General features: G+C 67.2%; 63 protein-coding genes and 2 pseudogenes (2 of these 65 running past the window's edge). 37 read left to right on the forward strand and 28 right to left on the reverse strand.

Translation table 11 applies throughout. The features are described from left to right. Window positions 1-615, forward strand: the final stretch of a protein-coding gene (locus AC6I6X_RS10105; RefSeq protein WP_497930383.1) for a dihydrolipoyl dehydrogenase. Its footprint begins 1,005 nt before the window's first position; 615 of the gene's 1,620 nt are visible here — the last part of the coding sequence; the start codon falls outside the window, past its left edge; its stop codon occupies window positions 613-615. Window positions 616-723: 108 nt separating this feature from the next. Continuing rightward, the gene (locus tag AC6I6X_RS10110) at window positions 724-948 is read left to right on the forward strand and encodes a hypothetical protein (protein ID WP_497930384.1); all 225 of its coding nucleotides are present in this window, start codon (window positions 724-726) and stop codon (window positions 946-948) included. Window positions 949-952: 4 nt separating this feature from the next. On the opposite strand, the gene AC6I6X_RS10115 is transcribed toward AC6I6X_RS10110, so the two are convergent. Continuing rightward, complete coding sequence (locus tag AC6I6X_RS10115; RefSeq protein ID WP_497930502.1) at window positions 953-1,216, reverse strand: DUF7521 family protein; 264 nt, start codon at window positions 1,214-1,216, stop codon at window positions 953-955. Then, window positions 1,216-1,575, reverse strand: a complete 360-nt coding sequence (locus AC6I6X_RS10120) for an ArsR/SmtB family transcription factor (protein WP_497930503.1) — start codon at window positions 1,573-1,575, stop codon at window positions 1,216-1,218. Before AC6I6X_RS10120 ends, AC6I6X_RS10115 begins: the two co-directional genes overlap by 1 nt. A gap of 115 nt (window positions 1,576-1,690) precedes the next feature. Here AC6I6X_RS10120 and AC6I6X_RS10125 point away from each other — a divergent pair, with 115 nt between their 5' ends. Next, window positions 1,691-3,460 (forward strand): carbamoyltransferase family protein, encoded by a 1,770-nt coding sequence (locus AC6I6X_RS10125; protein WP_497930385.1) that lies wholly within the window; start codon window positions 1,691-1,693, stop codon window positions 3,458-3,460. A gap of 120 nt (window positions 3,461-3,580) precedes the next feature. Here AC6I6X_RS10125 and AC6I6X_RS10130 read toward each other — a convergent pair whose 3' ends face one another. Further along, window positions 3,581-3,952 carry a thioredoxin family protein gene (locus AC6I6X_RS10130; protein WP_497930386.1) on the reverse strand — a complete coding sequence of 124 codons (372 nt, stop codon included), beginning with the start codon at window positions 3,950-3,952 and terminating at the stop codon, window positions 3,581-3,583. A gap of 139 nt (window positions 3,953-4,091) precedes the next feature. Here AC6I6X_RS10130 and AC6I6X_RS10135 point away from each other — a divergent pair, with 139 nt between their 5' ends. After that, window positions 4,092-4,793 carry a DUF2270 domain-containing protein gene (locus tag AC6I6X_RS10135; protein WP_497930387.1) on the forward strand — a complete coding sequence of 234 codons (702 nt, stop codon included), beginning with the start codon at window positions 4,092-4,094 and terminating at the stop codon, window positions 4,791-4,793. A 10-nt stretch (window positions 4,794-4,803) separates the two neighbouring features. Here the strand turns inward: AC6I6X_RS10135 and AC6I6X_RS10140 are convergent, their stop codons facing one another. Both AC6I6X_RS10140 and AC6I6X_RS10145 read right to left on the reverse strand, forming a co-directional pair. Next, window positions 4,804-5,283: a hypothetical protein gene (locus AC6I6X_RS10140; RefSeq protein ID WP_497930388.1), complete on the reverse strand. Its 480-nt coding sequence runs from the start codon at window positions 5,281-5,283 to the stop codon at window positions 4,804-4,806. Next, window positions 5,280-5,828, reverse strand: coding sequence for a hypothetical protein (locus tag AC6I6X_RS10145; protein ID WP_497930389.1), 549 nt, complete (start codon window positions 5,826-5,828; stop codon window positions 5,280-5,282). Before AC6I6X_RS10145 ends, AC6I6X_RS10140 begins: the two co-directional genes overlap by 4 nt. 116 nt (window positions 5,829-5,944) lie before the next feature. Between AC6I6X_RS10145 and AC6I6X_RS10150 the strand changes: the two genes are divergently transcribed. After that, window positions 5,945-7,846, forward strand: coding sequence for a polysaccharide deacetylase family protein (locus AC6I6X_RS10150; RefSeq protein WP_497930390.1), 1,902 nt, complete (start codon window positions 5,945-5,947; stop codon window positions 7,844-7,846). A gap of 66 nt (window positions 7,847-7,912) precedes the next feature. Here the strand turns inward: AC6I6X_RS10150 and AC6I6X_RS10155 are convergent, their stop codons facing one another. Next, the gene (locus tag AC6I6X_RS10155) at window positions 7,913-8,488 is read right to left on the reverse strand and encodes a hypothetical protein (protein WP_497930391.1); all 576 of its coding nucleotides are present in this window, start codon (window positions 8,486-8,488) and stop codon (window positions 7,913-7,915) included. A 161-nt stretch (window positions 8,489-8,649) separates the two neighbouring features. On the opposite strand from AC6I6X_RS10155, the gene AC6I6X_RS10160 reads away from it, so the two are divergent. Both AC6I6X_RS10160 and AC6I6X_RS10165 read left to right on the forward strand, forming a co-directional pair. Beyond that, on the forward strand, window positions 8,650-9,378 hold the full coding sequence (locus tag AC6I6X_RS10160) for a DsbA family protein (protein WP_497930392.1): 729 nt from the start codon (window positions 8,650-8,652) through the stop codon (window positions 9,376-9,378). 90 nt (window positions 9,379-9,468) lie between these two features. Continuing rightward, window positions 9,469-10,011: a DUF2243 domain-containing protein gene (locus AC6I6X_RS10165; RefSeq protein WP_497930393.1), complete on the forward strand. Its 543-nt coding sequence runs from the start codon at window positions 9,469-9,471 to the stop codon at window positions 10,009-10,011. A gap of 100 nt (window positions 10,012-10,111) precedes the next feature. Here AC6I6X_RS10165 and AC6I6X_RS10170 read toward each other — a convergent pair whose 3' ends face one another. Further along, window positions 10,112-10,450 carry a DUF7344 domain-containing protein gene (locus AC6I6X_RS10170; protein WP_497930394.1) on the reverse strand — a complete coding sequence of 113 codons (339 nt, stop codon included), beginning with the start codon at window positions 10,448-10,450 and terminating at the stop codon, window positions 10,112-10,114. Between the two features lie 237 nt (window positions 10,451-10,687). Between AC6I6X_RS10170 and AC6I6X_RS10175 the strand changes: the two genes are divergently transcribed. The 6 genes from AC6I6X_RS10175 (at window position 10,688) to AC6I6X_RS10200 (ending at window position 18,079) form a co-directional block, all read left to right on the forward strand. Next, window positions 10,688-12,544, forward strand: a complete 1,857-nt coding sequence (locus AC6I6X_RS10175; protein WP_497930395.1) for a bacterio-opsin activator domain-containing protein — start codon at window positions 10,688-10,690, stop codon at window positions 12,542-12,544. A 152-nt stretch (window positions 12,545-12,696) separates the two neighbouring features. Further along, window positions 12,697-13,842 (forward strand): MBL fold metallo-hydrolase, encoded by a 1,146-nt coding sequence (locus tag AC6I6X_RS10180; RefSeq protein WP_497930504.1) that lies wholly within the window; start codon window positions 12,697-12,699, stop codon window positions 13,840-13,842. A gap of 141 nt (window positions 13,843-13,983) precedes the next feature. After that, on the forward strand, window positions 13,984-15,489 hold the full coding sequence (locus AC6I6X_RS10185; protein ID WP_497930396.1) for a serine hydrolase domain-containing protein: 1,506 nt from the start codon (window positions 13,984-13,986) through the stop codon (window positions 15,487-15,489). Next, on the forward strand, window positions 15,486-16,265 hold the full coding sequence (locus tag AC6I6X_RS10190; RefSeq protein WP_497930397.1) for an MBL fold metallo-hydrolase: 780 nt from the start codon (window positions 15,486-15,488) through the stop codon (window positions 16,263-16,265). The genes AC6I6X_RS10185 and AC6I6X_RS10190 overlap by 4 nt, the downstream gene beginning before the upstream one ends. Window positions 16,266-16,335: 70 nt before the next feature. Further along, on the forward strand, window positions 16,336-16,785 hold the full coding sequence (locus AC6I6X_RS10195; protein ID WP_497930398.1) for a DUF8147 domain-containing protein: 450 nt from the start codon (window positions 16,336-16,338) through the stop codon (window positions 16,783-16,785). A gap of 406 nt (window positions 16,786-17,191) precedes the next feature. Then, window positions 17,192-18,079 (forward strand): hypothetical protein, encoded by an 888-nt coding sequence (locus AC6I6X_RS10200; RefSeq protein ID WP_497930399.1) that lies wholly within the window; start codon window positions 17,192-17,194, stop codon window positions 18,077-18,079. Window positions 18,080-18,146: 67 nt separating this feature from the next. On the opposite strand, the gene AC6I6X_RS10205 is transcribed toward AC6I6X_RS10200, so the two are convergent. After that, the gene (locus AC6I6X_RS10205) at window positions 18,147-19,163 is read right to left on the reverse strand and encodes a transcription initiation factor IIB (RefSeq protein ID WP_497930400.1); all 1,017 of its coding nucleotides are present in this window, start codon (window positions 19,161-19,163) and stop codon (window positions 18,147-18,149) included. A 427-nt stretch (window positions 19,164-19,590) separates the two neighbouring features. Between AC6I6X_RS10205 and AC6I6X_RS10210 the strand changes: the two genes are divergently transcribed. Continuing rightward, window positions 19,591-20,013, forward strand: a complete 423-nt coding sequence (locus tag AC6I6X_RS10210; RefSeq protein ID WP_497930401.1) for a CBS domain-containing protein — start codon at window positions 19,591-19,593, stop codon at window positions 20,011-20,013. Between the two features lie 69 nt (window positions 20,014-20,082). Here the strand turns inward: AC6I6X_RS10210 and AC6I6X_RS10215 are convergent, their stop codons facing one another. Beyond that, entirely contained in the window at window positions 20,083-20,469 is a 387-nt protein-coding gene (locus AC6I6X_RS10215; RefSeq protein WP_497930402.1) for a DUF302 domain-containing protein, read from the reverse strand. A gap of 146 nt (window positions 20,470-20,615) precedes the next feature. On the opposite strand from AC6I6X_RS10215, the gene AC6I6X_RS10220 reads away from it, so the two are divergent. Beyond that, entirely contained in the window at window positions 20,616-21,248 is a 633-nt protein-coding gene (locus AC6I6X_RS10220; RefSeq protein WP_497930403.1) for a class I SAM-dependent methyltransferase, read from the forward strand. Window positions 21,249-21,284: 36 nt separating this feature from the next. Here the strand turns inward: AC6I6X_RS10220 and AC6I6X_RS10225 are convergent, their stop codons facing one another. Further along, entirely contained in the window at window positions 21,285-21,833 is a 549-nt protein-coding gene (locus AC6I6X_RS10225) for a DUF2238 domain-containing protein (RefSeq protein ID WP_497930404.1), read from the reverse strand. 217 nt (window positions 21,834-22,050) lie between these two features. On the opposite strand from AC6I6X_RS10225, the gene trxA reads away from it, so the two are divergent. After that, window positions 22,051-22,413, forward strand: a complete 363-nt coding sequence (trxA, locus tag AC6I6X_RS10230; RefSeq protein ID WP_497930405.1) for a thioredoxin — start codon at window positions 22,051-22,053, stop codon at window positions 22,411-22,413. Continuing rightward, window positions 22,410-23,453: an NAD(P)/FAD-dependent oxidoreductase gene (locus tag AC6I6X_RS10235; RefSeq protein WP_497930406.1), complete on the forward strand. Its 1,044-nt coding sequence runs from the start codon at window positions 22,410-22,412 to the stop codon at window positions 23,451-23,453. The genes trxA and AC6I6X_RS10235 overlap by 4 nt, the downstream gene beginning before the upstream one ends. Before the next feature lie 196 nt (window positions 23,454-23,649). On the opposite strand, the gene AC6I6X_RS10240 is transcribed toward AC6I6X_RS10235, so the two are convergent. Further along, window positions 23,650-24,090 carry a pyridoxamine 5'-phosphate oxidase family protein gene (locus tag AC6I6X_RS10240; RefSeq protein ID WP_497930505.1) on the reverse strand — a complete coding sequence of 147 codons (441 nt, stop codon included), beginning with the start codon at window positions 24,088-24,090 and terminating at the stop codon, window positions 23,650-23,652. Between the two features lie 172 nt (window positions 24,091-24,262). Here AC6I6X_RS10240 and AC6I6X_RS10245 point away from each other — a divergent pair, with 172 nt between their 5' ends. Together AC6I6X_RS10245 and AC6I6X_RS10250 are read left to right on the forward strand one after the other, a co-directional pair. Continuing rightward, the gene (locus AC6I6X_RS10245; RefSeq protein WP_497930407.1) at window positions 24,263-24,700 is read left to right on the forward strand and encodes a universal stress protein; all 438 of its coding nucleotides are present in this window, start codon (window positions 24,263-24,265) and stop codon (window positions 24,698-24,700) included. 168 nt (window positions 24,701-24,868) lie between these two features. Beyond that, the gene (locus AC6I6X_RS10250) at window positions 24,869-25,756 is read left to right on the forward strand and encodes a universal stress protein (RefSeq protein WP_497930408.1); all 888 of its coding nucleotides are present in this window, start codon (window positions 24,869-24,871) and stop codon (window positions 25,754-25,756) included. Here AC6I6X_RS10250 and AC6I6X_RS10255 read toward each other — a convergent pair. Both AC6I6X_RS10255 and AC6I6X_RS10260 read right to left on the reverse strand, forming a co-directional pair. Further along, complete coding sequence (locus AC6I6X_RS10255) at window positions 25,722-26,489, reverse strand: class I SAM-dependent methyltransferase (RefSeq protein WP_497930409.1); 768 nt, start codon at window positions 26,487-26,489, stop codon at window positions 25,722-25,724. The genes AC6I6X_RS10250 and AC6I6X_RS10255 overlap by 35 nt on opposite strands. A gap of 10 nt (window positions 26,490-26,499) precedes the next feature. After that, entirely contained in the window at window positions 26,500-26,889 is a 390-nt protein-coding gene (locus AC6I6X_RS10260; RefSeq protein WP_497930410.1) for a DUF2267 domain-containing protein, read from the reverse strand. Between the two features lie 177 nt (window positions 26,890-27,066). Between AC6I6X_RS10260 and AC6I6X_RS10265 the strand changes: the two genes are divergently transcribed. Beyond that, window positions 27,067-27,525: a universal stress protein gene (locus AC6I6X_RS10265; RefSeq protein WP_497930411.1), complete on the forward strand. Its 459-nt coding sequence runs from the start codon at window positions 27,067-27,069 to the stop codon at window positions 27,523-27,525. Window positions 27,526-27,576: 51 nt separating this feature from the next. Here AC6I6X_RS10265 and AC6I6X_RS10270 read toward each other — a convergent pair whose 3' ends face one another. Beyond that, window positions 27,577-28,005 (reverse strand): universal stress protein, encoded by a 429-nt coding sequence (locus AC6I6X_RS10270; RefSeq protein WP_497930412.1) that lies wholly within the window; start codon window positions 28,003-28,005, stop codon window positions 27,577-27,579. A 205-nt stretch (window positions 28,006-28,210) separates the two neighbouring features. Further along, window positions 28,211-28,636, reverse strand: a complete 426-nt coding sequence (locus AC6I6X_RS10275) for a universal stress protein (protein WP_497930413.1) — start codon at window positions 28,634-28,636, stop codon at window positions 28,211-28,213. Window positions 28,637-28,822: 186 nt separating this feature from the next. Between AC6I6X_RS10275 and AC6I6X_RS10280 the strand changes: the two genes are divergently transcribed. After that, the gene (locus AC6I6X_RS10280; RefSeq protein WP_497930414.1) at window positions 28,823-29,713 is read left to right on the forward strand and encodes a universal stress protein; all 891 of its coding nucleotides are present in this window, start codon (window positions 28,823-28,825) and stop codon (window positions 29,711-29,713) included. Window positions 29,714-29,812: 99 nt separating this feature from the next. Here the strand turns inward: AC6I6X_RS10280 and AC6I6X_RS10285 are convergent, their stop codons facing one another. Both AC6I6X_RS10285 and AC6I6X_RS10290 read right to left on the reverse strand, forming a co-directional pair. Continuing rightward, window positions 29,813-30,595 carry a 3-oxoacyl-ACP reductase family protein gene (locus tag AC6I6X_RS10285; RefSeq protein ID WP_497930415.1) on the reverse strand — a complete coding sequence of 261 codons (783 nt, stop codon included), beginning with the start codon at window positions 30,593-30,595 and terminating at the stop codon, window positions 29,813-29,815. 30 nt (window positions 30,596-30,625) lie between these two features. After that, window positions 30,626-30,796, reverse strand: a pseudogene (locus AC6I6X_RS10290) (SDR family oxidoreductase); the annotation flags it as partial. 186 nt (window positions 30,797-30,982) lie between these two features. Here AC6I6X_RS10290 and AC6I6X_RS10295 point away from each other — a divergent pair. After that, window positions 30,983-31,387: a universal stress protein gene (locus AC6I6X_RS10295; protein ID WP_497930416.1), complete on the forward strand. Its 405-nt coding sequence runs from the start codon at window positions 30,983-30,985 to the stop codon at window positions 31,385-31,387. Window positions 31,388-31,412: 25 nt separating this feature from the next. Here AC6I6X_RS10295 and AC6I6X_RS10300 read toward each other — a convergent pair whose 3' ends face one another. Further along, entirely contained in the window at window positions 31,413-31,823 is a 411-nt protein-coding gene (locus AC6I6X_RS10300; RefSeq protein ID WP_497930417.1) for a universal stress protein, read from the reverse strand. A 112-nt stretch (window positions 31,824-31,935) separates the two neighbouring features. Then, a complete protein-coding gene (locus AC6I6X_RS10305; RefSeq protein ID WP_497930418.1) occupies window positions 31,936-32,400 on the reverse strand; it encodes a universal stress protein in 465 nt (154 codons plus the stop codon). 156 nt (window positions 32,401-32,556) lie between these two features. Here AC6I6X_RS10305 and AC6I6X_RS10310 point away from each other — a divergent pair, with 156 nt between their 5' ends. The 5 genes from AC6I6X_RS10310 (at window position 32,557) to AC6I6X_RS10330 (ending at window position 35,381) form a co-directional block, all read left to right on the forward strand. After that, complete coding sequence (locus AC6I6X_RS10310; RefSeq protein WP_497930419.1) at window positions 32,557-32,808, forward strand: DUF8015 family protein; 252 nt, start codon at window positions 32,557-32,559, stop codon at window positions 32,806-32,808. A gap of 98 nt (window positions 32,809-32,906) precedes the next feature. Beyond that, window positions 32,907-33,671 carry a proteasome assembly chaperone family protein gene (locus tag AC6I6X_RS10315; RefSeq protein ID WP_497930420.1) on the forward strand — a complete coding sequence of 255 codons (765 nt, stop codon included), beginning with the start codon at window positions 32,907-32,909 and terminating at the stop codon, window positions 33,669-33,671. Window positions 33,672-33,740: 69 nt separating this feature from the next. Beyond that, window positions 33,741-34,145, forward strand: a complete 405-nt coding sequence (locus AC6I6X_RS10320) for a universal stress protein (RefSeq protein WP_497930421.1) — start codon at window positions 33,741-33,743, stop codon at window positions 34,143-34,145. 145 nt (window positions 34,146-34,290) lie between these two features. Then, entirely contained in the window at window positions 34,291-34,710 is a 420-nt protein-coding gene (locus tag AC6I6X_RS10325) for a universal stress protein (RefSeq protein WP_497930422.1), read from the forward strand. A 191-nt stretch (window positions 34,711-34,901) separates the two neighbouring features. Then, window positions 34,902-35,381, forward strand: a complete 480-nt coding sequence (locus tag AC6I6X_RS10330) for a PKD domain-containing protein (RefSeq protein ID WP_497930423.1) — start codon at window positions 34,902-34,904, stop codon at window positions 35,379-35,381. Between the two features lie 81 nt (window positions 35,382-35,462). Here AC6I6X_RS10330 and AC6I6X_RS10335 read toward each other — a convergent pair whose 3' ends face one another. After that, entirely contained in the window at window positions 35,463-36,377 is a 915-nt protein-coding gene (locus tag AC6I6X_RS10335) for a universal stress protein (protein WP_497930424.1), read from the reverse strand. Between the two features lie 447 nt (window positions 36,378-36,824). Here AC6I6X_RS10335 and AC6I6X_RS10340 point away from each other — a divergent pair, with 447 nt between their 5' ends. From AC6I6X_RS10340 to AC6I6X_RS10350, 3 genes are all read left to right on the forward strand, one after another. Then, complete coding sequence (locus AC6I6X_RS10340) at window positions 36,825-37,319, forward strand: universal stress protein (protein ID WP_497930425.1); 495 nt, start codon at window positions 36,825-36,827, stop codon at window positions 37,317-37,319. Window positions 37,320-37,499: 180 nt separating this feature from the next. After that, complete coding sequence (locus AC6I6X_RS10345) at window positions 37,500-38,138, forward strand: phosphoribosyltransferase (protein ID WP_497930426.1); 639 nt, start codon at window positions 37,500-37,502, stop codon at window positions 38,136-38,138. Window positions 38,139-38,290: 152 nt separating this feature from the next. Beyond that, entirely contained in the window at window positions 38,291-39,508 is a 1,218-nt protein-coding gene (locus AC6I6X_RS10350) for a CBS domain-containing protein (protein WP_497930427.1), read from the forward strand. Between the two features lie 36 nt (window positions 39,509-39,544). Here AC6I6X_RS10350 and AC6I6X_RS10355 read toward each other — a convergent pair whose 3' ends face one another. Next, window positions 39,545-39,994, reverse strand: coding sequence for a universal stress protein (locus tag AC6I6X_RS10355; protein ID WP_497930428.1), 450 nt, complete (start codon window positions 39,992-39,994; stop codon window positions 39,545-39,547). A gap of 176 nt (window positions 39,995-40,170) precedes the next feature. Here AC6I6X_RS10355 and AC6I6X_RS10360 point away from each other — a divergent pair, with 176 nt between their 5' ends. The 4 genes from AC6I6X_RS10360 (at window position 40,171) to AC6I6X_RS10375 (ending at window position 43,051) form a co-directional block, all read left to right on the forward strand. Then, window positions 40,171-40,776 (forward strand): metal-dependent hydrolase, encoded by a 606-nt coding sequence (locus AC6I6X_RS10360; protein ID WP_497930429.1) that lies wholly within the window; start codon window positions 40,171-40,173, stop codon window positions 40,774-40,776. Window positions 40,777-40,872: 96 nt separating this feature from the next. After that, window positions 40,873-41,313: a universal stress protein gene (locus AC6I6X_RS10365; protein ID WP_497930430.1), complete on the forward strand. Its 441-nt coding sequence runs from the start codon at window positions 40,873-40,875 to the stop codon at window positions 41,311-41,313. Window positions 41,314-41,560: 247 nt separating this feature from the next. Next, entirely contained in the window at window positions 41,561-42,049 is a 489-nt protein-coding gene (locus AC6I6X_RS10370; RefSeq protein WP_497930431.1) for a universal stress protein, read from the forward strand. A 126-nt stretch (window positions 42,050-42,175) separates the two neighbouring features. Then, the gene (locus AC6I6X_RS10375; RefSeq protein WP_497930432.1) at window positions 42,176-43,051 is read left to right on the forward strand and encodes a universal stress protein; all 876 of its coding nucleotides are present in this window, start codon (window positions 42,176-42,178) and stop codon (window positions 43,049-43,051) included. A gap of 7 nt (window positions 43,052-43,058) precedes the next feature. On the opposite strand, the gene AC6I6X_RS10380 is transcribed toward AC6I6X_RS10375, so the two are convergent. From AC6I6X_RS10380 to AC6I6X_RS10400, 5 genes and pseudogenes are all read right to left on the reverse strand, one after another. Further along, on the reverse strand, window positions 43,059-43,532 hold the full coding sequence (locus AC6I6X_RS10380; protein WP_497930433.1) for a pyridoxamine 5'-phosphate oxidase family protein: 474 nt from the start codon (window positions 43,530-43,532) through the stop codon (window positions 43,059-43,061). Between the two features lie 100 nt (window positions 43,533-43,632). Next, entirely contained in the window at window positions 43,633-45,003 is a 1,371-nt protein-coding gene (locus AC6I6X_RS10385; RefSeq protein WP_497930434.1) for a nicotinate phosphoribosyltransferase, read from the reverse strand. Window positions 45,004-45,081: 78 nt separating this feature from the next. Then, window positions 45,082-45,429 carry a DUF7344 domain-containing protein gene (locus tag AC6I6X_RS10390; RefSeq protein ID WP_497930435.1) on the reverse strand — a complete coding sequence of 116 codons (348 nt, stop codon included), beginning with the start codon at window positions 45,427-45,429 and terminating at the stop codon, window positions 45,082-45,084. Between the two features lie 179 nt (window positions 45,430-45,608). Next, window positions 45,609-45,961 (reverse strand): annotated as a pseudogene (locus tag AC6I6X_RS10395) (SHOCT domain-containing protein). 72 nt (window positions 45,962-46,033) lie between these two features. Next, window positions 46,034-46,450 (reverse strand): universal stress protein, encoded by a 417-nt coding sequence (locus AC6I6X_RS10400; RefSeq protein ID WP_497930436.1) that lies wholly within the window; start codon window positions 46,448-46,450, stop codon window positions 46,034-46,036. 143 nt (window positions 46,451-46,593) lie between these two features. Between AC6I6X_RS10400 and AC6I6X_RS10405 the strand changes: the two genes are divergently transcribed. Further along, entirely contained in the window at window positions 46,594-47,802 is a 1,209-nt protein-coding gene (locus AC6I6X_RS10405) for a CBS domain-containing protein (protein WP_497930437.1), read from the forward strand. Window positions 47,803-47,851: 49 nt separating this feature from the next. Here AC6I6X_RS10405 and AC6I6X_RS10410 read toward each other — a convergent pair whose 3' ends face one another. Beyond that, window positions 47,852-48,295, reverse strand: coding sequence for a pyridoxamine 5'-phosphate oxidase family protein (locus tag AC6I6X_RS10410; protein ID WP_497930438.1), 444 nt, complete (start codon window positions 48,293-48,295; stop codon window positions 47,852-47,854). Between the two features lie 80 nt (window positions 48,296-48,375). Next, on the reverse strand, window positions 48,376-49,950 hold the full coding sequence (locus tag AC6I6X_RS10415; protein WP_497930439.1) for an ABC1 kinase family protein: 1,575 nt from the start codon (window positions 49,948-49,950) through the stop codon (window positions 48,376-48,378). A 570-nt stretch (window positions 49,951-50,520) separates the two neighbouring features. Here AC6I6X_RS10415 and AC6I6X_RS10420 point away from each other — a divergent pair. Both AC6I6X_RS10420 and AC6I6X_RS10425 read left to right on the forward strand, forming a co-directional pair. Next, window positions 50,521-50,874, forward strand: a complete 354-nt coding sequence (locus AC6I6X_RS10420; protein WP_497930440.1) for a hypothetical protein — start codon at window positions 50,521-50,523, stop codon at window positions 50,872-50,874. A 147-nt stretch (window positions 50,875-51,021) separates the two neighbouring features. After that, a protein-coding gene (locus tag AC6I6X_RS10425; protein WP_497930441.1) for a molybdopterin molybdotransferase MoeA crosses the window boundary here: on the forward strand, window positions 51,022-52,096 show its 5' portion. The gene runs 152 nt beyond the window's last position; the window shows 1,075 of its 1,227 coding nt (coding positions 1-1,075); its start codon is at window positions 51,022-51,024; the stop codon falls past the right edge of the window.

The following is a 52,096-nucleotide window of genomic DNA, read 5'->3' on the forward strand; positions in this document are numbered from 1 at the left end:
GAGGCCCGGACCGTCGTCCGGAACCTGTTCGGCGACGACCTCGTGCCGGTCGACTACACCGCGATGCCCTTCGCCGTGTTCGCCTCCCCGGAGGTCGCCGGCGTCGGCGCACGGGAGCAGGATCTCAGGGGCACCGATCGCGCGTACGCCACCCGCACCTATCGCTACGAGGACACCGCCCGCGGGAGCGCGATGAAGGTCGAGGGACTCGTCAAGGTGCTCGCCGAACCGGACGGCGAGATCCTCGGCTGTCACATCGTCGGCCCGGAGGCGTCGAACCTGATCGAGGAGGTCGTCGTCGCGATGAAAGCGGGCACGGGAACCGTCTGGGACATCCGCGAGTCGGTCCACATCCATCCCGCGCTGTCGGAGGTGGTCGATCGGGCCTTCGCCGGCCAGTTCACCCGCCGCGGCGACGGGCACGAGCACGGCCACGTCCACCACGACCACGACGATCACGACCACAACCAGCACGACCACAGCGACCACGACCACCACAACCACGAACACGACGGTCACGATCACAGCTACCACGACCACCACAACCACGAACGCGACGGTCACGGGCACCACGAGCACGACCACGACGAACACAGCCGCGCCGATCGCGAGTGAGCCGACGATCGCCAGTGAGCGGCCGCAGGCCACCAGTCTACGGGAGCGTTATCCGTTCGCACAGACTGTTCACAAATCATATCAGCGGCGATCCCGTAGACCGATGCGATGGATTCGGAGACGGCGGCCCGACGATCGAAGCTGGGTCTCGCGGGACTGGCGAGCCTCTGCTGTGTCGGCCCCGGCACGGCCGCCGTCACGGGTGGCCTTACCGTCGGCGGACTGGGCGGCGGTCTCGCTCCCGTGGTGGTGACCGCGCTGGTGCTCGCCGTCGGCGCGGTCGTCCTTCGCCGCCGGACCGGCTGTTCGGCCTGCGAGTCGAGCGAGCCGTAGCTCCTCACTGGGTCAGCGAGACGAGAACGAGCACCATCCCGCTCGAGACGACCGCCGCCTGGATGAGCCCCGCGGACAGGATCGACGTGCCGAAGACGACGTAGATGAGACCCTCACAGATCGCGCCGGCGCCGATGAACACGAATCCCGCCGAGACGTACAGCATCGGTTTGCGCCCGTTCCGTCGGTACCCGTGAAAGGCCAGGTACGCGATGGCGAGGCTCAACGCGAGCGTGATCAGTTTTGCGAGAACGAACGGCGCCTCGATCATCGCTCTCCTCTGATGTCGTCCCACAGCGACGTAAAGTTGTCCGCGAGTTCGTCGCGCGTCTCCATGGCCAGCGTCAGTTCTCCCTCCGAGAGATCGACGTGGAGTCCCTCGAGCACCGTCTCGAACTCGCTCCGGTGGGAGCCGTCCGGCCCGATCGATCGGCGTTCTTCGACGAGGTCGTGTTCCTGGAGCATCGAGACGCGACGGTACACCGTCGTGAGGGAGGCGTCGCACGCGTCGCTGAGGTCCTTCGCGGTCATCGGCTCCCGGTCGGCCGCGACGAGGATCCGGCGCGCGTAGTCGTCAGCCAGCACCTGAAAGACCTCCGACGGGTTCGAGGTTGCCTCGCGTTGCACGGGGTCGACGACGACGTAATCGAACAAATAGGCGACGATTTGCTGGGCCAGCAAATCGTCACCGTCATTTTGGGTGTCCCCGAAGTCAGTCACCAACGCGTTACTCTCACGAGACATGACCGACTATCTACTCGCATTTAAACCCGCGATCGGGCTGTACGGCCAACACGATCCGAGCGCCGTGCTCTTCGAGGACGGCACGCCCGTCTTCGGCGTCGAGGAGGAGCGGTACACGCGGGAGAAACACGCGACGGAAACCTTCCCCGAGCGGGCGATTCGGGCCTGTCTCGACCGCCGGGACCTGACCCTCCCGGACGTCGATCGCGTCCTGTTGCCCTACGACCCGCAACTGCGCGGGAACCTCACCGCACACTACCTCACCGACGCGGTTCGCGCGCCCGGCCTCGCGCGAAAACTCTCCGCGCTCGAGGGGACCGTCGTCACGGAGGCCCGCAGCCGGTTCGTCCCGACGCGCCAGATCGAGAACCGTCTCGCGTCGATCGCCACGCCGGTGCCGCCGATCGAGACGATCTCTCACCACCGCTGTCACGCGGCGAGCGCGTTCCACCCCTCCGGCTTCGAGGAGGGGGTCGTCCTGACCGTCGACGCGAAAGGCGAGTACGACTCGACGGTCGTCTGGCGCGCCGACGGGGACGGACTGACTCGCGCCCACACGTACGAACACCCCAACAGCCTCGGGCTCTTCTTCGCGATCGTCACGGAGTACCTCGGCTACCGGATGTTCAACGGCGAGGGGAAGGTGATGGGACTCGCTCCGTACGGCAAGGACAACCCGGAGATCGAGGGCGTCCTGCGGGACCTGATCGACACGGGGCCGGACTACGACGTCACCGAACTGACGAAACGCTGGGGGACCGGCCACGGGGTTGAGTTGCTCGAGGACGCGTTCGGCCGCTCCCGCAACGAGACGCCCGGCGAGTTCGACCAGTGGGAGAAAGACCTGGCCCACACGGCCCAGAAACTGCTGGAGGAGACGGTCGTCGCCATCGCGGAGTCGGCCGTCGAGCAACTGGGAACCGCGAACGTCGCGCTCGCGGGCGGGGTGGCGCTCAACTGCAAGCTGAACCAGCGCGTTCGCGAATCGCCGGCCGTCGACGACGTCTTCGTCCAGCCCGTCGCCCACGACGCGGGGCTCGCGCTCGGGGCGGGCTGGTCGCGACAGCGCCCCGCCGACGTCGATCGCCAGACCGACGTCTACCTCGGCCCCGAGTACGAGACCGACGAGATCCGATCGACCCTCGAGACGAACAAACTCGCGTACGCGGAACCGGACGACGTAGCGCGCTACGTCGCCGAACGGCTCGCGGACGGCGACCTCGTCGGCTGGTTCCAGGGTCGCATGGAGATGGGGCCGCGCGCGCTCGGCGCGCGAAGCATCCTCGCCGATCCCCGCACCGCGGCGTCGCGCGATCGGGTCAACCGGTTCGTCAAACACCGCGAGGAGTGGCGACCGTTCGCCCCGTCGATGCTCGAGTCGGCCGCCGCCGAGTACCTCGTCGACGGCGAACCGGCACCGTTCATGATCGACGCGTTCGACGTCGACCCGGCGAAGACCGGGGACCTGGAGGCCGTCCTGCACCCGGCCGACGACTCGACGCGGCCCCAGACCGTCCGCGAGGACCAGCACCCGCGCTACCACCGGCTCATCTCCGAATTCGCCGAGATCACCGGGGTCCCGGTCGTCCTCAACACCTCGTTCAACGACCACGCCGAACCGATCGTCCGGACGCCGACCCAGGCGATCAAGGACTTCTACGGGATGGGACTCGACGTGCTCGTCCTCGAGGACCTCGTCGTCGAGAAGGACACTCACGCCGTCGAGAAGGACGCCCGCGTCGTCGAGACGGACGCCCGTCCGGGGTGATCGACGCGCAGCCCCGACCCGATCCGTCGTCCTGGCCCGATCGCTTCGCTCGCGCGTCGAGGCCTCGCGATCGCATCAGTCTTGTATCCAAAACACACTATTCGTTACGCACTCTCACCCTCACTGCGCCGCGTGCGTCTCGAGCAGGTCCACGAGCGTCTCCGCACCCTGGAAGCCGTCGTCGAGGCGGGCGACCTCCTCGCCGTCTTTCAGGACGACGAGCGTCGGGACGCTCCGGACGTCGAACTCGGCGGCGAGATCCGGGACGAGACCGGCGTTTACCGTCGCCACGACGCCCGGCGCGCTTCGGGCGACGGTGCCGAGCACCGGTTCCATCGACGCGCAGATTCCGCACCCCGACGTGACGAACTCGAGCAACACGAGGTCGTGCTCCGCGAGCAGGTCGTCGTAGTCGGCGACGTCGTCTAGCTGGACGGGTTTCTGCGCGCCCCGTTCGTCGTCGATCGACTCCGAGCGTGCTGGTTCTGTCATTACCGAACGAACGCGCCGGGTGCATTTGAATGTTTGCACAATCTGTGCAATATCGATGGGCGGTCGGTCCCGATCCCGCGCGGACGGGCCTCGAGGCCCGGGCCGAGATTCTTCGTCTCGGCCGTCGAAGACTGGAGACATGACCGACCGCGCCGACGACGAGTCCACGCGGACCGATCCGGGGCAGAAGGTAGGCCACGACGAATCGGAGCTGCCGTCGGTACTCGGCCACGCGTACCGCGGCGAACTCGATCGCGAGACGACCTGGCGGTCGAGACTCGATCAGACGACGACCTGGGCCGTCACGCTGATGGCCGCGATCCTCACCTGGGCGTTCTCGAGTGCCGACAACCCACACTATATCGTCCTCATCGGCGTCCTGACCGTCGGGATGTTCCTCGCGATCGAGGCGCGACGGTACCGCGACTACGACGTCTACCGCTCTCGCGTGCGACTGTTCCAGCAGAACTTCCTCGCACCCACGCTCGATCCGGCCCGGAGCGTCGAACACCGGAACTGGCGGACCGAACTCGGGGACGACTACCGGCGACCGACCCTGAAGATCACGATGTTCGAGGCGATCGCGAATCGCTTGCGACGCATCTACTTCGCGCTCCTGACCGTGCTGTGTATCGCGTGGCTCTTTCGCGTCACCGCGTTCGCACGGAATGCGGGATTTCCTGCCGCCGCCTCCGTCGGGACCGTTCCCGGGATCGCCGTCGTGACCGTCGTCGGCGCGTTCTACGCCGCGATTCTCGCGATCACGTTCTGGCCGCGCGAGCGGGAGGCCAAGGGAGAGTTCCGCGACACCGAGGCCAGCGACTGGAAGGAGTCCGAGTGATCTCAGGCGATCACGCGGTGCAGGTCGGACACGATCGCCGGTGGCGCGCGTAGATCAGCCCCGCCAGGATCGCAACGGAGACCGCGCCGAGAAGCGGCCGGAGCGGATCGAAGTACGTCATGAGCGCCGACGAACTGAACAGCGCCAGCAGGAAGACGTTACAGATCGGACAGCCGACCGCGAGGAACCCGCCGACCAACCCGCCCAATAGCAATCGATCCTCGCCGTCCGACTCGCCCCCGCTTTGGGGTTCGGGTTCGGCCACCTCGGTCGCCAGCCGCTGGGCCGTATAGACGCCCGCGAGCAGTGCCGTCAGCGTCAGGAACAGGTAATCGATCGGCGTCCGGGGAACCATCCGGACGTAGAGCGGGTTCGGGACGAGACCGGTGACGAGTCCGAACAGCGCGAACACGCCGATCGCGGCGGCCGCACCCCACGCGATCGCCCGCGGATCCGAGCCGATCGGGCGGACGAGGTCGCGTCCCGTCATTCCGCACCCTCCGGCGCGATTGCGCAGCGTTCGGGGTGGCCTGCCCGCCCCAAAAAGAACAGCAGGAGGCCGAGTCCGGCGATGCGAAGGAGCGCCCCATCGTACGGGAGCGCGGCCAGTCCCCCGGCGAACCCCAGGAAGCCGAGGAGGCCGGCACCACAGCTCGCGCAGCCGGACGCGAGGAGGCCTGGGACGACCCCCGACAGGTCGGTCAGTCCCGTCGGGCCGACGAGTCGCAGTTGCGCGACGGCGTTGACGACCGCGACGCCGGTGAGGACGGCGTAGAGGACGATAATACCGAGCGACGAGAGCCCGTCGGTCCGGTAGATCGTCTCCGTCAGCGAGACGAGAACGTAGTCGAACCAGTGGAGGCCGTCGCCGAGCATCTGGAGCGAGAACTCCGGCATCGTGCTCAACACGAGGAGGACGTACGTGGCGAACGTGACGGTCACGAGTCCGATCGTCCCGTGCCACGTCTCGAACGGGTACGAGACCGCGTCGGAGAGGTTCGTCAGGTAGCCCGTGATCGAGTCGCGCGAGCGCATCTGCGTCCACTGACGGAGCGCTCCGTGAAAGGTCCGACTCCGATTTGCTGGGTCAGCAAATCGCGACGGCGTTTACCCACAGTATAATGAACGTCCTGGCGGGCTACCGACCGACGATGACATCCGAACGCGACGCAGACAACGGTTCCTCCCGACGCCGGTTGCTGGCCGCACTCGGCGCCGCATCGACGACGCTCGCGGGCTGTACCGACGTGCTATCGGACGAAACGGGCGGGGCGACTCCCGACGACGCGACGAACGGGGCCGGAGCCGAAACCGGATCGGGCGGCGGCGACGCGCGCTGGCCCGCGATCGAGGCGGGCGAGGTGCTCTCGGACTTCGAAACCCTCGAGGAGTGGTCCGCGCGGACCGGCGACCTCTCGGCCGTCCCCGACGAGGCACTGACCGGTTCGCAGGCGGCGGTCGTCGAGAGCGACGAGGGGACGGCCGGCATGGAGATCCGGTTCCCCGACGGGATCGATCTCCGGGACTGGGACACGTCGGTGGCGGTCAAGCCCGAGGCCGCCGATCGGGTCGTCGTCGAGTTCCTCGCACCGACGCGGAGCGATCGGCTCTCGAGCGTCCGCATCGTGCCGGACGGGTACGACGGCTGGTTCCGGATGGACTGTGGCTACCAGCAGAAGCCGGGCCAGGAACCGGATCTCTCGAACGTCACCGGCATCAACATCGTCGCGGACGGGCCCGACGGCGGCCCGACCAGACTGCTGGTCGACGACCTCCGTCGCACCGAATCGGCCGACAACGGAGCGGGGATCCTCGCGTTTTACGGCGGACACGATTCCCACTACGACATCGCGGCGAGGATGCTCGCGGAACGGGACTGGGCCGCGGCGGTGCCGGTCAGCCCCGATCGGATCGGCGCGGACGGCCGACTGGGGACGGACGAGTTGCGGGACCTCAGCGATCGCGGCTGGGACGTCTGTTCGCTCCCGGAGGTGTCGACGCCCCTGCCCGACCAGCCCGCGGAGCGACAGCGGGAGGTCCTCGAAACCGCGCGGGACGCGCTCGCGAACCAGGGCTTCGAGGACGGCTCGCGACACCTGTTCGTGCCGGACGATCGGATGGACGCGACGACCTACGACGTCGCCAGGGACGTCCACGAGTCGGCGTTCCTGTCGAGTGCCGGGACGACGGGCGTGCCGCCGACCGAGACGCACATGATCCCGTTCATCTGGGGGCCGGCGCTTCACACCGGCGTTCGTCGCCACCTCAACATCTCCGACCAGTACGACCTGCTCACCGTGATCCGGATTCCGCGGATCGTCGACGCGGAGAACGTCGGCGTCGACGAGAACCGGATGTCGCTCGACGACTTCGGCCTCCTCCTCGATCACATCGAGCACCGCAATCTCGACGTCGTCACCCCGTCGGACCTCGTCGACGGGACCCTGGACCTCGACGGCGACGACCCCGCTGTCGGGGATCGGCCGACCGGCACCGTTCTCGAGGCGGGCCAGTCCCACGCGTTCGAGGGAACCGGATCGGGCGAGTCGCCCGCGTTCGACCTCGACGAGGGGATCCTCGTCGCGACGGTCTCCCGGGACGGCACGTCGGAAATGGAGGTCGACGTGACGAAACCCGGCGGTATCGGACGGAACGAGAACCTGCTGACCACCGCAAATTCGGCCGGGAGGTCGATCATGGCCGTCGACGACGACACCTATCGGCTCGAGGTCGCGGCCGACGGCGCGTGGTCGATCGACCTCTCCCAGCCGGCGGTCCACGCCGACGACCTCGACGACCTCCCGTTCGAGGCCAGCGGGACGGGATCGTCGTTCGTCGGGCCGCTGTGGACTGACGGCGACGTCAGGGTCGTCGCGACCCACGACGGCGACGGCACGTTCGTCGTCGACGGCTACGGCGCGGACGGCAGTCGCGAGGTGCTCGTCCACCGGACCGGCGCGTTCGACAACTCGCGATCGTACAAAGCGGGCGGCCCGGTCTGGCTCAACGTCGAGGCCGACGGCGACTGGACGCTCCGCGTCACCAGCGCGTAGCGACGGACGGTACCGGCGTCGATCGCGGCTCCTCCGGAGACGGCGTCGGCGTCGAGTTCGGCGCTCTCAAGGACAGTCGCTCTCGTCGACCGATCGGGGCTCCGACCCCTGGTCGACTGCCCGTGTCGCGCCAGTCTCGAGGTCCACCAGCATCGCCCGGCCGCCGTACTCGTGGGTCTGGTCGTGACCGCGGACGACGACGCACGCCACGTCGTCGGGGATCTCGACGGTCTCCGATCGGGTGAACGGCTGGTCGGAGTGGGCGTGGAGCAGGTCGCGCCGACCGAGGCGCGTCCCGTCGAGGCGCTCGACCTGCCACCAGTTCGCGTAGCCGTCCTCGCCGTCGTCGTCGTGGTGGAGCGTCACGTCGAAGGCGTACGCGCCGTCCTCGGCGTCGACTGCGACGTCGACAACGTTCGCCTCCCGGAGGTCGAGGTCGTCTGTTCCCCGCTCGGTGCCGTCGGATTCGGACCCGTCGGTCGAATCCGGGCCGTCGGTCTCGTCGGTACCGTCGGTTCCGTTGCCGTCGTCGATCGATCCCGAGTCGTCGCTCCGGTCGCTGCAACCGGCCAGTGTGGCGATCGCGAGCGCACTCGTCGCACTCCCGAGCAACCGCCGTCGGGCGAAGCCAGGTCCGGACATGCGTCTTCGATCGGTCCCCTGGGCTAAATCGTCCCCGGCGATTTGCCGGGTCAGCAACTGCCGCCCGCCAGTGTGAGTCGCTACGGGGGCGATTTGCTGAGCCAGCAAAACGGCGAGTCCGTTACGGTCCGGTACCGTGAACGTCACCGCGAGCACAACCGATGTCCTTCGACGAGCCTTCCCGTCGCGCCTTCCTCGCCGGGTCAGTCGTGGCGGTCGGCGCCGGCGGCGCGTACTATCTCACGCGATCGGACGACGACGGATCGCACGACCTGTCGCCGGAGTTTCACGGAAGCGACGAGACGTCGTCGCTCGGCGTCGAACTGGCCGGCAAACCGATCATGGGATCGCCCGAGGCCCCGATCGACCTCTACTACTGGACCGACTTCCAGTGTCCGTTCTGTGCGCAGTTCGAACGGGACACGCTTCCCGACCTCGTCCGGGAGTACGTCGATCCGGGGCGGATCCGCGTCGTCTTCGTTACGATTCCGTTCTTTGGCGGGGACTCGATGACCGCCGCGGTCGCCGGCCGGTGCGCGTGGGAGCAGGTTCGCGAGAGCGATCCCGGGGCGTACTGGAACTGGCACGCGGCGGTCTTCGACGAACAGGGCGAGAAGAACGACGGCTGGGCCGCGGCCGACAACCTCGTCGAGTACACGCGATCGGTCTCCGGCGTCGACGCCGACGCGCTTGCGACCTGTCTCGACGAGCGTCGGTCGACGTACGAGGAGGGAATCGAGACGAACGCGGCGCAGGCCCGCTCGTTCGGTATCTCGGGAACGCCGGCGTTCCTCGCCTTCGACCCCGAGACCGAGGCGGGGGAGGCGCTCGCCGGCGCGCAACCGATCGATCGGTTCGAGGAGGCGATCGAGACGGTCGAAGACGCCTGAGTCGACGCCGATCGCGTTCCGGGACGCCGGCCGCAGTCGCTTGCAGTAGACAGCAGCACACGCTTTTCCGCGTATCCGCGATCGGCTGGTATGGCCCAGCGAACAGACACGTGGCTCGGCCTTCGCGAGCGCGCGAAGCCACTCGTTCGGGCGGGTATCGTCCTCGGAATCGGTCTGGGCGGCTTCTTCGACGGGATCGTGCTCCACCAACTCCTGCAGTGGCACCACATGCTGTCGGCCTGGACGGCGCCGACCTCCGTCGCCAACCTCCGGCTGAACGTGCTCGCCGACGGGCTGTTCCACGTCGGGACGTACGTCTTTACGATCGCCGGGATCGCCCTGCTCGTCCGCGCGTGGCGACAGCCGGCCGTACCCCAGTCGGGCCGAACGCTCGTCGGGTCGGTGATCGTCGGCTGGGGCGTGTTCAACCTCGTCGAGGGGCTCGTGAACCACCAGCTACTCGGGATTCACCACGTCTGGCCGGCGGGTCCCGGAAGCGTTCTCCTCTGGGACGTCGCCTTTCTGCTGTCGGGCGCGGTGTTCGTCCTCGGGGGTTACGCCGTAATCCGCGGGGACGAGGCGGCCACGCCGGCGTCCCGAGACGATCGTCCGGCGGACGAACGTCCCACGTGATTGCCCCGTCCCGAGAATCAGCGTTCGCAGACTCGATCGCGGCGACGGATACCCACGATATCATCTCGACGGTCCCCGAGCGACGACGTCGGCCGGGACGTCAGTCGAGTCGGACGTCGTGGCGACGGGGACACGACTCGACGCGGTTTTCGGCCGGATCGTAGTCGATGAGCCCCCAGTCGTCCATCCTGGGGAGGTGAACGTGGTGGAGCGCGAGGGCGACGGACGCGACGGTCTCCGCATCGGCGCCGTCGACGCCGGTCTCGCGCGCGGCGATCCCCGCCGCCAGATCCGCGAGTTCGACCGGCCCGTCCCGCCCCATGAGGACGTCGATCGTCATCCGTCGACGGTCCGACTCGACCGACTGATCGCGATCGATTTCACTCGAGCCGACCGTTTTCTCGCCCGCTCTCGTCCGTTCACGTCTGAATCGAGCCATCTCGGTGTCAACTCCGACCGCGCCGTGGCGGCTAGCGTTGCTTTCCGTACTATCCGGACGTCCGTAAGCGTCGACTAGTAGTAGTTAGGTCTACCCCGTAACTCGTCCCTCGCTGGCGGGTCGTCGTGGCGTTTTTCCGGGGCAAGAACGGCCCCGAACCGGACGAGTTACCCCTGGCCTGCGGTAAGGACTCCGCCGGCGGAGGGTTAACAAGCGTGCGTCGCGGGGGATACTGTAATGACGTCTCGATCGTTGACCGAGAGTCTTCGGGAAACCCTCGCCGTCTTCGACGGCTCCGGAACGCCACGGACGACGACCGAGGTAGCGGATCGCCTCGACCTCGGTCGCCGGAGCACCTACGAACGGCTGGATCGACTCGTCGAGCAGGGCGAACTCGACACCAAGAAGGTCGGCGCGAGCGCCCGCGTCTGGTGGCGACCGCCGACGTCGACGAGCGGTCGGTGGTCGCGCGACGGGGAGGTCCGTTCCGAACCCGATCCGATCGAGCGCGACCTCGAGGAGTATCGTCGCCGGTACCGGACGCTCGTCGAGTACTTCCCGAACGGCGCCGTCGGCCTCGTCGACGAGGACCGACGCTACGTCACGTTCGGCGGCACACTGGAGGGGGATACCGACCTGACGCGGGAGGATCTCGAGGGACGCCCCATTCGTGACGCGCTCCCGTCGAAAATCGCGGACGTCGTCGTTCCGGGTTACGAAGCGGCCCTCGACGGCGAAACGTGGTCGTTCGAGGACACGATCGACGACAGCACCTACCAGTTCCACTTCGTCCCGGTTCGGGACGACGTCGGCGACGTCTTCGCGGCGATCGGAATGTCACAGGACGTCACCGATCGAACGGAGCGTGAGCGGGAACTCGAACGCCGGCGCGAGCAACTCGCCGCACTCAACGACCTCAACGACGTCGTCCGGGGTATCACCGACGAGGTCGTCGCCCGGTCGACCCGCGAGGAGATCGAGCGGGTCGTCTGCGAGCACCTCGCCGCGGCCGAGTCGTACCTGTTCGCCTGGATCGGGGACGTCGACGTCTCCTCGCAGACGGTGACGATGCGAACCGAGGCCGGCGTGGAAGGGTACCTCGAGGGGATCACCATCTCGGCCGATCCGGACGACGTCCGTAGCATGGGCCCGACGGGACGGGCCATCCTGGAACAGGAGATCCAGACCACACACGACATCCGGGCCGATACCAGCCACGATCCGTGGCGGAGCCACGTCGAGGAGTACGGCTTCCGCTCGTCGGCGGCCATCCCGATCGTCTACGAGGGGACCGTCTACGGCGTGTTGAACGTCTACGCCGAGCGGCCGAACGCGTTCGAAGGGCAGGAGCGAGCGGTGATCAGCCAGCTAGGGGAGGTAGTGGGACACGCCATCGCCGCCACCGAGCGCAAGCGGGCGCTGATGAGCGACGAGGTCGTCGAACTCCAGTTTCGCATTCGCGACGTCTTCGGCGCGCTCGACGTGGGCGTTCCGACGACGGGCACGATCACGCTCGACCACACGGTTCCCATCGAGGACAACGAGTACCTCGTCTACGGGAGCGCGACCCCGGACGCGGTCGACAGCGTCAGGGCACTCGTCGAGGCGCTCCCACACTGGCTCGACGTGACGTTCCGGACCGATCGCGGAACGCCGAAGTTCGAACTTCGCCTCTCCGAACCGCCGGTGCTGTCGACGGTCGCCTCGCTCGGCGGCTCCGTCGAGAACGTCGTCATCGAAGACGGCGACTATCGGATGACGCTCCACGTGGCCCCGGGTTCGGACGTCCGCAACCTCATCGACGCTGTGCAGAGCGCCTATCCCGACGCGGAACTGCTGAAGCACCGCCAGATCACTCGGCACGATGACACGGCCGAACGGGTTCGGCAGGTTCTAACGACGGATCTCACCGATCGCCAGCGGGCGACCCTCGAGGCCGCCTATCACGCGGGCTTTTTCGAGTGGCCTCGCGACGCGCCCGGCGAAGCCGTCGCCGAATCGCTCGATATCGCACCGGCGACGTTCCATCAGCACCTCCGGAAGGCCCAGCAGCGGGTGTTCCGATCGCTACTGTCGACGCCCGAGTCGACATAGGCGGGCCGGGTCACGGTATCGGGCGACCGGACGCCACGAATCCGGTGCGGATTCCGCGTTAGATTCGCGTTCCACGGCACGAATCGGTGGTGCGTTTGCAAGGAGCGGAGCTATGCCCGTCCGTGACCGAACTGTCTTGCGTAACTGTCCCAATTATGAACCAGATAGAACCGGAGCGACTCGCCGACATGCTCGACGCCGGCGAGTCGTTCACGCTCCTCGACACGCGACCGGCGGACAGCTACGAAGCGTGGCACGCTCCCGGCGCCGAAAACGTCCCGTTCGGTCCCGACGACGACCTCGACGAGGAGACACTGGACCACGTGGACGAGGTGACGAATGGGAAACCCGTCGTCGCGATCTGCGGCAAGGGACTCACGTCGACCCCGTTCAGCTTCGAACTCGAGCAACACGGCTACGACGTCTCGGTGGTCAAGGGCGGGATGGAAGACTGGAGCACGGTGTACGAGGTCGTCCCGATCGACACCCGCAACGACGACCTCGTTATCGCCCAACTCCAGCGGCGCGCCAAGGGCTGTCTGGGGTACGTCGTCGGCTCGAAATCGGCCGCGAAAGGGGTCGTGGTCGACGCGACCCGACAGACGGACCAGTTCAAGATCGCCGCCGAGGAAGCGGGGCTGACGATCGACCGGGTCCTCGACACGCACGTCCACGCCGACCACATCTCCGGCGGGCCGACGCTCGCGGACGCGCTCGGCGTCCCCTACCACCTCGGCGAGCGAGCCAGCGACCGCAACGTCGCCCACGAGTACGACCCGCTCGCCGACGGCGAGACGATCGAAATTGGTGATATCGAGATCGAGGCCCTGCACACCCCGGGCCACACGACCGAGATGGTGAACTACCTCGTCGACGGCGAGGCGCTACTGACGGGCGATACGCTGTTCGTCGAGTCCGTCGGCCGGACGGAACTCCAGTTCGGGGACGACGACGCGGCGACTGGCGCGGAACTGCTGTACGAGTCCCTCCACGAGACGATCCTCGACCTCCTCGACGACGTGCGGATCCTCCCGGGCCACGTCTCGGTCGCGACGAACGGGCGGTACGAGGTCGGCTCCCCGGGCGATCCGATCGCGGCCCGCCTCGGCGACCTCCGCGAGGACCTCGACCTGCTGGGACTGGACGAGGACGCGTTCGTCGATCGGCTCACCGACCAGACGCCCGAGAAGCCGCCGAACTACGAGCGCGTGATCGATCTCAACACGGGCCGGGACGACCTCGACGAACCGGACGAGGCGACGGAACTCGAACTCGGACCGAACAACTGCGCCGCCTGACGTCTCCAGCGGTTTCCCGTTGGGGTTCGCCGGTGTACCCGACGATTTCCAGACCCGATCGCGCCCGCGCCCCTCCATTTGGCGTTCCTGCGTTCCGAGAATCACGGCAACCGCGATACCGTGTGAGCCCAAAATGCCGCTATGCGAGACGCCACTCGGCGCCGGTACCTCGGACTCGCCGGTACCGGACTGGCCGGCCCGGTCGCCGGCTGTCTCGGACGCGGCGGTGGAGACGTGAGCAGCGACTCGCTGCCAGCCCACTTCGACGATCGGGTCCCAGAACTGCTCGAGCACTACGACGTTCCGGGGGCGTGTATCGCCCTCGTGCAGGGCGGCGAGGTGACGTGGACCGGGGCCTACGGCGAGGCTGACCGCGAGGAGGGGCGCCCGACGACGACCGAGACCGTCTTTCGGGCCGCCTCGATCACGAAGTCGGTTACCGCCTGGGGAGTCCTGAATCTGGTCGAACGGGGCGAGATCGAACTGGACGATCCGATCGAGCGCCACGTCACGCGGTGGGAGCTCCCGGAGGCGGCGTTCGACACCGGGGCGGTGACGGTGCGGCGCTTGCTTTCCCATACGTCGGGCCTGCAGATGGGGTCGCCCGACGAGGGGCAACTGTACACACCGGGCGAGGAACGCCCCGCTCCCGAGGAGGTGCTCGAGGGGGAAGGGCTGGAACCGGCCGCCCGGTTCGAACAGCAGCCCGGAACCGAGTTCCGCTACTCGAACGCCGGATTCGTGCTCCTCGAGCTCCTGATCGAGGAGGCCTCCGGTCGCGAGTACGAGACGTACATGCAGGAGGAACTCCTCGACCCCCTCGGGATGGACGACGCCACGTTCACGTGGGACGAGGAGGTGGCGTCCGCGATCGCCACCGGCTACATGCTAGACGACGATCGCGGACCAGTGTTCGTCGATCCGGTCAAAGCACCCGGCGGGCTGTACGCGACCGCTGGCGACCTCGCCCGCTTCGTGGCCGCCGCGACGGACGGGCCGCAAGGTGAACCGCCGGGCCGGGGGGTCCTCGAACCCGAGAGCGTCGCGGCGGTACACACCCCGGCCGTGGTGACGTCGGGCCTCCACGGCCTCGTCGCCGACGCCTACGGACTGGGTCACTTCGCCGAGACCCTCCCCGGCGGACAGCGGGCTGTGTGGCACGGGGGCCAGCACACCGGCTGGCTCAGCCACTACCACTGCGTCCCGGAGACCGGCGACGGCATCGTCGTGCTCACCAACAGCGAACGGGCCCAGCGGTTCCTGGCCGACGTGGTCGGCCCGTGGGCCGAGGCGCGAGATCTGCCCTCGGTGGCGATGAGTCGGACGTACTCGCGGTTCGCGACAGCCGCTCGGGCGGTGGTGGGCGTCGCCGGCCTCGCGTCGACTGGACTGGTCTGGCGACTCGGCCGCGGCCTCCGATCGGGCGATCGACGGTTCGAACCGCTCGCCCGCACGTCAGTCCGATCGCGGGCGGCACTGGGCGGCGTCGCGGTCCTGCTACTGGGACTCTGGTGGGGACTCGCGCGGGACGTGCTGGTGCCGCTGTTGCCGGTCCTCGCCGGCTGGCTGACCGTCGCGCTGTCGGCGGTCGCCCTGCTGGCGGTGCTGACCGTGCTGTTCCCGCGTACAGGGGGTGACGGACAGTGACGGACGACGCGACGCAGGGAACGAGGTGGATCTCGATATCGCCAGGAGCGACGAACTGTTACCTGCTCGAGGCCGATCGAGGGTACCTGTTGATCGATACCGGGTACGAGTGGGAGTACCGGAGCTTCCTGGCGCAACTCGCGGACGCCGGCATCGACGTCGACGAGATCGAGTACCTGCTCGTGACCCACCACCACGACGATCACGTCGGCTTCGCGAACGAACTGCTCGATGGAGTGACCGTGATCGCACACGAAGCCGCGGAAGACCTGTTACGGGCCGGTGAAAACGACAGATCCGGCGGCGGACTACTGAACAGGCGGGTGTACTATCTGGCGAAAGTGCGATCGTGGCTGACTCCCGAGTGGGATCTGACGTTCCCGCCGATCACGCTTCGCGACGACGATACGCTGGTCGACGGCGACGACGATCGGCTGTTGCGCGAACTGGGAATCGACGGGACGATCCTTCATACGCCGGGACACACCCCGGACTCGATCTCCGTCCTCCTGGACGACGGCACGCTCTTCTGCGGTGATGCGGCGATGAGCAGGCCGCTCTGGGCCGGGATCGAGTACCACACGATATTCATTACCGACGTCGACCAGTACTACGATAGCTGGCAGAAGATCCTCGACACCGGTGCCAAACGGGTCTATCCGGCACACGGCGATCCCTTCGACGTCGAGAAATTACGGGAGCACGTGGGTGCGTACAGCAACGACGCGTTGATCGAGACGGATCCGATCACCTCCAGGTACGACGATTTCGGCTGAGCCGCCGAGTACTTCTCCGTGATCGAGAATTATCCAGCAGGGATATACTCTCAGTCGACGTCTAGAACGTATGAACACCGTACTCAAGATCGCGGGCAGTCTGCTCGTCGGCGTTCTCGGTTTTCTCGTGGTCGGGATCGGCGTGACCGAAGCGCTCGATCCCTACGTCTGGCCGTCCGCGATGCTGGGGCTCCCTGCCGGACTGACGGCCGGGATCGCCCTGGTCCCGCTCACGTATCTGGGTCTCACGTACCGGGAGGAGATCGCCGCCACTGGCCAGGCCTCCGAACGGACGGCGCGACGCTTCTGGACGACGGTTGCGGCGATCGGCGGATTCGTCGGCGGCGGTGGGCTCGCGATGGCGGTCCTCTGGACGCAGGCGGTCGGCCTCGCGACGGCGATGATCTTCGGCGGGCTTCCCGTCGGGATCGTTACCGCTGCGCTGGCCGCGTATCTCGCTTCCCGTCGCGTCCGGGCGGATCCCGCCGCACCCGAATCGCCTCCGGCGAACTCGTCGTAACCCTTCTCCGGTGTCCTTTCTCGGCTGTCAACATCGACGACAGTTATCACGATCGCGTGCGCAGTGACCGGTATGACGACGGCAGCCGTCGACGGTCGCAAAGTAGGCCTGTTTCTGGCGCTCGCGTTCGGCATCTCCTGGACCGGCGCGATCGGACTCTTTCTCGCCGGGTTCGATCCGGCGCGCCGCTCGCGCCGTGGGCGAGCCAGGACTGACCCGATCGATGGTCGAGATCTCCGCGAGGGGGCGTCTCCTCGCTCTCGACGACCGAGAACCGGAATCGAGCTTTATCCAGTTCGGTGGTCTAGTACGCGTAAGTGACGATGCGTCCCATTCCACTCGGTTCCCGGTCCGGCGAGATCGCAACGGTGACGAGCGACGACGTCGTCGTCCAACGGAGTGGGGCATGACCCGCGCTGCTCCGTCGATCCCGCGACCGTACGTCCTCGCGTCCATCCTGACGATCGTCCTCGCAGGTGCCGCCTCGATGGTCGGCCTGTTCGTGCCCGGGTTTTACCGGGACGCGCCGGTCCTCCTGCCGCAGGTCTACGGCCAGGACCTGCTGACGCTGGTCGTGGCCCTTCCCGCCTTCGCGATCGCGCTGTACTACGCCCATCGGGGCTCGCTGCGGGGCTACGTCGTCTGGCTCGGCGTCGACGGCTACCTGCTGTACACCTACGCTTCGTACGCGTTCATGACGGCGTTCAACGAGCTCTACCTCGTGTACACGACGCTACTGTGGCTCACACTGGTCACGTTCGTCGGCGGGATGGTCGGGCTCGACGCCGCCCGGGTGAAACGTGCCGCCGAGGGGCTGTCCGTCCGGCCGTACGTCGCCTTCCAGGCGCTACTGGCGGTCCTGGTCGCGTTTCTCTGGCTGGCGGAGATACTGCCCGCGATCGCCGCCGGAACGACGCCGCCGAGCGTCGCGGAGGCGGCGCTTCCGACGTCGATCATCTACTCGCTCGATCTGGGGATCGTGGTTCCCGCGTTCGCGCTCACCGCCTTCTGGCTTCGCGATCGTCGCCCCTGGGGGTACGCGTTCACGGCCGTCCTCCTCGTGAAGGCGGCGACCCTCGGCCTGGCCGTGCTGGCGATGGCGGTCTTTCAGCTTCGCGACGGGCAACTGGTTCCGGTGCCCGTCCTCGCCGTCTTCGGGCTCCTGTCGCTGTCGAGTCTCGTGCTCGCGGGTCGGTTCCTCCGATCGATCGGGTCCGCGAGCAACGCGCCGTCGACCGGGCCTCGTGACGGGTCGGTATCGGTGGCTGATCGAGGGTCGGGGCGAGAACCGTGAGAAATCCTCGATCGCTCAGCCGGCGATCGGCAGACGCTCGTCGTCGACGATCGGTCTCCGAGCGCCGCTACTCGGCCGTCTCGTCGTCTGCTTCGAGCAGTTCCTGGTACCGGTTCCGGATCGTCACTTCACTGATGTCCGCCACGTCGCTGACGGCCGACTGCGTCACCTTCTCGTCCGTATCGAGCGTCGCCGCGTAAACGGCGGCCGCGGCGAGGCCGACCGGACTCTTGCCGACGTGGACCGTCGCATCCTTCCCGGCCCGGAGGAGTTCGCGGGCCGCCCGTTCGATGTCGCCCGAGAGGTCGAGGTCCGAGACGAACCGGGCCACGTAGCTCTCGGGGTCCGCGGGCTCGACCTCGAGGCCGAGCTCCCGGACGACGTAGCGGTACGTCCGCTTGAACTCCATCTCGTCGACGCGGCTGACGGCCGCGACCTCGTCGATGCTGCGGGGCGTCCCGGCCTGTCGGGCGGCGGCGTACGCGGCCGCCGACGCGACCCCTTCGATCGATCGCCCCGGGAGCAGGTCGTCCTCGAGGGCGCGCCGGTAGATCACCGACGCGGTCTCGCGAACCGACTCGCTCAGGCCGAGCGCGCTCCCCATCCGCTCGATCTCGCCGAGCGCCTGCTTGAGGTTGCGCTCTTTCGAGTTGCGGGTGCGGAACCGCTCGTCCCAGGTGCGAAGCCGCTGCATCTTCTGTTGCTGCCGGTTCGAGAGCGTGCGGCCGTAGGCGTCCTCGTCCTGCCAACCGATGTTGGTCGAGAGCCCCTCGTCGTGCATCAGCTTCGTCGTCGGCGCGCCGACGCGGCTCTTCTCGTCTTTCTCGGCGCTGTCGAACGCGCGCCACTCCGGCCCGCGATCGATCGCGTCCTCCTCGACGACGAGCCCGCAGTCCGCACAGACGGTCTCTGCACGCTCCTCGTCGTCGACGAGCTGACCGCTACACTCGGGACAGCGCCGCTTCGATCGGTCGGTTCGTTCGTCCGTCGTCGCGTCCGTCGATTCGGCCGGTGCCGTTCGGGCCGGTTGCGTGTCCGATGCGTTCGTCCGTTCGTCGTAGGTTCGGATACGTGCCTCTGTCATGGTCGTCCGTTCCTGCGTGGAGGGCAGGGCGAGTGCGGACTACCGGACGGAGAACCCCGAAGAATCCCGGAAGCCGCTCTTACTAACTTTTAGTTAGTGCGAAAAATATTTAAATCTTTCGCCGCCAGATGCATCGAGTTCGATCGACAGCGACCGGGCTACGCGGGCCTGCCGATTGCGATCGTGGAGAAGGGACACGTGACCGGATCGCTCGCGACACCCCCTGGGAGCGTTCGTCGTTCCTACCGCCGAGTGTATCGCCCATCCCCGTCTCTGGACGAGGATGGCCCGCCCAGCCGTTCGAGAGCGAGGATCGATCGCGGCCGCCCGGGCGGCGAGCCTGCGGCCCGTTCTCACGACGACGACTGTCGTCTGAATCGTATCGAGGAGTTATATCGCTCCTCGGTGGACGTACCGTCGAGTCTCAATGCCGATCGAAAACCTCGCCCGAAGCGACGTCGTCACGGCCTCGACGGACGAATCGATTCACGAACTCGCGTCGACGATGCAGGAGGAAGGCGTCGGAAGCGTCGTCGTCACCGACGGCGAGACGCCGGTCGGGATCGTCACCGATCGCGATCTGACGATGCAGGTGCTCGCCGACGGAACGGATCCGGAGAGCGTCGTCGCGGCGGACGTGATGTCTGACGACTTGCAGACGATCGACGAGGGTGCCGGGTTCTACCAGGCCACCGAGTCGATGAGCGAATACGGTATTAGACGGTTGCCCGTGACGGATGCCGACGGCGAACTGACCGGGATCATCACGGTCGACGACCTGAACGAGTTGCTCGCCGACGAACACCAGGAACTGGCGGGCGTCGTGCGGGCACAGCGGCCGCCGTACTGACGGTCGAGTTCCGCCAGCGTCGTCCGGGATCTCTCGGGAGCAGTTCGATGACGCTTCAGGTGGCCCCGATCAGAGACGCTCGAAGACCGCCTCGAACCGATCGCGGGCGTCCTCACCGATCGGTTCGACCGCCGGGGTCTCCGTGACGCCGAGCAGGGTCTGGGGGTCGACGGCACTGACGACCACGGCGCCGTCGTCGCCCTCGTAGACGACGACGTTGCACGGCAACAGGGTGCCGAGTTCGACGTCCGCCTCGAGACCCTCGTGAGCCAGTCCGGGGTTGCACGCGCCCAGGATTCGGTACCGCCGGAAGTCCTCGCCGAGTTTCTTCTCGAGCGTCGCCTGGACGTCGATGTCACAGAGCACGCCGAACCCCTCGTCTTCCAGTGCGTCGATCGTTTCGGTGACGACGTCGTCGAACTCGCCGTCGACCTGCTTGTTTAGAGTATAGGACACAGCGCACAATACAGGTGCGGGTGGAATCACTCTTTGGGTAGCGACAGCAACGCCGACCGGCCGCCGGCGTCGAGTCGCGATCGAGCGGCCGCGGTCGGCTCACCGGGCCCAAGGCCTTAGCCTCGTCACGGAAAACCACCACCACGATGATCTCACGACGCCCGTCTCGACGGCTCCTCGGACTGCTGGGACTCGTCGTCGCCGCGATCGCGTTCGCCCTTCGCTGGCGACGGAACCCGTCCCCGTGTCCGTACTCGCAACGGCGCTGGATCGATCTCCCGCGACCGGTGATCACGCGTTCTCGGGTACGCGACATGCTCGCCCCGCGACCGGGCGAACGCGTCCTCGAGGTCGGCCCGGGAACGGGCTACTACACGCTCCCCGTCGCCCGATCGATCGACCCGGACGGGACCCTCCACGCGGTCGACGTGCAGCCGGCGATGGTCGACCACCTGCAGTCGCGACTGCAGGAGGCGAACCGGCGAAACGTCGAACCGGTCGGCGGAGACGCGCGGGTCCTCCCGTACCCCGACGATAGCTTCGACGCGGCCTACCTGGTGCTCGTCCTCGGCGAGATTCCCGACCAGGAGCGCGCGCTCGCCGAACTCCACCGCGTCCTGAAACCAGGCGGTCGGCTCGTCGTCGGCGAACTGCTCCCCGATCCGCACTTCGTCAGGGCTGATCGGCTCCGGCGACGGGCCGAACGGCAGGGCTTCCGCTTCGAGGACCGGGACGGAACGCCGATCGGTTACGTCGCGCGGTTGTCCGTCCCGGCGTAGTCGCGGTCGGCGGTCGAGATCGCTCGCCCGCCCAGATCACGTCAGGTTTTCCAGGACGCGATCGCCGAACGCGAGCACGAGGAGCGCGCCGACGAGGTTGAAGACGAGGTCGAGCGCGGTGTCCCGTTTCCCGTAGGAGACGAGCACCGGTTCGAGCCCGAGGCGATCGGCCGTGGCGTGGATGATGTACTCGACGATCTCCCAGAGGATTCCGGCGCAGACGACGACGGCGATGACCCGCGGTCGCGGATCGCGGTCGCGACGGCGGGATACGACGTAGGTGAGACCGCCGAGCAGCGTCGCCGAGTGGGTGTGCGTGAGGTGGTCCCACCACCAGACGTCGTCGTACGGACCGAGCATCCCGGCGGCGTGGGTGGCCATCGCGGTCTCCGCGTACACGCGCTGCCACGGGTGGAACTCGACGTCGTACCACCGTTCGACGATCCCGGGGAGGTACGTGGCCGCGAGCGAGACGAGCGCGTTCACGATCGCTCCCGGATCCCGGCGGCGACAGCCAGCGACGAAGACGGCGAGGATCGAGCACCTGAGCCCGCGTTCGACCTCCTGTGTCATCGATGTCAACATGATCTCCGTCACAGGTATCGATCAAAAATGAATCGATACCGTCGCCGTCTCGACGATTCGATCTGCCGTCTCGACGACCGGGGACGGGATGCACCCGCGGACGGAGAGGGGAGTTCTTGCGTTCCTGTCTCCACTCGGTACGACGATTGTGCCGCCTCTACGGTATTGCACAATACATACAAAACCTTTAAACACTACCAGTTCGTACGGGGGAGTGATGGCAACTGATGCACACTCCGGATCTTCCGATCTCCCGACCGACGAACCAGTCTACGTAGAGGGTGTGGACCACCTCGACGGAATCGTCGCGGAGCACGACGTCGTGCTCGTCGACTTCTACGCGGACTGGTGCGGTCCGTGCAAGATGCTCGAGCCGGTAATCGAGGGCCTCGCCGCGGAGACCGAGGCCGTGATGGCGAAGGTCGACGTCGACGCCAACCAGCAGCTCGCGGGTGCCTACGGCGTCCGCGGCGTTCCGACGCTCGTGCTCTTCGCGGACGGCGAGCAGGTCGAACAGCACACCGGCGTCCTGCCGGCGGACCGCCTCCGGAACATGATCGAGGGATACACGCACGAATGAATACGGACACAGATCGTTCCGCGACCGTTCACGACGTCGTTATCGTCGGCTCCGGCGTCGCCGGCCTCTCGGCCGCAGTCTACGCCGCCCGGGCCGACCTCGAGCCGATCGTGCTCGAGGGGCCGGAGCCCGGCGGCCAGCTGACGCTGACGACCGAGGTCGAGAACTACCTCGGATTCCCCGAGGGCGTCGGCGGCATGGAACTGATCCAGAACGGGAAGGACCAGGCCGAACGCTTCGGCGCCGAGTTCGTCCACGGCACCGTCGAGGACGCGGCCCTCGACGAGCGGCCGTTCGAACTCGCGCTCTCGAACGGCGATCGGCTCCGGACGCGCGCCCTGATCGTCGCGACCGGTGCGAGCGCCCGCTGGGTCGGAGCCGAGAACGAGGACGACCTGATGGGCTACGGCCTGTCGACGTGTGCGACCTGCGACGGCGCGTTCCACCGCGGCGACGACGTGCTCGTGATCGGCGGCGGCGACAGCGCGATGGAGGAGGCGCTCTTCCTCGCGAAGTTCGCCGACAGCGTCACGATCGTCCACCGTCGCGACGAACTGCGTGCGTCGGAGGTCATGGCCCAGCGCGCCCGTGACCACGAGACGATCGACTTCCGCTGGAACACCGAACTGCTCGAGATCCACGGCTCGCAGGAGGAGGGCGTCGCCGGCGCGACGCTGGTGCGCCATCCCGAGGGCCACCCGAAGGAAAAACTCGACGAGGGGCTCGAGGTCGAGCGCGAGGAGGTCGACGTCGGCGGTATCTTCTACGGCGTCGGCCACGTCCCCAACACGGAGTTCCTCGCGGACACGCCGATCGATCGCGACGACGACGGCTACCTGCTGACCAGCGAGGGGATGACGACCGAGACCGCGGTCGAGGGCGTCTTCGGTGCGGGCGACGTGATGGACCCCAAGTACCGGCAGGCGATCACGGCCGCCGGGACCGGGAGCATGGCGGCGCTCGACGCCGAAACGTGGCTCGACGAGCGGGCCGCCGAGCGCGACGCGGCCCCCGTCGCCGAACTCGAGGCCGACGACTGATACGGATTGCTGTACCGATTTACCGGCGCAACCGCGATCCGGGTGGCGGTTGCGCCGGAAATGACTTACAGTAAACCGTATGAGACGGCCGCGTCAGTGGGATCGATCACCGCCGCTTCCGATCCCGTGACTGCAGCTCTCTCCCGACTGACGTCTGCAGTCCTCTCCCGGCTCACGTCTGCAGTTCTCTCCCGGATCACATCGGTTCTTTGCGCCCGCTGATCGAGTCGGGCACGAGCCGGAAGTCGTGGAACTCGACCTCCGATCGCGGCCGATCGAAGATTTCGACCGTCGGAATCGAGACCGCCCACATTCCCTGGACGGCTCCGGACTCCTCCGGTAGCTCCGCCAGTTCTTCGAGGGGTCCCGTCGCGACGACGCTTCGCCACCCGTCGTCGGTTTCGCCGTAGACGACGAACGAAACCGGGTTCTCGACGAGTTCGTCTTTGTCGCTTCCCGGCGGGAACGAGAGCCGGAAGTAGAAGTGGCCGGCCTCCGGGAAGTAGCCGTACGAGACCGGCAACGAGGACGGCGGTTCGTCCACTGTCGTCGCGAACGAGAGGACGCCCGTTCCCCCGGTTCCGAGGAATTCGTTCCGTTCGTCTTCGGGGAGTTGGACCCAGCGAAGTCCTTTCATGGTCATGGTACGTCGCCACAACCCGGACGGTAAAAAAGTGCAGGGACGGATATCCGGAGTGTCCGGAGCGCGTGGTCGCCGGGGCCGAACTCCGGACAGGACGTGGAGGCGCTCTTCTCACCGCGTCGGACTGACGGTCGGTATTTTGAGGGTTCGCTCCGTCCGTTCCGGTATGACAAAGCACGTACTCGTCCCGCTGGACGGATCGGACCCGTCGTGGGCCGCGTTCGACTACGCCCTCGAACAGTACGCCGGCGAGCGGATTTCCGTGTTGCACGTCGTCGACCCCGCCGAAGGCGTTTACGCGGGCATGGACGGGGGCTACTACGACGACGCCGCGTTCGATCGAGCGCGCGAGCGCGGCGAGACCCTCTGTGATCGGGCCCGCGATCGATTCGCGGAGACGGACGCCGTCGACGAGACGGTTCTCGAGACGGCCGTCGAGACCGGGCGGCCGCGCCGGAAAATCGTCGACTACGCGGCGGAACACGACGTCGATCACATCGTCATGGGGAGCCACGGGCGGAAGGGAGTCTCGCGGGTCCTGCTGGGCAGCGTCGCGGAGACGGTCACCCGGCGTGCGCCGGTGCCGGTGACGATCGTTCGCTAGCGGCCCCGATCGGGCGGCCGGGACTGGCCGCATTCCGACCGCGACCCGCAATGCTGTGCGGCCCCGGCGATCGGGCCTCGCACGGCCGCGGGGCTCCGCCTTTATGCGGGTCGGCGTGGAAGTCGATCCGAGCGAGCACCGCTCGCCACCGGTACAGGTGGAGTTCCCATGCCACAGCACGTCCTCGTTCCGATCGACGGCTCGGATCACGGCTTCGCCGGACTGGAGTACAGCCTCGCGTCGTTTCCCGATACCGAACTCACGGCGCTGTACGTCGTCGATCCCGCGTCCGATCACGACGCGACCGTCGGTGCCACCGAGTCACCGCTCGACCGCGCCGAAGCCCGCGGCGAGCAGGCGCTCGACCGCGCGACCGATCGCGCCGCCGAGCACGACCGCTCCCTCGAGACGTTCCTGCGAACCGGGTCGCCGCACACGGAGATCATCGCGGTCGCCGCCGAACGCGACGCCGATCACATCGTCATGGGGAGCCACGGCCGATCGCCGCTCACCCATCCGTTTCTCGGGCACGTCAGCGAAGCCGTCGTGCGACGCGCGCCCGTCACGACGACGGTCGTTCACGAGACGACCGCGGCCATAGACGAGCGCGACCTCCCCGGTTCGATCCTGGTCCCGGTCGACGGGTCCGAGCAGGCCGAGGCCGCGCTCGCGTACGCTCTCGAGACGTTCCCCGACGCGTCGCACACCGCCTTCCACGCCGTGGACCTCCCGTTCGATCGCCCCCGCGAGGCGGTCGAGGGCACCTACCTCGAAGCGGTCCTGCGCGACCACGAGGAGCGCGCCGAGGCGACCCTCGAGTCGGCGGCGGCGCTGGCCGACGAACTCGGCGCGACGATCGAGACCGAGACCACGGCCGGGACGCCGTCGCGGGCGATCGTCGACTACGCCGACGCGAACGGGTACGACCAGATCGTCATGGGTGGCCACGGCCGATCGCTCGCGGCCCGGCTGGTCACGGGGTCGGTGGCGGAGCAGGTCGCGCGCCGATCGCCGCTGACGGTCACGCTGGTCCGGGGCGCCCCGGCATCGGATTGACGCACGTTGGAGGCGTCCGCGTGACCGATCGCTCCCGCTCGTCGTCGCGATCCCACCCGGGTCGGCACAGGACCACCTCGACCGGGACGCGCGAGACGCTCCCGTCCCGCGCGTCGACGATCCGGAACCCGGCCTCGCGAAGCGTGTCGCGGGCGTAGATCGGCCGACAGTCGACGGCGGTCGGGGCCAGGTCGTGGACCCGTTCGTAGAGCCACGTGACCGGGCCGCCCCCGCGGCGGGACAGCGAGACGACGCAGAGCCGTCCCGCCGGGTCGAGGACGCGTCGCCACTCCGCGAGGGCGACGGGAATCTCCGGCGTGTCGAACAGTTCGAGGACGAAACTCGCGAACAGGGCGTCGAAGGCGTCGTCCGCGAACGGCAGCGTCGTCGCGTCGCCCGCGACCACGACGCCGCGATCGAGCCCGGCCGCCGCGAGCGCCCGTCGCGACGCGCGACACATCCCGTCCGCGAGATCGATCCCGACGGCGGTCCCGTCCGGGCCGACGGCCCGCGCGATCGCAACGAGGGCGGTTCCGGTCCCCGCGCCGACGTCGAGGACGCGCTCGCCCGGTGCGGCGTCGAGCAACTCGAGTCCCGCGGCCCGCGCCGGTGCCTCGAACGGGTCGGCGATCGCGTCGTACCAGCGACTGAGCGCGCTGTACCACTCGCGGGCGGCCGCTTTCGACCGGGGCACGCGGGCGATCGGTCCCGGCGGTCCGCGCTGGGCGCTCACACGGGACCGCTCACTCCGCGTCCGCTTCGATCAGTTCGAACAGCGGATCGAAGTCCTCGGGCAACTGGGCCTCGGCTTTCTCGACGTTCCCCGGCGGAACCACCTCGGCGACGAGGGCGACGATCTGCTGGGCCTGGTAGTTGGCGTCCGCCCGGTCGCCGCCCCCGCGCTCGGCGACGCGATCGAGGAACTCCTGGTAGTCGAAGCGCTGTCCGTGCTCGGCCTCGGTCAGGTAGCGGTCGATCTCCATCGGGAGCGGGCTGGCGAGGTCCGTCGCCTCCCCCTTCTGGAGTCGCTCGCCGAGCGTGGTCAGGACGGCCCGGGTTGCCCGGACGGCCTGCCCGAACTGCGCGTACTCGAGCCTGTGCTGTACCTGTCCGACGAAGTCTTTGTAGTTCATAATGGGGCCAGTGGTGGAAGTGATCGATCTCGGCGCGCGGGTCGCCCGGCCGATCGCCCGGCGGCCGCGCGGTCGATACGTGTCGGGTTTCCACGCCGGTCGAGATAAAGCTGGGTACCGCCGGGACCGGTTCGCGTGCGGATAGAACTTTGGGGCGACGGGACGTACGTCGACTCGATGTCCCGCCAACTGCTCGTTCCCGTAGACGGGTCGCCCCTGTCGAACAGGGCGCTGGAGCACGCCTTCGACGCGTACGACGATTCATCGGTCGTCGCGCTCCACGTGATCGATCCCGCGGATCCGGGATACAGTTCTCCGATCGACGTCGACGTGATGAACGAACCGCCCCACGGCTCCGAGGCGTGGTACGAGCGCGCCGGGGACGAGGAAGAACGGATCTTCGACGAGGCGCGCGATCTGGCAGCCGACTACGACGCCGACCTCTCGACCGAGTCCGCGATCGGCGACCCGGCGCGCGAGATCGTCGACTACGCCGAGGACCACGACGTCGACGGGATCGTGATGGGCAGTCACGGCCGATCGGGGCCGACGCGACTGTTGCTCGGCAGTACCGCCGAACTCGTCGTCTCCCGTGCGCCGGTCACCGTCACCGTCGTTCGCGACGAGGTGGAGTAGCGAGCGCCGATCCGGTGCGGCCGATCGTCGATCGCCGTTCGAGCGCCGTCGCTACCGGACGACCGTCACCGGCACGCTCGCGCGCCTGACGACGAGTTCCGCCGTACTGCCGAGTCGGAACTCGGCCGCATTGGTCCGCCCGCGACTCCCCATCACGATCCCGTCGACGTCGTGGTCCTCGGCGTAGGCCACGATCGTCTGGGCCGGGGATCCGACCGCGGAGTCGGTCTCGATCGTCGCCCCACCCGTATCGACGTCCGCGAGCGCCGCCTCGAAGAGGTCGTCCGCCTCGGCCTGCTGTTCGTCGAGCCACTCCTCCGTGAGCGGCGGCAACTGCGCTTCCCGGTCGGGGCTCACCTCGAACGGGTCGATCGCGTGAAAGAAGACGAGGCGCGCCTCGGGGAACGTCTCGAGGGCGTACCGCAGTGCATCCTGTGCGTGCGCCGAACCGTCGTGTGGGACGAGGATCGATCGGGCCATCTCCAGTTCGTCGTTCGTCGGTGACGATGGTAAATCCCGACGGTAGCGAACGCCGTGCGAGTCGCTCCACGACGCCTCGGCGCACGTGACTCGTACGGATTGCTGTACCGGCGCAACCGCCGCCCGGATCGCGGTTGCGCCGGAAATGACTTACAGTAAACCGTATCACGCTGGCCGGACGGAGCCGAATCGTCGGGACGCCCGATCACCGAACCACGACGACAGGGATCGGCGATCGGCGGACGACGGTCTCCGCGACGCTGCCGAGCAGGACCCGCGAGATCCCTTCCCGGCCGTGGCTCCCGATGACGATCGTGTCGTAGGCCTCTTCCTCCGCCCGCTGGACGATCTCGCGGTCGGGTTTCCCCATGGCGACCTCGGTATCGACGTCTCGCTCGTGGTCCGCTGCGATGGCCGACGCCTCGTCGAGAATGTTACGCCCTCGATCGCGGGCCTCGTCGGCGTCAGGAATCCGTTCTTCGGGCTCCTCGAACGTGGCCCAGTACCCTTCGGGGACCGGGACGACGTACAGGACAGTGACGTCGGCGTCGGGGAACGTCTCGAAGGTGTACTCGAGGGCCTGCTCGGACGGCTCGCTACCGTCGTAGGGGACGAGGATGTGATCGCTCATGGACCCTCGTACGTCGACAGCCGGTATATACACCGGGCCCGATCGTGCGGACGGCGTCGGAACCGGCACTGGTCGAACACGGAGGTGGTACCCGGTGGCGACGCGAGGTGGGGAGCGGAGAGCCGTCTTTTTGTCGATCGTCGACGAACGGTCTATTGGGCGGTCTCGATCGCCCGCTCGATAGCCATGCCACGTCACCTTCTCGTTCCGATCGACGGTGCCGAACAGTCCATCGGGGCCCTCGAGTACTGCTTCGCCTCGTTTCCGGACGCGTCGGTCACCGCGTTGCACGTCGTCGAGCAGTCGCACGACCGCTTCGCGGGAAGCGGCGAGTCCGACCCTGCGGCGGACCGCGCGGCGGCGCGGGGGGAACGGGTCCTCGAGCGGGCGACGGCCCTGGCCGACGACCGCGGCCGCGAGATCGGGACGGCGCTTCGAACCGGGCGGCCCCATACGGAGATCCTGTCGATGGCGTCCGAGTCGGACGTCGACCACGTCGTGATGGGGCGTCACGGGGAGTCGCCGGTCGCGGGGCCGTTCATCGGCCACGTCAGCGAGGCCGTCGTGCGCCGATCGCCCGTCTCGACGACGGTCGTCCCCGAACCGCCGACGGCGATCCGCGAGCGCGACCTTCCGGGACGGGTCCTGGTCCCGGTCGACGGCTCGGACCAGGCCGAGGCCGCGCTCGCGTACGCCGTCGAGACGTTCCCGGACGCCGCCCACACGCTCCTGAACGTGATCGATCTCCCGTTCGATCGCTCCCGCGTGGACACGGAGGGCGGCTACCTCGATAGAATCCGCACGGCACACGAGCGAAGCGCCGCGGAGATCCTCGAGTCGGCGACGGCGGTCGCCGAGGAACGGGGCGGCGACGTCGAGACGGAGACCGCGTACGGACGTCCAGGAGCCGAAATCGTCGACTACGCCGACGCGAACGGGTACGACCAGATCGTCATGGGGAGTCACGGCCGATCGCTTCCCGCCCGGCTACTCACGGGGTCCGTCGCGGAGCAGGTCGCACGGGACTCGTCCCGGACGGTGACGCTGATACGCGGCGAACACGGCGTGGGCCGATAACTCCCGGAATCGGATCGCTCGTAGGTCGCGCATCGCCGCCGATGCCGGCCCGGGTCGATGTGAACTCACGAACCGATCGCCGCGCACGACCCGAGGAAGTCACCACTCCATTCCGCCGTTGATCCCGATAACCTGACCGGTCATGTAGTCCGCGTAGTCGCCGGCGAGGAATCGCACCATCCCGACGACGTCTTTCGTGTCGGCGAACCGACCGAGCGGGATGTCGTCCCGGATCTGCTCGCGGACGCGATCGGGCACCTTCTCGAGCATGTCGGTCTCGGTGAAGCCGGGCGCGACGCAGTTGGCCGTCGAGTCGTGTCTCGCGAGTTCGAGGGCGATCGTCCGTGTGAACGCGATCAGCCCGCCTTTCGACGTCGCGTAGTTCGCCTGCCCGTAGTTGCCCTGCTGGCCGACGACGCTCGAGATGTTGATGAGTCGCCCCTTGTCCGCCGTTTTGACGTCCTCGTAGAACGCCTTCGTACAGTTGAACGTCCCGTGGAGGTTGACCTCGATAACCCGCGTCCAGTCCTCGTAGGTCATGTTCTCGAACTTCCGATCGATCGTGATCCCCGCGTTGTTGACGAGGACGTCGATGTCGCCGAGTTCGGCGTGTACCTCGTCGGCCATCCGGGCGACCTCGTCGGGATCCGAGACGTCGGCACCCACGGCGATGGCCGTCTCGTCGTTCGCCCGAATGCGCTCCGCCACCTCCCGGGCCTTCTCGTCGGAACTGCGGTAGTTCACCACGACGTCGGCGCCACAGCGTGCGAACTCGAGGGCGATGTCCCGTCCGATCCCGCGCGAGGAGCCGGTGACGAGGCAGGTCCGATCGGCCAGTGGTCGTCGATCGAGGGGCTCCAGCCGCTGTACTGTTTCGGACATACAGTCGCACCTCATCGTCTAGCGTGTTAATTATGTTCCCTGTTCTCGTATCTCATGTCTCGGACGAACGCCGTCAGAACGCCGTCCTTCTCCGTCGACCGGGACGTTCGCCCCGGTAATGTACGACGCGTCGTCCGACGCGAGGAACGCGGCCAGGGGCGCGATCTCCTCGGGCTGGCCGTGGCGATCCATCGGCGTCTTGCTGGCGCTCTTCGAGCGCGTCCTGGATCGGTACTACGATCGATACTGATACGGACCGTACAGGATCCCCCTTGTGGACGCCGTCCCGATCCGAACCCGGGTCGATCGATAGCCGCGTGGATCCGGACCTGTCACCCGCGCTCACAGTCAAGGCAGGACCTTGCCCGTCCGGGACCTACGTCGACCATGTTCCGCGTGCTGGTCCCGGTCGATGGCTCGTCGCAGGCGGCGGCCGCGCTCGAGGAGGCTCTCGAGTTGTTTCCCGACGCCGAGATCGTCGTCTTGCACGTGATACAGGTCACCCGGTTCCCGTCGGATCCGGATATCACGCCCTACGAACACGCCAGGGAGGAAGGGGAAGCGGTTCTCGAGGACGCGGCGGCGATCGCCGCCGAACACGGCCGCAGTGTCGAGACGGTCCTCACCGAGGGAAACGCCGCCCGGGCGATCGTCACCTGTATCGACGAGTGCGACGCCGACCACGTCGTGATCGGGAGCCACGGCCGGTCCGGCGCGTCGCGCGTCCTGCTGGGGAGCGTCGCGGAGGCGGTCGCCAGACGATCCCCCGTCTCGGTGACGATCGTCCGGTGATTCGTGTCCCACCCACGTCGCTCGCTCACCTGACGACCGTCACCGGGACCGGTGCCCGGCGGACCACCGTCTCGGCGACGCTCCCCAGGAGGACCCGCGAGGCACCGCCGCGGCCGTGACTTCCCATCACGATGTGATCGATATCGTGTTCGTCGGCGTACCTGACGATCTCGCGGGACGGCCTCCCGACGACCACCTCGGTCTCGATCGGACTACCGTGTGAGCGCTCTTCGACCAGTCGATCGAGCATCTCGCGCCGTCTCGCTCGCAGCTCGTCGTAGTCCGTCCCTCGTTTTTCGAGGTGGATCTCCGGCGGGCCGCCCGAGAAGACGTGCAACAGCGTGATGGCGGCGTCGGGAAACTCCTCGAGGGCGTAGTCGAGCGCCCGCCCTGCCTGTTCGGAGCCGTCGATCGGGACGAGGATGTGGGTCGACATCGGTGACGTGGACTACGTGCCACACGGATCCACCTAACTGCTTGGTCGGATTCGACGGTCGTCGTCCCGGTGACGCCGGAACTGACGGACAGCAGTCCGTATCAGGCGCCGGTCATCGCACGATCATCACCGGCACTGGTGCCCGTTTGACGACGGTTTCCGCGACACTCCCCAGCAGGAATCGCTCGGCTCCGGTGCGACAGTGACTGCCCATCACGATGCGATCGACGTCGTGCTCCTCGGCGTGCTCGAGGATGACGTCGGCCGGGTCGCCGAACTCGAGAACGGTCTCGACGTCGCGTTCGCCTGCGATCTCGCGAGCGTCGTCGAAGACCTCCTGTGCCTCGGCTTCGGCTTTCTCGTGCCACTCGCGCCAGTACGCCGGCGAGACCGAACCCGGCGGTGCCCCGTCGTCGAACGTCGGCCGCATGACGTCGATCAGGCTGAGCCCGGACCCGAGCGGGTCCATCACGTGAACGACGACGACGTCGGCGTCCGGATAGTCGGTCAGCGCCGTCTCGAGCGCTTTCGTCGAGAGTGGTGACCCCTCCGTCGGAACGAGGACCGTCCGCGTCATACGTCCCGTACGGGCCGTCGGTGCAAATAGCCGGGGGCGCGCACTCGATCGACGGTAGAGAATCTCTTTCCCCACTTACCGGCGTTCCCGCCCCGTGGGAACTGGCACGGGGTCTTCGATGATCCAGGGCGAACTATTCCATAGAGGGGATCGAACATGGTCGACTACTACGACAAGGTCGTTGTCGGCATCGCGGTGAGTCTTCTCGGGGGCCTTCTCGTCGGCGTCGTGGCCCCGATCGCGGTCCAGAGCGGACTGTTCCTCGGGACGCTCGCCGCGACGTTCCTGGTGTACGACGCCATCTTCCGGAACCCGCCCGTGCCGGCGACGGATCCGCGGGTCGCGGCCGCGGCGATCGTCTGGCACGCGGTGTTGTTCTCCCTGGCGATCGCCGTCTTCGCCGGTTAGTCGTTGCGGCTCCCGCCGGAACGGCCGGTTCCCGCCAGTCCGGCTGAACGGGAGACAGGGGATACAATCTTGGTCGCGACCGGTGTAGCCGAACACCGATGGTCGATCAGATCGAATCCGCGTCGTTCGAACAGGTTACAGACATCGATGCCGAGTCTCCGACGCTCGTCGAAGGCTTGCCCGGCCACGGGCTCGTCGCCTCGATCGCCGTCGATCAGATCACGGACCAGCTTGGGCTCGAGCACGTCGGGAACGTCGCTTCCGACGAGTTCCCGGCGGTCGTGACGTTCGACGACGGGCTCGTCCAGGACCTCGTCCGCGTCTACGGCGGCGCCGATCCGGCGGTACTGACCCTCCAGAGCGATCTCGCGCTCCCGCAGCAGTCGTTCGAACCCCTGTCCAGGTGTGTCCTCTCCGACCTCGCCGACGAGTTCAGCCGTGCGATCTTCGTCGCGGGCGCACCGGCGGAGTCCGAAGCGCAGATCGGCGACGTGACCGGCGTCGGGACGACCGAGGCGATCAAGAACGACCTCGTCGACGCGGGTATCTCGATCCCCGAGGAGCCGGGACTCGTCGGCGGCATCACCGGCGCGCTCGTGCGGGAGTGTTACCAGGCGGACGTCCCGGCCGCACTGCTGATCGTTCGCTCCCACCCGTTCCTCCCGGATCCGAAGGCGGCCAAGGCCGTGATCGAAACCGCGCTCGAACCGCTCGTCGACTTCGACGTCGACACGACGGCGCTCGACGAGCAGGCCGACGAGATCCAGCAGCGCATGCAACAGGTCGCACAGCAGTACCAGCAGATGGCCGAAGAGCAAGAGGGCCAGCAACAGCAACAGGTCCAGACCGGGATGTTCCAGTGATCCGATCGTCACGTGCTGGGAGCCGCCTGTAACCTATATATCCCGTCCAGTAGTTGGATCGGCACGGCCATGTACGACACGATCCTCGTGGCGACGGACGGGAGCGGGCCGGCGGATCGCGCGGTCGATCACGCGATCGATCTCGCGTCCACGTTCGACGCCGATCTCCACGCGATGTACGTCGTTGACACCCAGCGGTACGGCGGTTCGATGCTGGGGAACGCGGACGATGTCGTCGCCGACCTGGAAGATCGCGGTCTGGAACTCCTCGACGACATCGCGGCACGCGCGGCCGTCGAGGTGACGTCGACGATCCGTGACGGTCGCCCACACGAGCAGATCGGGGCGTACGCCGACGAGATCGACGCGGACCTGGTGGTGCTCGGCAACCGCGGTCTCGGTTCCGGCGGCGAGATCGGCAGCAACGCCGAACGGGTCGTCAGGTACGTCGATCGACCGGTGATCACGGCGTGAACGGTGCCGGCGACTCCGACGCGCGATCGACTCGGCCTCGATCGCGGCGGATGGATCGATCCGTCGGGCGACTGGCACCACGGAGACGTGTCAGCGCTCCCGACGTGAGCTAGTTGACGGCGTTCGATGTAGCGACCTCCGTTCCATGTACGACACGATACTCGTTCCGACTGACGGCAGCGACCCGGCGAACCGAGCGGTAGAGCACGCGCTGGAACTCGCGGACCGGTACGACGCCGACATCCACGCGATGTACTGCGTCGAAACGTACCGGTACGGCGAACCGGCCCTGAGTAGCGCCGAGATCGTTCTCGACAATCTCGAGGATCAGGGCGCGGCGATGCTCGAGGAACTGGCCGACCGCGCGGACAACGTCGGCATCGAGTGCACCTGGAACGTCTGCCACGGCCGCCCCTGGGAGGAAGTCCACAGGAAGGGCGAGGAACTCGACGCCGACCTGATCGTGATCGGATTCCAGGGCCAGAGCCACGATCGGACCGGGAAGATCGGCAGCGTCGCCGAACGCGTGGTTCGCAACGCCGATCGGCCGGTGCTGACCGCCTGAGGTGATCCATATACCGGAGTTCCGTGGCCGTTCTCGACTCGTGGTCCGCGGACGGCCGTCGTCGGTCCGTTCGGGCACGATTGGGGCCAGACCGATCGAGGCGGAACTGGCGTCTCTGACCGGTATGGGGTGGTAGCATTCCACATACAGACCAAACACGTTATTAGCGACGAGCCCTACGATTCACTGTGATGACAGACTCCGATCGGATGTCACGACGAACGATGCTGATGATTACCGGTGCAGCGAGCATGACGGCGCTCGCTGGCTGTGGTGGCTCGGATAATGGGGGCGGCGACGACGGCGGCGGCGAAGACGGGGCCGCTGACGCGGACTGGGAGAGCGTCGAGGAGTTCTACTTTAGCGGCCAGGTCTCCCACTGGGGTGCTGAGGAACCGACCTTCCTCGAGGGCGAGGAGAACCCGACGATCACCCTCATCGAGGGCCAGGAGTACACTTTCCGGTGGTACAACAACGACGGACAGCAGCACAACATGGAAATCCGTAACGAGGACGACGAGGTCGTCGAGGACTATCAGAGCGACGACGTGAGCGAGCAAGACGAAGAGGCGTCGATCGAAGGCGTCACCGCGACCCAGGAGATGACGACGTACATCTGCCAGTACCACGAGACTACGCAAGTGGGTGACATCGAGATCCAGTCCGAGTGACGACTTCGTCGGATCGAGTTCGGTCCGTGTTGAATCCCCGGACCGATCGCCCCGGGAGCACTGTGCGCTTTTGTGAACCGCCTAGTCCTGGCTCATCGGGACACAGAGGACTGGCACGTCGGCGTTGCGGACGACGTTTTCCGTGACGCTGCCGAGGAGCTTCCGCTCGAGTCCGGAGCGGCCGTGCGTTCCGATCGCGAGGAGATCGATCGCGTGCTCGTCGGCGTAGCTCAGGATCGCCCTGGCGGGCGGGCCGGTCGCGACGGTTCCCGTGACGCTGACGCCGGCCGCTCGCGCCCGGTCACGAACCGTCTCGAGCGCGTCCTCGCCCTCGCGCTCGAGTTTCGTCAGGATCGTCCCGGGCTCTGCGCTCCCCGTGAATCGGCTCGTATCGGCCGAGTAGATCGTGTGGAGCATCGCGTCGAACGCGTCCGCGAAGGTGACTCCCCAGTCGACGGCGACCTCAGCGCCCTCGCTTCCGTCCGTCGGGAGGAGGACGTTCTCCGTGGTTTCGGTGGTCAGTTCGACGTCCCCCACTTCGGGCGGGACCGCGAGCACCGGGACGGGAGCGGTTCGAAGCACGTTTTCGGTGACGCTCCCGAGTACCACCCGTTCGAGTCCCGCCCTGCCTTTCGTCCCCATCGCGACGACGTCGATTCCGGCCGCGTCGACGTAGCTTTCGATGACCCGGAACGGTTTCCCGCGTTCGACCGCCGTCGTGACCCCGAGATCTGTGTCCCGTTCGTCGACCGCCCTCACGACGGTCTCGACGGCCGTCTCGGCTTCGGCCTCGATCGCCGCTCGTGCCTCGTCGGTGTCGTCCTCGAGAATCCCAGAGACGCCCTCGACCTCCGTCGTGTCGACGACCGAGAGGACGTGAACGTCCGCCCCGGCCGCGACGGCCAGGTCGAGGCCGCGTTTCGCTCCCGCGAGGGCGCCGTCGCTCCCGTCGGTCGGCAACAGAACCGACTCGATCGCGTCGTCGATCGGTGGCATACTCGACCCCTTCACCACCCCGCCGAATAACTATCCGGGTACGTCTCGGTTCCGGCGAACCGGACACGTCCCCGGTGACCGCTCGAGCGTGCTGTCGCCGATCGAGGCCGGGCCGATACCGGAACGGCCTCGGCGTCGTAGACGTACGTCGCCACTGCGGCGGGAAACTATCGATTGACGAACCATTACGACCGTTCGATTCCCGACGGCGGCCGCACCTGCACCGCAGCAGATGTATTTAATTGTTTTTACAATCGTATGTTCGTAATGGTTTTCAGTACAACCGACGGTTTCCCTCGGCGAACAGGTGGTAATATAACATGTTAGTGGGGTATCTATCGTGGGGACCTGAGGTGTACGGGTTCGATCGTCCCGACTACTCGAGGCGCCGACGCCCGCACCGATCGTCCCCTCGAAGTTATTGTCCAGCGAATCGAACGGACACGTATGTCCTTCGTCGTCCCGTTCGATGGATCGGAACTCGCAGAGGCCGCCCTCGTCAGGGCCGTCGAGTACGCGTCAGTCCTCGACGAGGTGGTTGTGGCCGTCTCGGTCGTCCCGGAACGGAAGCGCTACGCACGGGAGAAGGGCTGGATCGGGCAAGACGAGTCGTACGACGTCGACGCGGTCGTCGCACGTCTCCGCGAACAGGTCCAGACCCTCGCGCCGGACGCGACGTTCGAGTACGAGCGGATTCGCGAGTTTCCCCCCGAATCGAAACTCGCCGGCCACATCGAACGGCTGGCCCTCGAGCACGACCCGAGCGTCGTCTTCCTCGGGAGCGACAACGTCGGCCGCGTCGTGACCCCGCTGACTAGCGTCGGCGTCCACATCGCCGCGGACGAATCCTACGACGTGTTCGTCGTTCGCCAGCCCGAGCCACCGAAGGTCGACGCGATCGAGCCCCACCCCGAGTTCTACGGGCGGAAGGATTCGGCGTAGCGATCGGCGGGTCCGGGGATCGATCGCTCTCGCGTCGGCGCTACTGGTCGATCGTTCGCGCGGTCGGCAGCGGACACGATCGCGGGCGGTTGCGGAGCCACGGATCTCCCGACGGTCCGCCCCGCGGGTGTCTCACCTGTGTGTTATATGTACTCGCATTCCGTGATTCAATCCGGGACGATGGTAGAGAGTCGCCGATTCAGCGACCGAACGAATGCGGGAGAGCACCTCGCGGACGAACTCCGTGAGCGGGGGCTCGACGCGGATATCGTGCTCGCCATCCCCCGGGGCGGCCTCCCGCTCGGCCGAGCAGTGGCCGACGCGCTCGACGTTCCGCTCGACGTCGTCGTCGCGAAGAAGATCGGTGCCCCGGGCAATCCGGAGTACGCCATCGGTGCCGTCGCGAGCGACGGGAGCGTCTGGCGGAACGAACAGGGCTTTCGCGGGTCCGGAGCGGACGAGGAATACTTCGAGCAACGGCGCGAGGAGGAAGCAGCGAACGCCCGTCGGAAGGCCGAGCGCTACCGCGGCGATCGATCGGCGCCCGACCTGACCGACGAGACCGTGGTCGTCGTGGACGACGGCGTGGCGACGGGATCGACCGTCAGGGCCTGCCTCAGAAAGCTCAGCGAAACGGACGCCGATCGCATCGTGCTGGCGGTCCCCGTCGGCCCGCCAGAGACGATCGCCGAACTGGAGGACGAGGCCGACGAGGTCGTCTGTCTCGAGACGCCGCGCGGCTTCAGGGGCGTGGGACAGTTCTACGAGCGGTTCGGACAGGTGACCGACGAGGAGGCGATGACGTATCTGGAGCGGTGATCGGTGTGTGGCCAGCGTCGTCGGTCGACGCTCCGATACCGAGACCGACCGCAAGGATAACACCGTCGGACGCGCGACCGTGAGTACGGATCGCACAGATGGAAGCGTCGTCCGTCGGTAACGCAGTCCGATCGATCGAACGCACACAAATCATGGATATCGCTGACATCGTTTCGAAAGAGTACGCCGAATTCACTCCGGACACGCCCGTCTCGAAGCTCGTCGGGACGTTCGCGGATTCCGACGTCAAGGGCGTCGTGATCCGCGACGACGAGTTCGAGGGGGTCGTCACCAGGAGGCAACTCGCCGCGTCGCATCGCCAACCGAACGAAAAGCTCGGGTCGCTCGTCTGGCACGTGCCGCGGCTCGCGCCGGACGAGGACGTCCGCAAGGTGGCACAGCTCATGATCGACAGCGATTCGCGGCTACTCCCCGTGTTCGAGGGCCAGGAACTGATCGGCGTCGTCACCGTCGACGCGATCCTCCGGAAGGTCGAGCCGTTCCTCGACGCGGCGACCGTCGCCGAGGCCCACTCCGCCGATCTCGTCTCGGTCGAACCGGAGACCACCCTCGGGGACGCGCTCCACCGCTTCCGGGAGAACCGCATCACGCACCTCCCGGTGGTCGAGGCGGACACGGCGGTCGGCATCCTCAGTCTCTACGACGTGACCGGCATCACGGTTCGGGCCGAGGTGCAGAGTCAGGGCGGCGATGCGAGCGGATCGGACCCGTTCGGTGGAGCGATATCCGACAGCACGGCTCGATCGCGCCGCGGCGGCTTCGGCGCCCGGGAGGGGGAAGCCGAGCGGATGCTCGACCTTCCGGTCCGGGACGTCATGGTCTCGCCGGTTCGTACGATCCACCCGGACGAGACGCTCGACGTCGCCGTCGCGGAGATGTTCGAGATCGACGCGTCGTCGCTGGTCGTCACCGAGAACGGCGCACCCCACGGTATCGTCACGAAAACCGACGTCCTCGACTCGCTCACCTGGGAGGCCGGCGGGAACCGCGGCGTCCAGGTCTACGGCACCAATCTGATCGACGACGTGACCTACGACGAGATCGTCGCGAAAGTCGAGAAGTTCGACGACAGGGACCACGGGATGAACGTCCTCGACGCGAAGGTCCACCTCCACGAACACGACGAGACGCGCCGCGGCCGATCGCTCTTGCTCGCCCGGATTCGGCTGTACACCGATCGGGGGCTGTTTATCGCCTCCGGGGAGGGGTACGGCGCGAGTCACGCGATCAACGAGGCGAGCGAGGTGCTGGAGCGACAGATCCGCGACGAGAAGACCTACGGACGGAGCAAGAAGCCGCCGGACGAGGCGTTCTGGGAGAAACGCTTCGGCTGGCTGCTCGAGGAGTGAGCGATCCGGCCACCGCGCCGCGAGGGCGCGGCGACGTCAGCGCACGACGGTCACCGGGACGGTCGCCCGCTCGACGAGCGACTTCGCGACGCTGCCGAGCATCCGCCCGGCGCGCTCCGATCGGCCCTGGTGGCCGACGAAGATCGTGTCGACCCCCTCGGTCTCGGCGTAGTCGGCGATCTCCGGGACCGGATCGCCGTAGAGGAGTTCGCTCTCGACGTCGTGGCCGCGTTCCCTGGCGAGTTCGGCCGCGTCGTCGATGACGGCCTGGCCGCGCTGTTCGGCGTCTTCGACGCTCTCGAGGATCAGTCGACGGTCCGCGTCCGAGAGCGACGAGATCGGTTCGCTCCCGCCCTCGTCGTAGACGGTGGGGTCGACCGCGTGGACGACCGTGATCGATCCGCCCATCGCGTCCACGACGTCGGCGGCGTAGGCGAGGGCGTTTTCGGACGCTTCGGAACCGTCGACGGCTACGAGGGCCTTCATACTCGCCCCTTCGATCCGAGGTCATTTGAATTGCGAGGGCGCTGTCACTCCCAGGGACGAGACGGGACGGCGAACGCTGGGCGATCGTTCCCGGCGAAGTGCGACACACTATCCTGCCGAGTGGTACCGGTTCGCAGGAAACACCTTTATCGTTTCGTCGCCTACGAACGGTCACAATGATGGCGACGACGCACGCGCTCTGGGGGATGGTACTCGCACTTCCCGTCCTCGCGATCGCCCCCGAACTCGCGCCGATCGCGTTCGTGGCCGGGTTCGTCGGCGGGTTGGCTCCCGATCTGGACCTCTATACGGGCCACCGGAAGACGTTCCATTACCCCGTCTACGCGTCGATCGCGGCGGTGCCGGCGCTGGCAACGGCGCTCCTCGCGCCGTCGACGCTGACGGTCACACTCGGCGTGGGACTCGCCGCGGCGGCCCTCCACGCCGTGGCCGACGCCTTCGGCGGGGGCCTGGAGCTTCGACCCTGGGAAGGCACCTCCGAGCGGGCGGTCTACAGCCACTATCACGATCGATGGGTCCGTCCCCGTCGCTGGATCCGTTACGACGGTGCTCCCGAGGACCTCGCGCTCGCCGGCGTCGCGGCGGCGCCGCTCGCAGTGCTCGGTTCCGGGCCGATCACCACTGTCGTGCTCGCGTTCGTCACGGTGTCGGCCGTCTACGTCCTGTTGCGAAGGCACCTCGCGGGCGTCGCCGAGCGACTCGTCGGGCTAGTGCCGGCCTCGCTGTGGCCGTACCTTCCCGCGCGGTACCGACGGGCCTGACTCGGCCGCAACGTCGACCCGCTCTCGTCCGCGATCGGGACCCGCCGCGGGCCGATCGCCCCGTCATACTATACTATTCCGGCCGAAAGCAGCCGTATGATCACTTCCGTTCTCGTTCCCGTCGACGGATCGCCGCTGTCCATGCGCGCGCTCCGGCACGCGTTGCGGACGTTTCCCGACGCGGAGATCACGGCCTACCACGTGGTCGACCTGTTCGAACCCGACACCGTCCCCGACGTCGAGTCGTCGTACGAACCGATGATCGGCTCCCCGGAGTGGTACAGCGTGGTCGACGACGCGACCGATCGGCTCTTCGCGGAGGTCGACGAGATCGCCGCGGACTACGATCGATCGGTCGCGACCGAGTCGGACATCGGCGATCCGAAGCGACTCGTCGTCGAGTACGCCACGGAGGAAGCCGTCGATCACGTCGTCGTCGGCTCGCACGGACGGATGGCTCCACAGCGATCGATCTACGGGAGCGTCACCGAGGCGGTCGTGCGCCGCGCGCCGGTCCCGGTCACCGTCGTTCGGTGAGGGCCCCTGTGATACGGTTTACTGTAAGTCATTTCCGGCGCAACCGCCGCCCGGATCGCGGTTGCGCCGGTACATCGGTACAGCAATCCGTATGAGTCGACGCTCGCACCGACTCGCCAGCCGTCCGTCGCCGGACCGCTCGAGCCGATCGGGTGTTCTCGCCGCGATCCGTCTCCGTCGGCCCTGCCGTTCTCTCGCTGTGGGAGGCGCCCGCAAGGTTGTTCACCGGCAGGATCCAACTGGGAGTATGGCGTTTCTCGTCCCATTCGACGGGTCCTATCTGGCGGAGGCTGCACTGATGCGGGGGGCCGAGTACGGCGAGGCGCTCGACGAGGACGTGATCGCGCTCTCCGTCGTTCCCGACGACGAGTCGTACGCGATCGACGTCGGGTGGTACGAGCAGCGAGAAGACGAACCGTTCAGCGTTCAGTACGTCGCGGGCAAGCTACGCGACGGCGTGGCCGACATCGCCCCCGAGGCCGCGTTCTGGCACGAGCGGATCGACACCGGGACGGCCGCCGCGATCGCGACACGGATAACCGAGATCGCCGACGAAATTCGGCCGTCGGTCGTCTTCATCGGCACCGACAACGTCGGCGAGATCGCCCAGCCGGTGACCAGCGTCGCCGGCGGAGTCGCCGAAAACGCGACGTACGACGTCCACGTCGTCCGGTACTACGCACCGCCGTCGATTCCAGCGGTTCGACTCGAAGAGGGGTCGTACCCCGAGGGATGACCGAAGGGGCGGTCACGGCTCGCCGGCGATCGACTGCCATGGCGGTCACGACTCACCAGGGACCGGCTGGTCACGACCGGAGAACGTACGAGTGGCTTGATGACCGTCCGGGTCGAACGAACCGGTATGTTCAGCACCGTACTCGTCCCGACGGACGGCAGCGCCGGCGCCGAAGCGACGATCGCCCACGCGACCGAACTGGCCGACGCCTACGGCGCGGCCGTCCACGCCCTCTCGGTCGTCGACACCGGTGTCGAACCGATCGGACTCGGGGCCGACGATCGCGAGTCGCTCTACGAGTCCTCCGAGCGACGGGGCCGCGAGGCGACGATCAGGATCACGAACCGGGCCGAGGAACGCGACCTGCAGGCCGCACGGGACGTTCGCGAGGGCGTCCCCTACAGGGAGATCCTCGCGTACGTCGACGAGGCCGACGTCGACCTGATCGTCATGGGGACCCACGGCCGGACCGGTGCCGATCGGGTTCGCCTGGGCAGTACCACCGAACGGGTAATCACGCGGGCGGACGTGCCGGTGCTGTCGGTTCGGCTGGCGGAAAGCGAGGAACCCGTGCCCGGGGACGGCGGCTACGATCGACTCGTGATTCCGACGGACGGGAGCGACGCCGCCGAGCGCGCCGCGGAGACCGCGCTCGATATCGCCGAGAAGTACGACGCCGACGTCCGAACCGTCTACGTGGTCGATCCGACGACGTACGACCTCGAGGACGCGCCCCGGAGTATCGTGGGGTTGCTCAAAGAGGGCGGACAGAACGCGACGGAGACGATCGCCGAGAGGGCTCGCGATCGAGGCCTCGACGCGGAAACCACGATCCGTCGCGGCGTTCCGGCCGCGGAACTGCTCGAGTACGCGGCCGATGTCGACGCCGACCTCGTCGCCATGGGTACGCGCGGGAGCGCGGTCGGTTCCGGCCGACTCCTCGGGAGCACGACGGCGCGCGTCGTCCGCCGATCGCCGATCCCCGTCCTGACGGTGAATTAGGGGCCCGTTACTCGTCCGGTTCGAGCGCCGGCGGGAGCCCCTGGTGTTTGATCCCGGTCCGATCGTCGATCCGGAACTCGTAGACGGCCACCTCGCCCGAGAGGGAGGCCGTTTCGAACAGGTCCGGGCGCCACACGTCACCCAGAATCTCCTCGAGGTCGTCCCACTCCGACTCGGGGACGGCGGCGACCGATCCCGACAGGAGCACGCTCTGCCAGTTGTACATCGTGTCGACCGCGAAGACGAGAAAGCTCGCGGCGTCCGCCGCGTCGCTCATCGCTTCTTTCCGGCTTTCGGATCCGAGGAGATACGTGAAATAGAGTCGGCGCTCCCCGTCGTACCCGAACGATAGCGGAAGGAGATACGGGCCGTCCTCCCCGGGGAGGCCGAGCACGCCCATCTTCCGCTTCGACAGGAAGTTTCGAATCTCGTCGTCGGTCATCTCGGCCAGGCCGTACTCCTGGAGTTCGTCGACGGACATACAGTGACGGTCTCCGGGCGGCACGAAAAAGCCTCACCCCGTCCGCGCTCGTCGAGAGCCGATCGGCTAGGCCGCCACCCATCCGCCGAAACCCGCGCGTCTACTCCGAAATCCGGGATTCGAGCGCCGAACGAAGGTCGTCCGTCTGCGCCTGTAGCCCGTCGCTGATCCGGACCTCGTACGGGTCGGGACTCTCGATCCGTCGGTGTTCCACCGGCAGTTTCCGGCGCTCCTCGCGGGCGGCCGCCCGAATCTCGTCGAGATCCGGGATATCGTAGACGCGATCGCCGCCCTCGATGACGGTGACCAGTTGCTCCTCGCCGGGGCCCGTCTCGCCCCGGAGTCCGAGGACGTCGCCGGCGTACTCCCCGTCGGATTCGATCCGGCGGACGCTTTTCGCGCCGGGATAGGTCACCTTCCCTTTCGAGAGTTTCATCGTCGGCTGCATCTCGCCGTCGCGTTCGACCGCAACCAGTTTGTAGACCCCCTCGACCTTGGGGGCGTCCGTACTCGTCACCAGGGCGGTCCCCGGTCCGAAGCCCGCCCCGAGGCCGCCGCGATCGAAGAACTCGTGGATGGCGTACTCGTCCATCCCGGAGGAGATGAACTGGTCGACCTCGGGGATGACCTCGTCGACCGCTTTCGAGAGCGCCGCGAGATCGCCCGAGTCGAGACGGACGCCGCGGAGATCCACGTCCCTGGATTCGGCGACCGCGTTTGCGACCTCCGCACCCCGAACGGTGTCGTAGGTGTCGATCAGGAGCACGCTCTCGTCGCCGTACTCGTCGACGAACGCCTCGAACGCGTCGCGCTCGTGTTCAAAGCTCTGGACCCACGAGTGGGCCATCGTTCCCGAGACGGGAATCCCGAACGCCTCGCCGGCGGCCACGTTCGAGGTGGCGTCGAAACCGCCGACGTACGCGGCCCGCGCGGCCTTCATCCCGGCGTCGGTGCCGTGGGCGCGTCGCGACCCGAAGTCGACCAGCCGCTGGCCGTCCCCCTCGCGATCGATCACGTCCCGCATCCGGCTGGCTTTCGTCGCGATCAGCGACTGGTAGCCGATCTGGTTGATGAGCGCGGTCTCGAAGAGCTGTGCCTCCTGGATGGGGGCCGTCACCTCGAGCAACGGCTCGTTCGGGAACACCGGCGTCCCCTCCGGCAGCGCGCGAATCTCGCCGGTGAACTCGAAGTCGGCCAGCCACGAGAGGAACGCGTCGTCGAAGTCCTGCTCGGCCAGGAACTCGAGGGCACGATCGCCGAACGAGAGGGTCTCGACGTAGTGGACCGCTTGTTCGAGTCCCGCGGCGATCATGTATCCCCGGTTCGGCGGCAGGTCGCGGACGAAGAGGCTGAACGTCGCTTTCGGGGTGTGGTCCTGTGCGTGATAGGCCTGCATCATCCGCAGCTCGTAGAGGTCTGTAAACAGCGGGAGCGTCTCCTGGGTCAGGTAGCCGAAGCTCGTCTCGGACATCGGATCACCTGCACGAACCACGTGGATCGTGATAACTGTCGGTGCCCCGTCGACTCGAATCGGTGTGTTTCCCTGTCGTCACGCGATCTCGACGGAATCGGTCGCGTCGAGAACGGTCGAAACGAGATCGCACTCGTAGTAGCGGACCGTCTCGTGCTGCCGATCGTAGTCGACGATCTTTCCGTCCTCGAGCGACGGCAGGTGGACGTGGTGGAGTTCCGTCTTCCAGGTGGCGGTTTCGCGCCTGTCGGTCACCGTGGACAGGGTCGCCGCCAGGTTTTCAACTCTCATCCTGTTGTCGTCGTACCCGTCCAGCACGGCGAGGATCGTCCGGCGCCGAGAGTCCGCGAGCAATCGAAGGACGGCGTCCGTATCGCACGTACAGCGGACGGTGCCATCGTCGCCGACGATCGAACACTCAGTCATGGTTTTCGATAGTTGAACTACGATCGTGCGGCCTAAAGTAGGCGTACCGTCTTCCCACCGCATGATAGATCGCCGATCGGTGAACCGTCAGGAATGGCTATCCGAAACGTGACGACGGCAGCATCCGATTTCGGTGCCTTCGAGAGGCGAACCCGTGGAATACGCGCCGCCGGGGCTGATTAGCGATCGCGTTCGAGGCGTTCGCGGCGGTTCTCGTACTCCTCGTCGGAGAGGTCTCCGCGGGCGTAGGCTGTCCGTAACTCCTCGATCGCGGCGTCGGGTTCGTCGGCGGGGCCTCGGACCGCCCGGTACAGCAGGGAACCGATCGCGAGGACGGCCAGCAGGAACACGAGCCACGTCACGATCCCCAGCCACGTGCCCGCCGCCCCGTTCACATCCCGCCGTCCCACATGTGGCCGCCGCCCCACAGGCCCATGGTCGGCATCAGCAACGTCATCAGCAGGACCGGCAGGAGCAAGACGAGGGCGACGATGAGCAGGAGCGTTCGGACGAGCGAGTCGTCGGTCGCCATGGGTATTCGTTCACCGGGTGCCCTGAAATAGCTCCGTCCCGGACCGCCGGAATCGCTGGTGCCGGCGATCGATCACCGGACGACCGTCACCGGAACCGACGCGCGTCGCACGACCTGTTCGGCGACGCTGCCCAGCAGGACCCGCGAGACGCCCGATCGACCGTGACTGCCGAGGACGATCGTATCGACGTCGGCGTCGTCGGCGAACTCGACGATCCCGCGGGCCGGCGACCCGACGATCGTCTCGGTCGCGATCGACGCGTCGTGGTCGTCGGCGCGATCCTCGGCCATCTCGAACAGCCGTTCGGCCTGCTTCTCCGCGGCTTCGATCGCTAGCTGGAAGTTGTACGGGGCATCGCCGCTGTAGGCCGATATCGACGGATTGAGGACGTGCAACGCCGTGATGTCGGCGTCGGGATACGTCTCGAGGGCGTGGTCGAGTGCCTTTCGTGCCGGATCGGAGTCGTCGAGCGGGACGAGAACGTGCATATCCGATCGTTCGATCGGTCACCGTATATATCGCAGGGAACGTTCCCGATACGTGGAAACTCGATCTGGCTGAACGTTTCGATAACTCTTCCTGCGTGGGAAGAGTCGACAGCGGGTATTCCGACGGACGACAACGGTTACGTATGAACGTACGCGAAATCGTCGCCGACGAGTTCGAGACGTACGACGAGTCGACGCCGCTGTCGAAACTCCGCGGCGCGTTCGAGGAGACCGGCCGGCAGACGCTGCTGATCACCGGCGACGGCGCGTTCGAGGGCGTCGTCACCCGCCGAGACGTCCTCTCGTCCCACCAGAAGACCTCCCGCAAGGCGTCCTCGCTCGCCCGTCCGGTCCCGACGATCGATCGGGACGAGGACGTCCGGGAGGTCGCACGGCTCATGATCGCTGGCGACACCAGGGCGCTCCCGGTGCTCGACGGCGAGGACCTCGCGGGCGTCGTTCGTGCGGACGACCTCCTGCAACTGGTCCAGCCCTACCTGTCGGTGCTCGCGGTCGACGACGTCGCGACGCGGGACGTCGTCACCGTTGGCCCGGACGAGTCGCTGGGCGCGGTGCTCTCGACGTTCCGGACCGAACGCATCCAGCACCTGCCCGTCACCGAGTCCGGGACCGACGAGGTCGTCGGCATCGTGAGTCTCGCCGACGTCCTCGAGTTCGTCACCCGGGAACTCCAGCGCTCGCAGGGCGGCGACCCGGCGGCCCACATGGACGCCGCCTCCGGCGGCCACCACGGCGGATTCGGCTCCCGGGAAGGCGAGAGCGACGACCTGCTCGGCCTGCCGGTGCGCAACGTGATGGTCGAGACCCTCGGGACCGCACGGGCGAGCGAAACCGTCGACGAGACGCTCGCGACGATGCTCGAGCACGGGGCCTCCTCCTCGATCGTCCTCGACGAGGCGGGCGCTCTCGACGGCATCGTCACGAAGACGGACCTGCTCGAGTCGCTGACCTGGACCGACGAAGGACGGCTTCCCGTGCAGGTCTACGGCGCGGACCTCCTGTCGGACCTCTCCCGATCGGCCCTGGCCGATCGGATCGAGGCGGTCGCGGAGAAGTACGCGGAGATGCGCGTTCTCGAGGCCAGGGTCCACCTCCAGAAGCACACCGAGCAACTCCGCGGCGTTCCCCTGCTCCTGGCCCGGGTTCGCCTCTACACCGACAAGGGGCTGTTCGTCGCCTCCGGTGAGGGGTACGGCGACGGCCACGCCGTGTCGCTCGCGCTGAACGCGGTCGAACGCCAGATCCTCGAGGGGAAGACCCACGCGCTGAGCGAGCGGACCGACGACGACGCGGACGTCGCCAAGATGTACGGCTGGTGGCTCAGCGAGTGAGGAGCGTCGACGCTCGAACCGATCGACCGGCGACCGCCTTCGGGCCCTGTCACTCGCCCGTTCTCCGGCCGGTGATCGACTCGATCTCCAGTTCGTAGATCTCGAGGTCGATCGCCTCGACGTCCTGATCGAAGACGTACAGCCGGTGGAACGACTCGTTGAGCGTCATTGCGTCGAACGCCTCCCGTTCGGAATCGGTGAGTTTCCGCAACGGACCCCTGACGAGTACGCTCCAGCTATCCGTGCCCGAGCCGTTGCTGTAGAGACACAGGCAAGCGTCGGTCGTCGCCTCGACGTACTCCATCTTCGTACTCGACCCGTCGTTCGCCAGCCGGATATACAGCGACTCGCCGTCGTAATGATAGCCCACCGGGATCGCGTAGGCGGACGACTCGTCCGCGAGCCCCAGAACGCCGACCGCTCCCGCTTCGAGGCGGCGTTCGATTTCGTCGGCCTCCATGCCGAACGTGTACACGTACTCGATTCTGTCCATGGTGAACGTACGGTCACGACGACTATGAAGGTCTCCCGTCGGCATCGGGGGTCGATTCCGGGTCGAACTGCTGACGGGACTCAGCGCCCGCTCGATCGGCGCGTTCGAACGTACTGGAGCGCGACGACGAGCGCCGCGGCCAGACTGACGAGTTCGTACGGCTGGGCGTGAAACGTCAGCACGGCGGTGGAAACGAACAGGGCTCCGGCCAGGACGGCGTAGCCGACCCCCGGATCGCCGCCCTCCGTCGGTTCGACCGGCTCGGTCCTGACCACCAGTTCGCCGCGCTCGAGTTGGCCGAACACGGCGTCGAACCGGGCGGGTGCCCGCGCGAGGACGGGTGCCGATTCCCGCAGGTCCCGTTTGACGTCCTCGAACAGCACCTCGAACTCGCTCTCGATGAACCCGTGGTCGACGAGGAACGATCGCGTGACGGCGATGAAGTCGAACTCGGGATCGAGGCTCCGGCAGACCCCTTCGCCGACCGTCCCGACCCGCATCAGCAACATCACGTTCGGCGGGATGCGAAACGGGAAGTCGTGGAGCATCGAGAGCAGTTCCGTGATGATCAACTGCCAGGTGACGTCCGATCGGCCCTCGAGGTTGTCGATCACCAGTTCGATCACCCGCCGAACCGCGGCCCGGTCGACCGTCGGTTCGAGGACCTCGAGCGCGACGAGCGTGTTCAACAGGCCGTCGACGTCGCGGCGAACGAGGGTGCGATAGAGGCTCGTGATGTCCTCCTGTTCCTGTTGCGAGAGCCGCTGGCTCATGCCGTAGTCGTAGATGACCAGCCGTCCCTCCTCGGTCACGGCGAGGTTGCCGGGGTGTGGATCCGCGTGGAACACCCCGTCGACGAGCCCCATCTTCAGGTACGTCCGGGCGATCACCGTGGCCATCTCGGTCGGTCCCAGCCCCGCGTCGGCGAGCGCGTCGTCGTCGGTGATCTTCCGTCCCTCGACGTACTCCATCGCCACCACGCGATCGGAGCACAACTGGTCGTAGGTGTCCGGGACGACGATCCGATCGTCGTCGGCGAAGTTGGCGTCGATCTCTTCCATGATCGTCGCCTCGCGCTCGAAGTCCAGTTCCCCGAGGATGATCTCCTCGAAGTCGTCCGCCGCGTTCTCGAGCGAGTACCGCTGGCGCTCGTCGGCGAACGTCGCGAGCAGCGGCACGAGACCCCGGATGACCCGCAGGTCGCGTTCGATCTGAGACACGAGCCCCGGCCGACGGACTTTCAGCGCGATTCGATCGCCATCGTAGTCGGCGGTGTAGACGAACGCGAGCGAGCCGCCGGCGACCGGTTCGACCGACTCCAGGTCGATGTCGTTGCGGAGTTCCGCCTGGAGAACGGCGAACGGATCACCGCCCGCCCCCTCGGGAACCTCGTCCTGCAAGGTCGCGAAGACCTCGACGTACGTCGGCGGCACGATGTCCGGCCGCGTCGAGAGCACCTGCCCGACCTTGATGAACGCCGGCCCGAGGTCGAGCATCGTCTCGGTGAGCCGCTCGGCACGGGCACGGTGGACCTCCGTAGGTACCGACCGGGACGGGCCGAACAGCAGGAACCGATGCCGATCGCGAAGGAACGCGATCGCGACGGGGAGGAATCGAACGAGGACCTGCAGATAGCGTCGGTAGTACCCGCTCATCGTCCGTGGACAGGCGACCAGTCGATCGGGAGACCGTTCATACGTTCGCGTTCGAACAACGGCTACTAATACGTGACTGACGGTTTCCACGATCGGAACCGACGTCGAGGTGTTCGTCTCGGCCACTGCGTTCGAACCCGCTAAGCTACCAAATATAAATTCATATCTAATAATAAATAGTATCGTCCTACCCGGTCGACGTCGTCGCCGATCGATATTGACCGTCGAACTCGATCGTTTCCCGGACGAAGTGTCGTTCTCGGCCAATTCGGGTCGATCTCTCGCGTGTGACGGCGTGGGAGGGTCGTTCGTCTCACTCCACTCTCCGACACCTGCGCTTCTGGCACAGAATCGCCGGAAAACCGGAACAACAGTCGGCATGTGGCCGTCGACGATGTCGTCCTCGATGACTCGCAAACTACGCTCTGATTCTCTAAGGAATCTGGTTGCTTGAGTGAAAAGTATTTATTTTGACCTAACCGAACCGCTGGCCGACCTGTCCCGCCGACGCCTCGGCGATCGGCCGCGTAAGGAGGGAGTTTTTTCAGTGCTTCTCGCTGCGTATCGCGTATGACGCCTGGACTGGAACCGACCGAATCCTACGACGGGCGGATCACGGTCCTCGTCCTCGAGGACGAGGGTCGTCGGGAGCGAATCCGGTGCTCGTCGTACGAGGCCGCGATCGAGACCGCGAAAGAAGCGGTCCCGTCGGCCACCGCCGTGAAGATCGTCGATCGGGACGACGAGGTCGTCTTCACTTCGACCGAGATGGACATCGACGACTGGGCGAGCGAGTGGCGCCACGCGAAACGCCGACTCTCCGTCGACGTCGAGGCGTACGACTGCCCGTACGACAGCGTCGGGTGTTTCGCGGACGATCGCTGCGTCCAGTGCCAGATCGACAGGGTCCAGGAGCAGTACTGACCGTCCCTGATCGGGTCGAGTTCCCGCCCGATGCGATCGGCGACGGGCGGTGATCCGATCGATGCGTCTCTCCCCACCAGTGGGCCGGGGCTCCCGGTTTCCTGCCCGGGGAACACTATTTTTACGACCGTCTCGAAACGGACGGGCATGGGACACGATCACGAGGACCTGCTCTGGCGCGAGGACGCCGTGGCGAAGGTGCGTGCCGTCCGACGCGACGTATTGCCGTCACTCGGAACCGAATCGGTCCCCCTCGAGTCGATTTCCGGCCGCGTCGCGGCCGAGTCGGTCGTCGCCGATCGGGACGTTCCCGGGCGCGACTTCGCGACGATGGACGGGTTCGCGTTCGACGCGACCGACCCGTACCCGCTTTCGATCGTCGAGGGGGAGGTCTATCCGGAGGCCGAACCGCCGTCGATCGCGTCCGGCGAGGCGGTCCGCGTCGCGACGGGTGCACCGATCCCGGAAGCGGCGAACGCGGTGTTGAAACGGGAAGCGGCCGTCGTCGAGGACGGAACGCTACGCGGTCCGGATCTCACCCCCGGCACGTACACCTACGAGCGTGGGAGCAACGTTAGCGAGGGGGAGGTCCTCGTCGACAGCGGGGAACGGCTCTCGGCCAAAGACGCGATACTCCTGGGCGATCTCGGACGGGATCGACTCCGCGTCAGGGACCGATTCTCGACGGGGCTCCTCGCGACGGGCACGGAGATCCACGAGGATCGATCCCGCGACCTCGATTCGCCCATGCTGGCCGGACTCGTGCGTTCGTGGGGCCACGAGGCGACGGTCGAGGGAGCCGTCCCGGACGAGTACGATCGCGTCGAGTCGGCGATCGATCGCCTCGCGGCAGAGTACGACGTCGTGCTCACGACGGGCGGAACGAGCGTCGGCCACAAGGACCACGTCGTCCGCGCGCTCGACGCGCTCGGAACGGTTCGCTTCCACCGGGTTCGGCTCCGGCCCGGGAAGCCGATCGCGCTCGCGGAGGTACCCGACCACGACGCGGTCGCGTTCGCGATCCCGGGGAAACCGATCGGCGCGCACACCGTCGCGACGCTCGTGATGCGCCCGTTCTTTACGGGGGACGCGACGACGCCGACGGTGCGTGCGACGATGGACCGATCGGTCTCGTTCGGGCCCGACGGCTTCGACTACGCGATTCCCGTCCTGCTGACGGAGGGCGACGACGGGGCGCGAGCGATGCCGCTCGGCCATCGCG

This window comes from Halosolutus sp. YCN4 (assembly GCF_059736495.1).

What these genes read in the sequence shown, in the direction of transcription:
- AC6I6X_RS10110 (WP_497930384.1), top strand. Translation starts at nt 724, where the DNA reads ATGGATTCGGAGACGGCGGCCCGACGATCGAAGCTGGGTCTCGCGGGA.
- AC6I6X_RS10125 (WP_497930385.1), top strand. Translation starts at nt 1,691, where the DNA reads ATGACCGACTATCTACTCGCATTTAAACCCGCGATCGGGCTGTACGGC.
- AC6I6X_RS10130 (WP_497930386.1), bottom strand. Translation starts at nt 3,952, where the DNA reads ATGACAGAACCAGCACGCTCGGAGTCGATCGACGACGAACGGGGCGCG.
- AC6I6X_RS10135 (WP_497930387.1), top strand. Translation starts at nt 4,092, where the DNA reads ATGACCGACCGCGCCGACGACGAGTCCACGCGGACCGATCCGGGGCAG.
- AC6I6X_RS10140 (WP_497930388.1), bottom strand. Translation starts at nt 5,283, where the DNA reads ATGACGGGACGCGACCTCGTCCGCCCGATCGGCTCGGATCCGCGGGCG.
- AC6I6X_RS10145 (WP_497930389.1), bottom strand. Translation starts at nt 5,828, where the DNA reads ATGCGCTCGCGCGACTCGATCACGGGCTACCTGACGAACCTCTCCGAC.
- AC6I6X_RS10150 (WP_497930390.1), top strand. Translation starts at nt 5,945, where the DNA reads ATGACATCCGAACGCGACGCAGACAACGGTTCCTCCCGACGCCGGTTG.
- AC6I6X_RS10155 (WP_497930391.1), bottom strand. Translation starts at nt 8,488, where the DNA reads ATGTCCGGACCTGGCTTCGCCCGACGGCGGTTGCTCGGGAGTGCGACG.
- AC6I6X_RS10160 (WP_497930392.1), top strand. Translation starts at nt 8,650, where the DNA reads ATGTCCTTCGACGAGCCTTCCCGTCGCGCCTTCCTCGCCGGGTCAGTC.
- AC6I6X_RS10165 (WP_497930393.1), top strand. Translation starts at nt 9,469, where the DNA reads ATGGCCCAGCGAACAGACACGTGGCTCGGCCTTCGCGAGCGCGCGAAG.
- AC6I6X_RS10170 (WP_497930394.1), bottom strand. Translation starts at nt 10,450, where the DNA reads ATGGCTCGATTCAGACGTGAACGGACGAGAGCGGGCGAGAAAACGGTC.
- AC6I6X_RS10175 (WP_497930395.1), top strand. Translation starts at nt 10,688, where the DNA reads ATGACGTCTCGATCGTTGACCGAGAGTCTTCGGGAAACCCTCGCCGTC.
- AC6I6X_RS10185 (WP_497930396.1), top strand. Translation starts at nt 13,984, where the DNA reads ATGCGAGACGCCACTCGGCGCCGGTACCTCGGACTCGCCGGTACCGGA.
- AC6I6X_RS10195 (WP_497930398.1), top strand. Translation starts at nt 16,336, where the DNA reads ATGAACACCGTACTCAAGATCGCGGGCAGTCTGCTCGTCGGCGTTCTC.
- AC6I6X_RS10200 (WP_497930399.1), top strand. Translation starts at nt 17,192, where the DNA reads ATGACCCGCGCTGCTCCGTCGATCCCGCGACCGTACGTCCTCGCGTCC.
- AC6I6X_RS10205 (WP_497930400.1), bottom strand. Translation starts at nt 19,163, where the DNA reads ATGACAGAGGCACGTATCCGAACCTACGACGAACGGACGAACGCATCG.
- AC6I6X_RS10210 (WP_497930401.1), top strand. Translation starts at nt 19,591, where the DNA reads ATGCCGATCGAAAACCTCGCCCGAAGCGACGTCGTCACGGCCTCGACG.
- AC6I6X_RS10220 (WP_497930403.1), top strand. Translation starts at nt 20,616, where the DNA reads ATGATCTCACGACGCCCGTCTCGACGGCTCCTCGGACTGCTGGGACTC.
- AC6I6X_RS10225 (WP_497930404.1), bottom strand. Translation starts at nt 21,833, where the DNA reads ATGTTGACATCGATGACACAGGAGGTCGAACGCGGGCTCAGGTGCTCG.
- trxA (WP_497930405.1), top strand. Translation starts at nt 22,051, where the DNA reads ATGGCAACTGATGCACACTCCGGATCTTCCGATCTCCCGACCGACGAA.
- AC6I6X_RS10235 (WP_497930406.1), top strand. Translation starts at nt 22,410, where the DNA reads ATGAATACGGACACAGATCGTTCCGCGACCGTTCACGACGTCGTTATC.
- AC6I6X_RS10240 (WP_497930505.1), bottom strand. Translation starts at nt 24,090, where the DNA reads ATGAAAGGACTTCGCTGGGTCCAACTCCCCGAAGACGAACGGAACGAA.
- AC6I6X_RS10245 (WP_497930407.1), top strand. Translation starts at nt 24,263, where the DNA reads ATGACAAAGCACGTACTCGTCCCGCTGGACGGATCGGACCCGTCGTGG.
- AC6I6X_RS10250 (WP_497930408.1), top strand. Translation starts at nt 24,869, where the DNA reads ATGCCACAGCACGTCCTCGTTCCGATCGACGGCTCGGATCACGGCTTC.
- AC6I6X_RS10260 (WP_497930410.1), bottom strand. Translation starts at nt 26,889, where the DNA reads ATGAACTACAAAGACTTCGTCGGACAGGTACAGCACAGGCTCGAGTAC.
- AC6I6X_RS10265 (WP_497930411.1), top strand. Translation starts at nt 27,067, where the DNA reads ATGTCCCGCCAACTGCTCGTTCCCGTAGACGGGTCGCCCCTGTCGAAC.
- AC6I6X_RS10270 (WP_497930412.1), bottom strand. Translation starts at nt 28,005, where the DNA reads ATGGCCCGATCGATCCTCGTCCCACACGACGGTTCGGCGCACGCACAG.
- AC6I6X_RS10275 (WP_497930413.1), bottom strand. Translation starts at nt 28,636, where the DNA reads ATGAGCGATCACATCCTCGTCCCCTACGACGGTAGCGAGCCGTCCGAG.
- AC6I6X_RS10280 (WP_497930414.1), top strand. Translation starts at nt 28,823, where the DNA reads ATGCCACGTCACCTTCTCGTTCCGATCGACGGTGCCGAACAGTCCATC.
- AC6I6X_RS10285 (WP_497930415.1), bottom strand. Translation starts at nt 30,595, where the DNA reads ATGTCCGAAACAGTACAGCGGCTGGAGCCCCTCGATCGACGACCACTG.
- AC6I6X_RS10295 (WP_497930416.1), top strand. Translation starts at nt 30,983, where the DNA reads ATGTTCCGCGTGCTGGTCCCGGTCGATGGCTCGTCGCAGGCGGCGGCC.
- AC6I6X_RS10300 (WP_497930417.1), bottom strand. Translation starts at nt 31,823, where the DNA reads ATGTCGACCCACATCCTCGTCCCGATCGACGGCTCCGAACAGGCAGGG.
- AC6I6X_RS10305 (WP_497930418.1), bottom strand. Translation starts at nt 32,400, where the DNA reads ATGACGCGGACGGTCCTCGTTCCGACGGAGGGGTCACCACTCTCGACG.
- AC6I6X_RS10310 (WP_497930419.1), top strand. Translation starts at nt 32,557, where the DNA reads ATGGTCGACTACTACGACAAGGTCGTTGTCGGCATCGCGGTGAGTCTT.
- AC6I6X_RS10315 (WP_497930420.1), top strand. Translation starts at nt 32,907, where the DNA reads ATGGTCGATCAGATCGAATCCGCGTCGTTCGAACAGGTTACAGACATC.
- AC6I6X_RS10320 (WP_497930421.1), top strand. Translation starts at nt 33,741, where the DNA reads ATGTACGACACGATCCTCGTGGCGACGGACGGGAGCGGGCCGGCGGAT.
- AC6I6X_RS10325 (WP_497930422.1), top strand. Translation starts at nt 34,291, where the DNA reads ATGTACGACACGATACTCGTTCCGACTGACGGCAGCGACCCGGCGAAC.
- AC6I6X_RS10330 (WP_497930423.1), top strand. Translation starts at nt 34,902, where the DNA reads ATGACAGACTCCGATCGGATGTCACGACGAACGATGCTGATGATTACC.
- AC6I6X_RS10335 (WP_497930424.1), bottom strand. Translation starts at nt 36,377, where the DNA reads ATGCCACCGATCGACGACGCGATCGAGTCGGTTCTGTTGCCGACCGAC.
- AC6I6X_RS10340 (WP_497930425.1), top strand. Translation starts at nt 36,825, where the DNA reads ATGTCCTTCGTCGTCCCGTTCGATGGATCGGAACTCGCAGAGGCCGCC.
- AC6I6X_RS10345 (WP_497930426.1), top strand. Translation starts at nt 37,500, where the DNA reads ATGGTAGAGAGTCGCCGATTCAGCGACCGAACGAATGCGGGAGAGCAC.
- AC6I6X_RS10350 (WP_497930427.1), top strand. Translation starts at nt 38,291, where the DNA reads ATGGATATCGCTGACATCGTTTCGAAAGAGTACGCCGAATTCACTCCG.
- AC6I6X_RS10355 (WP_497930428.1), bottom strand. Translation starts at nt 39,994, where the DNA reads ATGAAGGCCCTCGTAGCCGTCGACGGTTCCGAAGCGTCCGAAAACGCC.
- AC6I6X_RS10360 (WP_497930429.1), top strand. Translation starts at nt 40,171, where the DNA reads ATGATGGCGACGACGCACGCGCTCTGGGGGATGGTACTCGCACTTCCC.
- AC6I6X_RS10365 (WP_497930430.1), top strand. Translation starts at nt 40,873, where the DNA reads ATGATCACTTCCGTTCTCGTTCCCGTCGACGGATCGCCGCTGTCCATG.
- AC6I6X_RS10370 (WP_497930431.1), top strand. Translation starts at nt 41,561, where the DNA reads ATGGCGTTTCTCGTCCCATTCGACGGGTCCTATCTGGCGGAGGCTGCA.
- AC6I6X_RS10375 (WP_497930432.1), top strand. Translation starts at nt 42,176, where the DNA reads ATGTTCAGCACCGTACTCGTCCCGACGGACGGCAGCGCCGGCGCCGAA.
- AC6I6X_RS10380 (WP_497930433.1), bottom strand. Translation starts at nt 43,532, where the DNA reads ATGTCCGTCGACGAACTCCAGGAGTACGGCCTGGCCGAGATGACCGAC.
- AC6I6X_RS10385 (WP_497930434.1), bottom strand. Translation starts at nt 45,003, where the DNA reads ATGTCCGAGACGAGCTTCGGCTACCTGACCCAGGAGACGCTCCCGCTG.
- AC6I6X_RS10390 (WP_497930435.1), bottom strand. Translation starts at nt 45,429, where the DNA reads ATGACTGAGTGTTCGATCGTCGGCGACGATGGCACCGTCCGCTGTACG.
- AC6I6X_RS10400 (WP_497930436.1), bottom strand. Translation starts at nt 46,450, where the DNA reads ATGCACGTTCTCGTCCCGCTCGACGACTCCGATCCGGCACGAAAGGCA.
- AC6I6X_RS10405 (WP_497930437.1), top strand. Translation starts at nt 46,594, where the DNA reads ATGAACGTACGCGAAATCGTCGCCGACGAGTTCGAGACGTACGACGAG.
- AC6I6X_RS10410 (WP_497930438.1), bottom strand. Translation starts at nt 48,295, where the DNA reads ATGGACAGAATCGAGTACGTGTACACGTTCGGCATGGAGGCCGACGAA.
- AC6I6X_RS10415 (WP_497930439.1), bottom strand. Translation starts at nt 49,950, where the DNA reads ATGAGCGGGTACTACCGACGCTATCTGCAGGTCCTCGTTCGATTCCTC.
- AC6I6X_RS10420 (WP_497930440.1), top strand. Translation starts at nt 50,521, where the DNA reads ATGACGCCTGGACTGGAACCGACCGAATCCTACGACGGGCGGATCACG.